This window comes from Kitasatospora sp. NPDC059160 (genome assembly GCF_042755465.1).
In the GTDB taxonomy this organism is placed as follows: domain Bacteria; phylum Actinomycetota; class Actinomycetes; order Streptomycetales; family Streptomycetaceae; genus Kitasatospora.
Map to the genome: position 1 here is coordinate 1 of NZ_JBHZCN010000083.1, position 42,737 is coordinate 42,737.

Annotated in this window: 37 protein-coding genes, 2 tRNA genes and 1 pseudogene; 12 read left to right on the forward strand and 28 right to left on the reverse strand. The window is 73.6% G+C overall.

The window, feature by feature from the left end:
• Positions 1 to 118 precede the first annotated feature (118 nt).
• The 9 genes from ACFXOZ_RS30025 to ACFXOZ_RS30065 form a co-directional block, all read right to left on the reverse strand.
• On the reverse strand, positions 119 to 1,084 hold the full coding sequence (locus ACFXOZ_RS30025; RefSeq protein ID WP_375890567.1) for a hypothetical protein: 966 nt from the start codon (positions 1,082 to 1,084) through the stop codon (positions 119 to 121).
• A gap of 158 nt (positions 1,085 to 1,242) precedes the next feature.
• A complete protein-coding gene (locus ACFXOZ_RS30030; RefSeq protein ID WP_380593345.1) occupies positions 1,243 to 1,839 on the reverse strand; it encodes an RNA polymerase sigma factor in 597 nt (198 codons plus the stop codon).
• 332 nt (positions 1,840 to 2,171) lie between these two features.
• Positions 2,172 to 2,771: an ATP/GTP-binding protein gene (locus ACFXOZ_RS30035; RefSeq protein ID WP_380520994.1), complete on the reverse strand. Its 600-nt coding sequence runs from the start codon at positions 2,769 to 2,771 to the stop codon at positions 2,172 to 2,174.
• A 76-nt stretch (positions 2,772 to 2,847) separates the two neighbouring features.
• Positions 2,848 to 3,258 (reverse strand): DUF742 domain-containing protein, encoded by a 411-nt coding sequence (locus tag ACFXOZ_RS30040; RefSeq protein ID WP_380521135.1) that lies wholly within the window; start codon positions 3,256 to 3,258, stop codon positions 2,848 to 2,850.
• A gap of 101 nt (positions 3,259 to 3,359) precedes the next feature.
• Positions 3,360 to 3,770 (reverse strand): roadblock/LC7 domain-containing protein, encoded by a 411-nt coding sequence (locus ACFXOZ_RS30045; protein ID WP_375890573.1) that lies wholly within the window; start codon positions 3,768 to 3,770, stop codon positions 3,360 to 3,362.
• Positions 3,767 to 6,475, reverse strand: a complete 2,709-nt coding sequence (locus ACFXOZ_RS30050) for a nitrate- and nitrite sensing domain-containing protein (protein WP_380593346.1) — start codon at positions 6,473 to 6,475, stop codon at positions 3,767 to 3,769. Before ACFXOZ_RS30050 ends, ACFXOZ_RS30045 begins: the two co-directional genes overlap by 4 nt.
• A gap of 198 nt (positions 6,476 to 6,673) precedes the next feature.
• Positions 6,674 to 7,609: an MHYT domain-containing protein gene (locus tag ACFXOZ_RS30055; protein ID WP_380593347.1), complete on the reverse strand. Its 936-nt coding sequence runs from the start codon at positions 7,607 to 7,609 to the stop codon at positions 6,674 to 6,676.
• 397 nt (positions 7,610 to 8,006) lie between these two features.
• Complete coding sequence (locus ACFXOZ_RS30060; RefSeq protein ID WP_380593348.1) at positions 8,007 to 9,371, reverse strand: cytochrome P450; 1,365 nt, start codon at positions 9,369 to 9,371, stop codon at positions 8,007 to 8,009.
• Between the two features lie 121 nt (positions 9,372 to 9,492).
• A complete protein-coding gene (locus tag ACFXOZ_RS30065) occupies positions 9,493 to 10,560 on the reverse strand; it encodes an RNA ligase (ATP) (protein ID WP_380593349.1) in 1,068 nt (355 codons plus the stop codon).
• A gap of 424 nt (positions 10,561 to 10,984) precedes the next feature.
• Here ACFXOZ_RS30065 and modA point away from each other — a divergent pair, with 424 nt between their 5' ends.
• From modA to ACFXOZ_RS30080, 3 genes and pseudogenes are all read left to right on the forward strand, one after another.
• Entirely contained in the window at positions 10,985 to 11,851 is an 867-nt protein-coding gene (modA, locus tag ACFXOZ_RS30070; RefSeq protein WP_380593350.1) for a molybdate ABC transporter substrate-binding protein, read from the forward strand.
• A gap of 28 nt (positions 11,852 to 11,879) precedes the next feature.
• Positions 11,880 to 12,722 (forward strand): annotated as a pseudogene (locus ACFXOZ_RS30075) (ABC transporter permease); the annotation flags it as partial.
• Between the two features lie 118 nt (positions 12,723 to 12,840).
• On the forward strand, positions 12,841 to 13,962 hold the full coding sequence (locus ACFXOZ_RS30080) for an ABC transporter ATP-binding protein (protein ID WP_380593351.1): 1,122 nt from the start codon (positions 12,841 to 12,843) through the stop codon (positions 13,960 to 13,962).
• 65 nt (positions 13,963 to 14,027) lie between these two features.
• Here ACFXOZ_RS30080 and ACFXOZ_RS30085 read toward each other — a convergent pair whose 3' ends face one another.
• Together ACFXOZ_RS30085 and ACFXOZ_RS30090 are read right to left on the reverse strand one after the other, a co-directional pair.
• On the reverse strand, positions 14,028 to 14,687 hold the full coding sequence (locus ACFXOZ_RS30085; RefSeq protein WP_375890584.1) for a response regulator: 660 nt from the start codon (positions 14,685 to 14,687) through the stop codon (positions 14,028 to 14,030).
• 80 nt (positions 14,688 to 14,767) lie between these two features.
• Positions 14,768 to 16,039, reverse strand: a complete 1,272-nt coding sequence (locus ACFXOZ_RS30090; RefSeq protein ID WP_380593352.1) for a sensor histidine kinase — start codon at positions 16,037 to 16,039, stop codon at positions 14,768 to 14,770.
• A gap of 179 nt (positions 16,040 to 16,218) precedes the next feature.
• On the opposite strand from ACFXOZ_RS30090, the gene ACFXOZ_RS30095 reads away from it, so the two are divergent.
• The 3 genes from ACFXOZ_RS30095 to ACFXOZ_RS30105 all read left to right on the forward strand — a co-directional run bounded on the left by ACFXOZ_RS30095 (position 16,219) and on the right by ACFXOZ_RS30105 (position 18,695).
• Positions 16,219 to 17,136: an ABC transporter ATP-binding protein gene (locus tag ACFXOZ_RS30095; RefSeq protein WP_375890588.1), complete on the forward strand. Its 918-nt coding sequence runs from the start codon at positions 16,219 to 16,221 to the stop codon at positions 17,134 to 17,136.
• Positions 17,133 to 17,867, forward strand: coding sequence for an ABC transporter permease (locus ACFXOZ_RS30100; protein ID WP_380593353.1), 735 nt, complete (start codon positions 17,133 to 17,135; stop codon positions 17,865 to 17,867). Before ACFXOZ_RS30095 ends, ACFXOZ_RS30100 begins: the two co-directional genes overlap by 4 nt.
• Positions 17,868 to 17,948: 81 nt before the next feature.
• On the forward strand, positions 17,949 to 18,695 hold the full coding sequence (locus ACFXOZ_RS30105) for a hypothetical protein (protein WP_375890591.1): 747 nt from the start codon (positions 17,949 to 17,951) through the stop codon (positions 18,693 to 18,695).
• 178 nt (positions 18,696 to 18,873) lie between these two features.
• Here ACFXOZ_RS30105 and ACFXOZ_RS30110 read toward each other — a convergent pair whose 3' ends face one another.
• The 6 genes from ACFXOZ_RS30110 to ACFXOZ_RS30135 all read right to left on the reverse strand — a co-directional run bounded on the left by ACFXOZ_RS30110 (position 18,874) and on the right by ACFXOZ_RS30135 (position 25,514).
• Positions 18,874 to 19,755: a branched-chain amino acid aminotransferase gene (locus ACFXOZ_RS30110; RefSeq protein WP_375890593.1), complete on the reverse strand. Its 882-nt coding sequence runs from the start codon at positions 19,753 to 19,755 to the stop codon at positions 18,874 to 18,876.
• Entirely contained in the window at positions 19,752 to 21,053 is a 1,302-nt protein-coding gene (locus ACFXOZ_RS30115; protein ID WP_380593354.1) for an ATP-grasp domain-containing protein, read from the reverse strand. The genes ACFXOZ_RS30110 and ACFXOZ_RS30115 overlap by 4 nt, the downstream gene beginning before the upstream one ends.
• Positions 21,054 to 21,160: 107 nt before the next feature.
• Positions 21,161 to 22,180 (reverse strand): DMT family transporter, encoded by a 1,020-nt coding sequence (locus ACFXOZ_RS30120; protein WP_380593355.1) that lies wholly within the window; start codon positions 22,178 to 22,180, stop codon positions 21,161 to 21,163.
• A gap of 41 nt (positions 22,181 to 22,221) precedes the next feature.
• A complete protein-coding gene (locus ACFXOZ_RS30125) occupies positions 22,222 to 23,562 on the reverse strand; it encodes a DUF6421 family protein (protein WP_380593356.1) in 1,341 nt (446 codons plus the stop codon).
• Positions 23,559 to 24,143 carry a bacilysin biosynthesis protein BacA gene (locus ACFXOZ_RS30130; protein ID WP_380593357.1) on the reverse strand — a complete coding sequence of 195 codons (585 nt, stop codon included), beginning with the start codon at positions 24,141 to 24,143 and terminating at the stop codon, positions 23,559 to 23,561. The genes ACFXOZ_RS30125 and ACFXOZ_RS30130 overlap by 4 nt, the downstream gene beginning before the upstream one ends.
• Positions 24,144 to 24,374: 231 nt before the next feature.
• The gene (locus tag ACFXOZ_RS30135) at positions 24,375 to 25,514 is read right to left on the reverse strand and encodes a PucR family transcriptional regulator (protein WP_375890603.1); all 1,140 of its coding nucleotides are present in this window, start codon (positions 25,512 to 25,514) and stop codon (positions 24,375 to 24,377) included.
• An 86-nt stretch (positions 25,515 to 25,600) separates the two neighbouring features.
• On the opposite strand from ACFXOZ_RS30135, the gene ACFXOZ_RS30140 reads away from it, so the two are divergent.
• Positions 25,601 to 26,686 (forward strand): ferredoxin reductase, encoded by a 1,086-nt coding sequence (locus tag ACFXOZ_RS30140; RefSeq protein ID WP_380593358.1) that lies wholly within the window; start codon positions 25,601 to 25,603, stop codon positions 26,684 to 26,686.
• Positions 26,687 to 26,693: 7 nt separating this feature from the next.
• Positions 26,694 to 27,812 (forward strand): fatty acid desaturase family protein, encoded by a 1,119-nt coding sequence (locus ACFXOZ_RS30145; RefSeq protein WP_375890607.1) that lies wholly within the window; start codon positions 26,694 to 26,696, stop codon positions 27,810 to 27,812.
• A 125-nt stretch (positions 27,813 to 27,937) separates the two neighbouring features.
• On the opposite strand, the gene ACFXOZ_RS30150 is transcribed toward ACFXOZ_RS30145, so the two are convergent.
• The 5 genes from ACFXOZ_RS30150 to ACFXOZ_RS30170 all read right to left on the reverse strand — a co-directional run bounded on the left by ACFXOZ_RS30150 (position 27,938) and on the right by ACFXOZ_RS30170 (position 32,219).
• Entirely contained in the window at positions 27,938 to 28,690 is a 753-nt protein-coding gene (locus ACFXOZ_RS30150) for a peptidyl-tRNA hydrolase (RefSeq protein ID WP_380593359.1), read from the reverse strand.
• Positions 28,691 to 28,849: 159 nt separating this feature from the next.
• A complete protein-coding gene (locus ACFXOZ_RS30155; RefSeq protein ID WP_375893090.1) occupies positions 28,850 to 29,512 on the reverse strand; it encodes an ATP-dependent Clp protease proteolytic subunit in 663 nt (220 codons plus the stop codon).
• A 56-nt stretch (positions 29,513 to 29,568) separates the two neighbouring features.
• On the reverse strand, positions 29,569 to 30,183 hold the full coding sequence (locus ACFXOZ_RS30160) for an ATP-dependent Clp protease proteolytic subunit (protein WP_329931219.1): 615 nt from the start codon (positions 30,181 to 30,183) through the stop codon (positions 29,569 to 29,571).
• A 278-nt stretch (positions 30,184 to 30,461) separates the two neighbouring features.
• On the reverse strand, positions 30,462 to 31,850 hold the full coding sequence (tig, locus tag ACFXOZ_RS30165; protein WP_380403547.1) for a trigger factor: 1,389 nt from the start codon (positions 31,848 to 31,850) through the stop codon (positions 30,462 to 30,464).
• Between the two features lie 295 nt (positions 31,851 to 32,145).
• Positions 32,146 to 32,219: transfer RNA gene (locus tag ACFXOZ_RS30170), tRNA-Pro, on the reverse strand.
• 170 nt (positions 32,220 to 32,389) lie between these two features.
• Between ACFXOZ_RS30170 and ACFXOZ_RS30175 the strand changes: the two genes are divergently transcribed.
• Positions 32,390 to 32,460: transfer RNA gene (locus ACFXOZ_RS30175), tRNA-Gly, on the forward strand.
• 67 nt (positions 32,461 to 32,527) lie between these two features.
• On the opposite strand, the gene ACFXOZ_RS30180 is transcribed toward ACFXOZ_RS30175, so the two are convergent.
• Positions 32,528 to 33,088 (reverse strand): hypothetical protein, encoded by a 561-nt coding sequence (locus ACFXOZ_RS30180; protein WP_380524789.1) that lies wholly within the window; start codon positions 33,086 to 33,088, stop codon positions 32,528 to 32,530.
• Between the two features lie 240 nt (positions 33,089 to 33,328).
• Between ACFXOZ_RS30180 and ACFXOZ_RS30185 the strand changes: the two genes are divergently transcribed.
• Positions 33,329 to 34,072, forward strand: coding sequence for a DUF6348 family protein (locus ACFXOZ_RS30185; protein WP_375893084.1), 744 nt, complete (start codon positions 33,329 to 33,331; stop codon positions 34,070 to 34,072).
• A gap of 55 nt (positions 34,073 to 34,127) precedes the next feature.
• On the opposite strand, the gene ACFXOZ_RS30190 is transcribed toward ACFXOZ_RS30185, so the two are convergent.
• The 4 genes from ACFXOZ_RS30190 to ACFXOZ_RS30205 all read right to left on the reverse strand — a co-directional run bounded on the left by ACFXOZ_RS30190 (position 34,128) and on the right by ACFXOZ_RS30205 (position 37,461).
• Entirely contained in the window at positions 34,128 to 34,325 is a 198-nt protein-coding gene (locus ACFXOZ_RS30190) for a hypothetical protein (protein WP_188304780.1), read from the reverse strand.
• Positions 34,326 to 34,803: 478 nt separating this feature from the next.
• Positions 34,804 to 36,030, reverse strand: coding sequence for a PP2C family protein-serine/threonine phosphatase (locus ACFXOZ_RS30195; protein ID WP_380593360.1), 1,227 nt, complete (start codon positions 36,028 to 36,030; stop codon positions 34,804 to 34,806).
• Between the two features lie 291 nt (positions 36,031 to 36,321).
• On the reverse strand, positions 36,322 to 36,807 hold the full coding sequence (locus ACFXOZ_RS30200; protein WP_375893080.1) for a ribose-5-phosphate isomerase: 486 nt from the start codon (positions 36,805 to 36,807) through the stop codon (positions 36,322 to 36,324).
• 54 nt (positions 36,808 to 36,861) lie between these two features.
• A complete protein-coding gene (locus ACFXOZ_RS30205) occupies positions 36,862 to 37,461 on the reverse strand; it encodes a biotin transporter BioY (RefSeq protein ID WP_380524786.1) in 600 nt (199 codons plus the stop codon).
• A 265-nt stretch (positions 37,462 to 37,726) separates the two neighbouring features.
• Here ACFXOZ_RS30205 and ACFXOZ_RS30210 point away from each other — a divergent pair, with 265 nt between their 5' ends.
• Positions 37,727 to 39,139: an amino acid permease gene (locus ACFXOZ_RS30210; RefSeq protein ID WP_380593361.1), complete on the forward strand. Its 1,413-nt coding sequence runs from the start codon at positions 37,727 to 37,729 to the stop codon at positions 39,137 to 39,139.
• Between the two features lie 88 nt (positions 39,140 to 39,227).
• Here ACFXOZ_RS30210 and ACFXOZ_RS30215 read toward each other — a convergent pair whose 3' ends face one another.
• A complete protein-coding gene (locus tag ACFXOZ_RS30215; RefSeq protein WP_380524784.1) occupies positions 39,228 to 39,860 on the reverse strand; it encodes a DsbA family protein in 633 nt (210 codons plus the stop codon).
• Between the two features lie 228 nt (positions 39,861 to 40,088).
• Here ACFXOZ_RS30215 and pepN point away from each other — a divergent pair, with 228 nt between their 5' ends.
• Positions 40,089 to 42,653 carry an aminopeptidase N gene (gene pepN, locus ACFXOZ_RS30220; RefSeq protein WP_380593362.1) on the forward strand — a complete coding sequence of 855 codons (2,565 nt, stop codon included), beginning with the start codon at positions 40,089 to 40,091 and terminating at the stop codon, positions 42,651 to 42,653.
• Positions 42,654 to 42,737: the final 84 nt, after the last annotated feature.

Below are 42,737 nucleotides of genomic sequence, written 5' to 3' on the forward strand. Positions count from 1 at the left end.
GCCCCGCCCCCCCCCCCCCCCCCGAAACCGCCCCCGGCCCGGGGCGATACCCCTCCCCGGCGCCCCCCCCCACCGGGCCGCCGCGGGTCGGCGCTCGCGGATCCCCCCGGAACCCGGGTCAGAACTCCTGCGAGCCGCTGACCGCCCAGGCCACCCCGCTGGCCGGATCCTCCAGCGCCACGTGCAGGTGGCGCAGCCCGGCGGCCGGCTCCTGCCAGGTGAAGCAGCGCATCCGGGCCACCAGGGCGTCCACCTCGCGGCGGTTCGGCCCGTCCACTCCGGCCATCGCGCCCAGCGCCCGCCAGAGCCTCAGCCGCCCGTGCGCGCAACCGTGCGTCCGGCCCACCGCGGCGGCCTGCACGAGCGCCGGGTAGGCCAGCGCGAACGGCAGGAACCCGCCGACCACCCGCCGGGCCCGGGCCAGCACGGCGGCCGCCGACGGGGCCGGACCGCGGACGCAGACCACCTCCGCCCAGGGCGCCAACGCGGCCAGCTCCGTCAGGCCCCGGGTGACCCGCTGACCGCCCGGCCGGGCCGTCGACTGCGGCAGGTCGACCTGGCCCAGGCCCTCCCGGCTGGCCGGCAGGGTCAGCACCGCGCTGCGCGCTCCCCCGCCGGGCAGGTACTCGCGCACCCGGGCGGCCTCCTCCCAGCCCGCCTTCTCCCAGGCTTCCAGGCGCAGCGGCACGCCCTCGGGGTCGGGCTCGGCACCGTAGGAGAGGTCCTCGCCGAGCAGCACCCGGGTGTGCGCCACCAGGCGGCGCACCGGCGCCGGACCGAGCAGCGGGGCCAGCCGCAGCCAGGAGTGGCGGGTCGCCAGCACCTCCCACAGCGGACCGGCGTCGTGGTCCGCCACCCCGGCGAAGGTCCCCGCGCCGCCGTCCGCGTCGAACAGCCGGACGGCCAGCTCGGGCGGCGCCGCGTAGGCGATCAGATGGCCGAGCGGCGCGGTCAGGGCCACCGCGGCCCGCTCACCGGCTTGCACGACGGCGGCCGCCCGGCCCTGCCGGTAGGCGGCGAGCAGCTCGGGCCAGCGACCGTCCTCGGCCAGGGCGCGGACGCTGTGGTCCTCGTACGTGATCACGATTTTCAGCGTACGGGCCGGGGTGGCGCATCAGCCGACTTGCCGTCGGCTCGGTGCGTCGGGGCGGTGACGGCATCCCAGGGGGCCGCCTCGGCGCTCGGCCGGGACGGGCGACCCGGCGGGCGGCTCGGCGGACGGCTCGGCGGGCGGCCGGGCTGTCAGAGCTCGTGCCGGCGCTCGTGCTCCAGGACGGCGCGCAACCGGCCGTGGGCGCGGCGGCGGGTGACGGCCAGGGTGCTGCGGTGCAGGCCGAGCAACTCGGCGGCCTCGTCGACGGAGTAGCCGTCGATATCCACCAGCACCACGGCACGGGCCTGCTTGACGGTCAGGAAGCCGAGCAGGCGGACCACCTCCCAGCGCGCCTGCAGCTCGGCCATCCCGCCGGGCGCCGGGCCGAACGCCACCGCCCGGCCGTGGCCCGCGGCCCCGGCCGACTCCGAGTGCTCGCGCAGCGCCGCCCGACGGCGCTCCCGGCGCCACTGGTCGCGCAGGATGTTCGTCATCGTGGTGAACACGTAGGCGTACGGCTGCGGGTGACTGAGGAAGCGCTCCGGGCGGCGGGCGATCCGCAGGTACGCGTCGTGGACGACGTCACCGGCGGCGAGCGGGCTCCCGGCGAGCATCGCGGCCGCCTGCTGGAGCCTGGGCAGCAACTCGGTGAACAACCGGTTGAAGTCCGCCGACTGGCGTTCCGTCGGCCCCGGGCCGAAGTCCTTGCGCGGCACGCCCGCACACCGCTCGTTGCATTCCGCCATGCCGCTCTCCCCGGAAATCGGCACCCCGAACGCCCAGTTGGGGCGGTTTCCCACCCCTACCGGACATGTTGTGACACAGGTCACATCATAAGCCGTCCTCTCACTCTGCGCAGTCATTCGTGTGCAACTCGTCATCGACCGGTCCCAGGGCGGGAGTTCACCACCACCGGCCACCACTGACCACAACTGCGCCCATCGCGGGGACCGGGCGACGCTAACGGATAACAGATTTCAACATCTGTTATCCGTTATCTGTTCGCTGTCATCTGTTTTCTGTCATCTGTCATCTGTTCGCCGTCTTCCGTCCTCTGCTGCCCGTCCTCCGCTGTCCGTCAGCTGCCGGCCGCCGCCGGCGAGACCTCCGCGAGCAACCGGGCGGCGTGCACCCGGCCGGCGTGCTCGACCAGGTTGATCAGCACCTCCTTGCCGGAGGCGCGCTGCCGGGCGTCGCAGAGCAGCACCGGAGTACCGGGGTCCAGGTCCAGCGCGCGGGCGACCTCGTCCGGGCCGTACTCGCGTGTCCCGGCGAACCGGTTCACCGCGACGACGAAGGGGATGCCGCGCTGCTCGAAGAAGTCCACGGCCGGGAAGCAGTCGGTCAGCCGACGGGTGTCGGCGAGCACCACCGCGCCGAGCGCCCCTTGGGCCAACTCGTCCCAGAGGAACCAGAACCGGTCCTGCCCCGGGGTTCCGAACAGGTAGACGGCCAGGCCCTCGCGGATGGTGATCCGGCCGAAGTCCATCGCCACCGTTGTACTGGACTTTCGCTCCACCCCGTCCAGATCGTCCACCCCGCGCCCGGCCTCGGTCAGCCGCTCCTCGGTGCGCAGCGGACGGATCTCGCTGACCGCACCGACCAGCGTCGTCTTGCCGACCCCGAACCCGCCCGCGACCAGGATCTTGAGCGCGAGCACGGAGTCGGACTGGTCCACCGGGCCCACCGGGGCGGACGGCCACCGGCTGATCGGGCGGTCCGGGCCGGCGGGGTGGTGACGGCCGGACGGACGGTCAGAGTGCGCGGAGCCCATGGATGACCTCCTGGAGGATGCGTTCGTCGGGGAGCAGGGCGGGCGGGACCGGGCGGTTGACCCGGATGAGCCCCGCCGCCAGCAGATCGCCGAGCAGCACCCGCACGACGCCCACCGGCAGGTCGAGGTCGGCGGCGAGCTCGGCCACGGACAGCGGTGTGCCCAGGCACCGACGCAGGATCTGCGCCTGCTCCGGACCGACCGGCAGCTCGGGCGCGTCCGGCGCGAGCGCCGGGTCGGGCAGCTCGGACACCACCACGGCGATCAGGTCGAACTGCTGCTCACCGCCCCCGGTCCGGCCCCCGGTCATGGCGTACGGGCGGACCAGCGGCCCGGCCTCGTCGTCGTACCAGTGGGCCCGGTGGGCGGCGGCGAGCGGGTTCCGGGGCAGCCGGTCGGGGTCGGCCCGCGGGTGCTCCGGATGTCGCTGGCGGTACGGATGGAAGGCGTCCTCCGCCCGGTGGTACGGGCCGTCCGGCCGGGGCACCGAGCTCACCCGCCGTGCACCGTACGGGGCGTGGCGCTCAGGTGCTCGCCGACCCGGCGGACCAGTCTGGCCATCTCGTAGGCGACCAGCCCGAGATCGGCCCGCGCGGTCGCGAACACGGCCAGACAGGTGCCCTCCCCGGCCGCCGCGACCAGCAGGTAGCCGCCCTCCAACTCGACCATGGTCTGCCGGACTTCGCCCGCGCCGAAGTGCCGTCCGGCGCCCTTGGCGAGGCTGTGGAATCCGGCCGCGACGGCCGCCAGGTGCTCGCCGTCCTCCCGGGCCAGACCGGCCGAACTGGCCATGGCCAGGCCGTCGGCGGAGAGCATCACGGTGAAGTTCACCTCGGGCGCGCGCTGGACCAACTCGTCGAGGAGCCAGTTCAGTTCCCCCGTGCGGTGGGTGGTGCCGATCACGGCCGGTCTCCTTCGGTTCGGGTGTCGGGTCTCGCTCCGGGCCGGGCTTCCGGCCGGACGTCGGACGGGGTTCCGGGCCCGACGTCGGACGGGGTTCCGGGCCGGACGTCGGGCCGCAGGCCGCGGGCCCAGCCGTGCTGGAAGGCCGCCATCGCCGCCCGCGCCTCCTCCGGACTGCGGGCCGCCGGCCCCGTACCGGTTCCGGTGGCAACTCCGGCGCCGACTCCGCGACGGCCGTACGGGGCGGCGGCAGACGCCTCCCGCAGCTGCGGGGCGAGACTCGCCCGGCGCACCCGGCGCGGCAACTCCTCCGGACCGTCCACCGATCCACACTCACCCGGCATCGCGCCCGCCGGCGGTGCGGTGGCGCCGTGGTGGGGTTGCGGCGGACCGGGCTGCGGCGGACCGGGCTGCGAACGGGAGGCCGCACCCGGGCCCCCGTCCGCAGCCGGTCCGGCCGTCCGGGCACCGGAGGCCCGGAAGGGGGTGCGGCGCATCGGCTCGGGGTGGACGCCCCGGGCTCCGAACGGCAACAGCGCCCCGCCCTCCGGCGGCGGCCCACCCGCCGCCGGAAGCTCTGTCCCCGCCACCCCGCTGCCCGGGAGGGCGGGTTCCGTTCCGGCCCCGGCCGGATCCGGCCCGGCCGGCGGCCACCACGCAGGCCCGACGCCGGGGGCCGGCCCCCGCTCGGGTGCCGGTTCCCACTTCGACGCCGGTTCCCACTCGGGCACCGGCTCCGGCGTGATGTCCAACTCCGGTACCGGCTCGTAGCCTTGTCCCGGGCCCTCGCGCTCGTCGGCCAGCAGCCCGGTGGGCAGCAGCACCACCGCGGTGGTGCCGCCGTACGCGGAGGTCACCAGGGAGACCCGGACGTCGTGCCGTCGGGCGAGCCGGCTGACCACGAACAGGCCGAGCCGGTCGCTGTCGAACAGGTCGGTCTGTTCGGCCGCGGCGATCCGCCGGTTGGCGGCGGCCAGTGCGGCCGGACCCATCCCGAGGCCCCGGTCCTCGATCTCCACCGCGTAGCCGTTGCCGACCTGTTCACCGCGGATGTGCACCCTGGTGTGCGGCGGGGAGAACCCGGTGGCGTTCTCGACCAGTTCGGCCACCAGGTGGGTGAGGTCGGCGACGGCGTGGCCGACGACGGCGGCGCGCGGCAGCGGGTGCACCTCGACCCGGGCGTACTCCTCGACCTCCGAGACGGCCGCCCGCACCACGTCCACCAGGGGGACGGGCCGCCGCCAGGCCCGGCCGGGGGCCGCGCCGGAGAGGATGATCAGGCCCTCGGCGTGGCGGCGCATCCGGGTGGTCAGGTGGTCCAGCCGGAACAGGTCGGCGAGCTCGGACGGGTCCTCGGTGCGGCGCTCCATGGCGTCCAGCAAGGCGAGTTGGCGGTGCACCAGGACTTGGCTGCGGCGCGCGAGGTTGACGAACACCCCGGACACCCCCGACAGCACCTCGGCCCGTTCCACCGCCGCCGTGACGGCGGCCCGCTGCACGGTGCCGAGCGCCCGGTGCACCTGGCCGATCTCGTCGTCGCGGCCGACCGGCCGGGGCGCCTCGGCTTCGATGTCCACCTCCTCACCCGAACGCAACTTCCGCATGGTGGAGGGGAGTTTGCGCCCCGCCAGGTCAAGTGCCGTATTGCGCAGGCCGGTCAGCTCGGTGACCAGACCGCGGCCGATCCGCACCGAGATCACCAGCGAGGCGATCACCCCGAGCAGCCCGAGCAGGACGGCGATCCCGGCCGGGGTGAACAGGCCCAGCGCGTAAGGGTTCTGCTGTTCGGCGACGAGCCGACCGGCCCGGTCGGCGACGTCGCGCAGCCCGGCGGCGACGCTCCCGGCCACCGTCGCCCAGCGGTCCGCCGGCACCGCGGCGACGGCCGACCGGCCGTCAGCGGCGGTCCGGACCTCCTCCTCGTAGCCCACCAGTTCCCGGTGGTCCGGGCCGCCGGTGACGGAAAGCAGTGCCTCCCGGCCGGCGGAGCCGAGACCGGCGGCCGCGCCCTGCTCGAACGCGCGGCGGGCGAAGGCCGTACCGGCGAACTCCCGCAGCTGGTCGTCACCGAGCCCGCCGGAGAGCTCGGCGGACCGCAGCAACGCGTCCTCGCGGGAGAGGAGTTCGCGGGAGCGGTCCAGCTCCGGCAGCGCCCGCGCGTCGGCCCCGGAACGGCCGTCGGCCGTCGCGGCGACGGCACCGGACACGGCCAGTGCCCGGTCCACGGCCGCCCCGTAGGCGGCGTACGCCTCGGACCAGCCCACGCTCCGGGTGAGCACCCTGCCGCGCAGTTCGGGCAGGGCGGCGAGCGCGGTGCCGAGGCCGTCCAGGCGGGCGGCGGCGTCGGCGCCGAGGCCCTGGGCGTCGGCCCGGTTGTAGCCCTGGCCGGGGTGGCGCGGATCGGGGAACAGTGGGGTGAGCGCCCGGTCGGTGGCGGCGGCGGCCTCGCGCAGGGCACTCTCCCGCCCCGCGGCGGGCACCGTCCCCGGAACGAGGCCCGGACCGGCCAACAACTGTCCGGCGGCGGCGCGTTCGGCCTGCAGGCCGGCGACCGTGTCGGCGACGGGGGTGAGCAGGCTGCGCTGGGCGTCGCGCAGGCGCAGCAGGTCCCAGACGCCCTGGGCGGTGGTGACGGTGGCGAAGCCCCAGAGGGCGATGACGGAGACGACCGGGACCATCAGCAGGGCGATGATCCGGGCACGCACGCTCCGGGGACGCAGCCCACGCAGCCCGAGCGGCCCAAGCGGCCCGAGCAGCCCGCGCAATCGGGGGCCGGGGCGCGACGAGCGGGCGGGCGGTCCGGCGTGGGCACCCCGGCGGGCGCCGGGGGTGGTGCCACGGTCTTCTCGCATGGACGGGGCCTTTCGGGCGGGGGCGACGGGGCTCGGGCGGCGCGGACGGGCTCAGGCCGCACGGTCCCGGCCGTACGGATCCCGGCCGGCCGGGTCGAAGCCGTCCGGGTCCCGGCCGTACGGGTCGAAGCCGTCCGCGGCGGGGCCGTACAGATCTGTGAGCGCGAGGCCCGAGGGCACAGCGCCCGGGTCGGCCACGGGCCCGGCGGCAGGCCCGGCGAACTCCTCGATCGCCAGCTCCCCCGCCTCCGGGTACCCGGCCCGCTCCTGGGTGGTCGGGGAGAGCGCGACGAAGGCGGAGGCCAGGAAGAGGAACGAGCCGAGGCCGACGGCGAGCGGGAAGACGAAATCCATCGGGCTGACCCCGCCCAGACCGGTCCGGGCGGGATCCAGCTGGACGTGGACGGCGGCCATGCCCGTGTAGTGCATGCAGCTGACGGCGAGGCCCATACCCAGTGAGGCGGCGGCCGCGGCGTACCCGTTGCGGACGGTGACGGCGGCCCAGAGCGCGGCGGTGGCGGCACCGACCGCGACCAGGACGGAGAGGGCGACCGTCCCGCCGTCGTAGCGCAGCCCGCCGTGCATCCGGACGGCGGCCATCCCGAGGTAGTGCATCGCGGCGACGCCGACGCCGGTGGTGCAGCCCCCGCCCAGCAGGGCGAGGCCGCGGTGCCGGCCGTAGCAGACCACGGTCAGGCCGAGCCCGGTGACCAGTACGGCGACCAGCAGGCTCAGCACCGTGAGCGGCACGCTGTAGCGCAGTTCGGTGCCGTCGACGGCGAAGCCGAACATGGCGACGAAGTGCATGGTCCAGATCCCGGAGCCGATCGCGGCGGCCGCTGTGAGCAGCCAGTTCCGGCGGGCGGCGCCCGTGGCGGCCAGGCCGCGCAGGGTGCAGCGCAGCCCGAGGGCGGCGCCGGCGCAGGCCATCGCGTAGGAGAGGACAGGGGTCAGCCAGCCGAAGCTGAACTGGTTGAGGGCGCCCATGGGACCTCCGGTCGACCGGTCGGGCCCGGGGCGGAATGCGGTGCCCCCGGGCACCCCCGGCCGGGCGGACTGCATCCGACGGGCACATGGGCATATGCCCATCGCATGTGCGCTTCCGGCCTGGGGTGCGTGGGACGCTATCGAGCGGCCGGAATCGGCCAGACGAAGATCTGAAAAGCTGCACGCGCGGCGCGGGCGCTGTGTTCGAATGACCCGGTCCTGTGTCCGGCGGCGTCCGGGCGGGCGGGCGGCTGACGACGAACAGAAGACAAAAGTCAGAAGAGAGATAACAGATGTTGAAATCTGTTATCTGTCTTCTGAAAGTTGAACTCTGAAACCCGTCAGCCGTTCCCGTCGGCCCAGCGCCGTCAGTCCTGCGCCGCCGGCCCAGCCTCCGTCAGTCCTGCGCCGCGACCCGCACCCGCATCGCGCTCGTCGCCCGGAGCGTGATCCCCTGCGCGAGCGCCACCCGCCGGTCCACCACCTCCAGGTCGAAGTCCCGCAGCAGCACCCCGAGGGTCAGCACCGACTCCAGCATCGAGAAGTGCTGCCCTATGCAGGCCCGCGGCCCGCCTCCGAACGGGAACCACGCGTAGCGGTGCCGCGCCTTCTCCCCCTCCGGCAGGAACCGGTCCGGGTCGAAGCGCTCGGGGTCGACCCAGTGGTCCGGGTGCCGCTGGGTGACCAGCGGCGCGACCACGACCTGCGCCCCCGCCGGGATGACGTACCCGTCGATGACCGTCTCCTCGACCGCCCGCCGCCCGATCAGCGCCGCCGCCGGGTAGAGGCGCATCGCCTCCTTGATCACCCGGGTGAGGTACGGCAGCCGCTCCAGGTCCGCCGCCGTCGGCGCCCGCCCGGCCAGAACGGTCAGCGCCTCCTCCCGGGCGAGCTTGCGCTGCTCCGGGTGCTTGGCCAGCAGGTGCAGCGCGAAGGCCAGCGAGGTGGCCGTGGTCTCGTGCCCGGCGAGCAGGAACACCAGGACCTGGTCCCGGAGTTCGGCCGGGTCCAGCCGCTCGCCGTCCTCGCCGCGCGCCCGGCCGAGCAGGGTCAGCAGGTCGTCCGCCTCCTCGTCACCACCCCCGCGCGCGGCCCGCTCCGCGATGATCCGGTCGCAGACCTCGTAGAGCGCCCGCTGCGCCTCCAGGCCGCGCCGGTTGCCCGGCGTCGGCCAGGTGCGCGGGAACCGGACCGGCGCGAAGCCGCGCTCCTTGACGTACTCGCCGAGCACCGGGAAGCTGCGGTTCACCACCTCCACCGCCTCCTCCACGTCGGCGCCGAAGAGGATCCGGGCGACGGCCCGCAGCGCGAACCGCGACATCTCCTCCGCCGCGTCCACCACCCCGCCCGGCACCGCCCGCCAGCGCTCGGCGAGCGCCTGCGCCTCCTCGGCGAGCGCCTGGGCGTAGCCGTCGACCCGGCGCCGGGTGAACAGCGGCTGGACCAGCCGGCGCTGGCGCTGGTAGACCTCGTCCTGGCTGGTCAGCAGCCCGTTGCCGACGCTGGTCCGCAGTTCGTCGTAGAAGCTGTTCTCCTTGCGGAAGTTCGCCGCCTCGCTGCCCAGCACCTGGTGGACGCCCTCCGGCGAGAACACCCCGTAGAACTCGACCCGCAGCCCGGGCGGCCCGGCCACCATGCGCACCACGTCGCCGTGGTCGCGCCGGGCCGCGAGGTAGGTGCGCAGCGGACGGCGGGTGAGGTCGAAGAGCGACCCGACCAGGGGGTTCCCGGCCGGTCCGGGTACGGCGGCTGCGGTGGCCATCGGCACTCCTTCTGGACTTCCTCGGCGCTGACGCGCACTCGGTGACCCTTCAACCTTACTGACGGGTATTCAGCCGAGGAAGCCGCTCAAAGGGGCCAAGTCCGCGCCCGGTCGCCTCGGCTCACTCGTACTCGGTGCCGCCCTTGCGGGTCAGGTAGGCGTCGCTGACGACCTTGGCGATCGCCCGTCCGCCGAGCACCGGGCTCCAGCGCTCGACCGCCGGCCGGACCACCACGCCCTCGCGCAGGTGGAGTTCGCGCCCGGAGTGGGCTTCCTTGCCCTGCGCGTGGGCCAGCACCGTCGCGGTGTCGAACGGCCCGCGCCACAGTTCGGTCACCAACGGCATTTCGCCGTCCAGGAGTTCGGCGGCCGACAGCCAGGCCAGCCGCCCGTCCACGACGGCCGACACGTCGAAGGCCGCGTACCCGGGGCGCTCGGTGCGCGCGGAGACGCCGTACGACAGGTCCTGCACGCCCTCGCCGAACACCTCGCCGAAGATGCCGATCCGCTCGGCACCCAGCCGTTCGGCCAACCGGGCCGCCACCGCCGGGATGTCGTACGCGCGCACCGCCCGCCAGTACAGGTTGCGCTCGTCCTCGACGAGCGCCAGCCCCTGCGCGCCGATCCCCTTGGACGAGACGTGCACCTCGCCGGTGGCGGCGGTGTACGTGACCAGGCAGCAGCTGCCGTGCAGCTTCTCGGTCAGCACCACGGGCTCGCCGGGCTCGAAGACGTCGGGGTGACGCTTGAGGTTCTCGATGTCCACCCAGGGCAGCAGGTCGGGCGCGCTGAGGACGTCACCGCTCATCGAGGTCGGCACCGGCGGCTGCCACTTGACGATCCCGAGCAGTTCGGCGAAGTCCTCGCCCCGCTCGGCCGCCCCGGCCAGGTCGGTGCCGGCCAGCGCGCCGGGCCGGCAGACGATGCCCTGGGACAGCTCCCCGCGCAGCCGTACCGCCCTCACCCGGTTCGCCGCGCCGCCCGCCAGCTTGCCGGTCAGCCCCAGCTCCTCGACCAACTCCTCCGGCAGGACGGCCTGTTCGGGGATGTAGACGGCATGGTCGCCGGTCCGGTAGGAGCCCTTGGCCACCACGGCGCGGTAGAGGCCGACCTGGGCCAACTCCAGTGCGTCGGCGTTCGGGTGCTCCAGGATGACCAGCTTCTCGGCGGTGACGCGCAGCGTGGACATGGGCGGACTCCTCCCCGTGGATCCGTTCGGATCGACCTTCGGGCCCGGGCGGCCGACGGTCGGCCGCGCCTACGGGCTGCCGCCCACTCTGACCGCTCCACCTGCCCGGATGCGAAGGGTTTTCCACCAGGCGCCGCACAACGGCCGTACGACAGCCGCACGCCCACCACGCACCGAACCGCACGCCCGCCGCGCACCGAACCGGCCCACCCTTCCGAGCCGGACCGGCCTCCCTTCCGAGCCGAACCGTCCGTGCACGTTTGAGCCTTCGCACAGCAGCCCCGAGACCGTCACCCCACTTCCGCTGTGCGATGTGACAGAGGATTTATCGCTCGCAACTGCGGCACTATGATCGCCGTAATGGCCGCACCTGCGGCCACACCTCCGCGCCCCTTCCGGCGCGAACCCTGGAGGGGAAGCACCGATGAGCACCCGCACCACCCCCACCCGCAGACTCGCCGTCGCCGCCGCCGCAGCCCTCGTCCTCAGCTTCGGGGCCACCGCCTGCGGCAGTGACGGCGGCAAGTCCTCCGGCTCCGCCTCCTCGGCCGCGACCACCGCCGCCACCGGCGCCGCCGGCGCGGCGGGCACCGACGGCGCCAGCGCCCCGAAGGCCAAGGGCGCCGTCACCGTGTTCGCCGCCGCCTCCCTCAAGGAGACCTTCACCGAGCTCGGCAAGAAGTTCGAGGCCGCCAACCCGGGTACCAAGGTCACCTTCAACTTCGGCGGCAGCTCCGCCCTCGCCACCAGCATCAACTCCGGTGCACCGGCGGACGTCTTCGCCGCGGCCAGCCCGGCCACCATGAAGACGGTCACCGACGCGGGCGGCGCGAGCGGCCAGCCGACGACCTTCGTCAAGAACACCCTCGCCATCGCCGTGCCCAAGGGCAATCCCAAGCACCTCACGGGCCTCAAGGACCTCACCGGCTCCGGCGTGAAGGTCGCGCTCTGCGCGAAGGAGGTGCCCTGTGGCGCCGCCGCCCTCACCGCGCTGAAGGCGGCCGGCGTCGACCTCACCCCGGTCACCCTGGAGCAGGACGTCAAGGGCGCGCTCACCAAGGTCGAGCTCGGCGAGGTCGACGCCTCGCTGGTGTACAAGACCGACGTGCAGGCCGATGCTGCGAAGATCGACGGCGTGGACTTCCCCGAGGCCGCCAAGGCCGTGAACGACTACCCGATCGCCGCGCTCGCCAAGGCGCCGAACAAGGACGGCGCGGCCGCCTTCGTCGCCTACGTCCAGTCGGCCGAGGCCAAGCAGGTGCTGACCGCGGCGGGCTTCCAGGCGCCGTGACGGACCGCACCACCGGCAGCGGCCGGGACCGGAACCGGGACTCCGGCGCCGGCCCCGGCACCACCCGGGACGACGCTGCCCCGGCACCGGCGCCCAGCGCGTCCCGGTCACCCTGCTGCTACCGGCGCTGCTCGGCCTGGCGTTCCTGATCCTCCCGCTGGTCGGGCTGCTCGTCCGGGCGCCGTGGAGCGGCCTGTCCGAGCAGTTGACCAGCGCCGCCGTCTGGGACGCCCTGCGGCTCTCGCTGATCTGCGCGACGGCCGCCACGGCGGTGTCGCTGGTCCTCGGCGTCCCGCTGGCCTGGCTGCTCGCGCGCACCGAGCTGCCCGGCCGGCGGGTGATCCGGGCGCTGGTCACCCTGCCGCTGGTGCTGCCGCCGGTGGTGGGCGGTGTGGCGCTGCTGCTGGTGCTCGGGCGGCGCGGGATCGTCGGCTCCTGGCTGGACTCGGCGTTCGGCATCACCCTGCCCTTCACCACCACCGGGGTGGTGATCGCCGAGGCCTTCGTGGCGATGCCCTTCCTGGTGATCAGCGTGGAGGGCGCGCTGCGGGCGGCCGATCCCCGGTTCGAGGAGGCCGCCGCGACCCTGGGCGCCTCCCGGCTGACCGCGTTCCGCCGGATCACCCTGCCGATGATCGCCCCGGGGATCGCCGCCGGAGCCGTCCTGGCCTGGGCCCGGGCGCTCGGCGAGTTCGGTGCGACGATCACCTTCGCGGGCAACTTCCCGGGCCGCACCCAGACCATGCCGCTGGCCGTCTACCTGGCCATGGAGTCAGACCCGGAGGCGGCGATCGCACTGTCACTGGTGCTGCTGGTGGTCTCCGTCGCCGTCCTGGTCGGCCTGCGCGACCGCTGGATGTCGACCCCGTGACCCCTGCCCCACCGTCCCGGACCCGGACGGACGCCCCCGCACCCGCAGCCACGCCCACACCCACGGCCGCACCCGCACCCGCACCCGCACCCAGGACGCCGACAGGACGGCCGCACCGATGACCCCCGCACCGCCCCCCGCACCCGCGCCCGCTCCCGCACCGGGTGCCGGAGCCGGAGCCCCGTCCGCCGCCCTCGACGCCCACCTGCGGGTCGACCGTGCCGCGTTCGCCCTCGACCTGGCGCTCACCGCCGCCCCCGGCGAGGTGATCGCCCTGCTCGGCCCGAACGGCGCCGGCAAGTCGACCGCGCTGCGCGCCCTCGCCGGCCTGCTCCCGCTCACCGGCGGCCACCTGCGCCTGGACGGCCACGTCCTGGAGGAACCGGCCCGGCGCCTGCACACCCCCGCCGAACAGCGGCCGGTCGGCGTGGTGTTCCAGGACTACCTGCTGTTCCCGCACCTGAGCGCGCTCGACAACGTCGCCTTCGGTCCGCGCTGCCAGGGCCGCCCCAAGCGCGAGGCCAGGGCCGAGGCGGCGGCCTGGCTGGAGCGGATGGGCCTGACGGACCACGCCTCGGTGCGCCCCGGCCGGCTCTCCGGCGGCCAGGCCCAGCGGGTGGCGCTGGCCCGGGCCCTGGCCGTCCGCCCCCGGCTGCTCCTGCTGGACGAGCCGCTGGCCGCCCTGGACGCCCGCACCCGGCTCGACGTGCGGTCCCAACTGCGCCGCCACCTGGCCGAGTTCGAGGCCGTGGCGGTGCTGGTGACGCACGACCCGCTGGACGCGATGGTGCTGGCCGACCGGCTGGTGGTGATCGAGGACGGCCGCGAGGTGCAGTCCGGCAGCCCGGCGGAGGTCGCCCGGCGTCCGCGCACCGACTACATCGCCCGCCTGGTCGGCCTCAACCTGTACCAGGGACGGGCCGAGGGCACCTCGGTCACCCTCCCGGACGGCACCGTCCTGACCAGCGCCGAGGAGCTGTCCGGACCGGCCTTCGTGGCCTTCCCGCCCTCCGCCGTCACCCTCTACCGGGAGCGGCCGCAGTCCAGCGCCCGCAACCTGTGGCAGGCCGAGGTCACCGGCCTGGACCTGCACGGCGACCAGGTGCGCGCCGAACTCTCCGGCGCCCTGCCGATGGCCGCCGACCTCACCCCGGCCGCCGTCGCCGAACTGGGGCTGGCCCCGGGGACACCGGTCTGGGCCTCGGTCAAGGCCGCCCAGACCCACGCCTACCCGGCCTGACCCGGCCTGCCCCGACCCTGCCCCGAGGCGCGCTCCACCGCGCCGGGCCGCCCCGCCGGGCGGCGCTACTCCGACGGCTCGACGAACCCCGACTCGTACGCGGCGATCACCGCCTGGGTACGGTCCCGCGCGCCGAGCTTCGCCAGCACGCTGCTAACGTGCGTCTTCACCGTCTGCACCCCGAGCACCAGCTGCTCGGCGATCTCGCCGTTGCTGAGTCCGCGCGCCATCATCCGCAGCACCTCGGCCTCGCGCCCGGTCAGCGCCGCGCGGTCCATGGCGGCGCGGGCGGCGGGGTTGCCGTGCCCGGCGGCCAGTCGCCGGATCGCGGCCGGGAAGAGCAGCGACTCGCCGGCCGCCGCCAGCCGTACCGCGTGGACGATCTCGGCCGGGCGGCTGCGCTTGAGCAGGAAGCCGTCCGCGCCCGCGCGCAGCGCCTGGTAGACGTAGTCGTCGTTCTCGAAGGTGGTGACGACCAGGATCCGCGGCGGCAACTCCCCCGGCGGGCCGGGGCGCAGCAGTTCGCGGGTGGCCGCCAGGCCGTCCATGACGGGCATCCGGACGTCCATCAGCACCACCCGCGGGCGCAGCGCGCGGGCCAGGACCACCGCCTCCGCGCCGTCGCCCGCCTCCCCGACGACCCGCAGGTCGCCCTGGGCCTCCAGGACCGCCCGCAGCCCGGCCCGGACCAGTCCCTCGTCGTCGGCGAGCAGGACGTCGGTCATCCCCGCCGCACCGGCAGCCGCACCAGTACCGGCACCGGTAGCCGCACCGGCACCGACGCCTCCGCCCGCAAGATCGTTCGTCACGAGCCCAAGCGTAGGGGCAGCCGGACGTCGAGCACCCACTCCGCTCCCCCCTCGCCGCCCGCCCCGACCGTGGCCTCCCCGCCGAGCAGGGTGGCCCGCTCCCGGATGCCGCGCAGCCCCTTGCCGCCCTTGCGCGAGCCGACCCGGCCGGGGCCGCCCCGGCCCGGCGCCGCCAGCCGGTTGGCACAGCGCAGCTCCAATCTCCCGTCCCGGACGGCGATCCGGACGCCGACGGGCTCACCGGGTGCGTACTTGAGCGCGTTGGTGACGCCCTCCTGGACGATCCGGTAGGACTCGCGCGAGAGCACCCCGGGCAGCACGCCGGGCGGCACGTCGATCCGCGCGTCGACCGGACTGCCCGCCGCACGGGCGGTGTCGAACAGCGCGGACAGCTGGTCGATGCCCGGCTGCTCGGTGGCCGTCCCGTGCCCGGCCGCCCCCTGCCCGGCCACGCCTCCCCCCGCCGTACCGCCGCCCGCCGGTGTCTCGCGCAGCAGCACCAGGGTGCGTTCGAGGTCCTCCATCGCCCGCCGGCCGGTCTCCTCGATGACTTCCAGCGCCTTGGCGACGAAGGCCGGGTCCCCGACCTCGCGCGCCGCACCCGCCTGGAGGACCGTCACCGTCAGGGCGTGGCCGATGGAGTCGTGCAGCTCGCGGGCCAGCCGGTTGCGCTCCAGCAGCCGCTCGGCCCGCAGTTCGGCCTCGGCCAGCCGCTCCGCCGGGGACGGCCCCAACAACCTTTCGGCCATGGCCAGTTGGAGGCGGCCGGCGCCGATGACCAGCCAACCGTAGCCGAGCACCACCAGCGGCGCGGACAGCAGGTACCGGGCGGCGCCCGGACCGGTCAGCAGGCCGTACGCACCGGTGAGCCCGAAGACCGTCACGAAGCCGATGGCCGAGCCGAGCGCCACCCGGCCGATCAGCCAGCCGGCCATCCGCCGCCGGTCGGCCCAGCTGCCGGAGGGCTCGACCCCGATGTCCTCCTCGCGGTCGGGCACCAGCAGCAGCCGGGCCTGCACGCCCTCGGCCCGCCGCGCCGCCGGGACGAGCGCGACCAACGCCAGCAGCACCACGTCCGTCGCGGTGGCCTGCAGCACGATCGCGCCGAGGCTCCTGTGGTAGGTCCCCGGGTAGACCAGCAGGACGACGCCCGCGAAGATCCACCCGACCAGCAGGTGCAACAGCCGGGCGTACGTGACGCCGGCCACCAGCGGGGCGAGGATCGCGGTCGCTCCGTCCCTGAACCGGGACGCGGTCGTTCGTGGCATCCGGCCATCCTGCCAGCCCGGCGGCCGTCCCGACTCCCCCGCGGGGCCGCCGCGCCCCTCCCTCCCGGGAGGGAGGCGGATCCCCGCCGCGGCGGGATCCGCCCGGACCACCCCTCCGGTCGAATGGAACCACCGTCCGGGGAGAGCGACGGTGAGCACCTGCGAGGAGGGAGACGGCCGTGATCGAGATCCAGGGCCTGACCAAGGAGTACGACGGACGACGGGTCGTCGACGAGTTGTCCTTCGAGGTCCGGCCCGGCGTGGTGACCGGCTTCCTCGGCCCGAACGGCGCCGGGAAGAGCACCACCATGCGGTTGATCCTCGGCCTGGACCGCCCCACCGCCGGGCGCGCCCTGGTCGGCGGCCGCCCGTACGCCGAACTCGCCCAGCCACTGCGGCAGGTGGGCGCGCTGCTGGACGCCCAGGCGCTGCACGGCGGCCGCACGGCGCAGGGCCACCTGCGCTGGCTCGCCGCGAGCAACGGCCTGTCGGAGCGACGGGTCGGCGAGGTGCTCGCCCAGGTCGGGCTGGCCGAGGCCGCGCGGCGGCGGGTCCGGGGCTTCTCGCTCGGCATGCGCCAGCGCCTCGGGGTGGCCGCCGCGCTGCTCGGCGATCCGCCGGTGCTGCTGCTGGACGAGCCGGTCAACGGCCTGGACCCGGAGGGCATCCGCTGGATCCGCACCCTGCTGCGCGACCTGGCCGCCGAGGGCCGGGCGGTGCTGGTCTCCTCCCACCTGATGACCGAAATGGCGCTCACCGCCGACCACTTGGTGGTGATCGGGCGCGGCCGGCTGCTCGCGGACGCCGCCACCGCCGAGTTCATCGACCGCCACGGCCGGCCCCGGATCCGGGTGCGGGCCGTCGACCCGACCAAGCTGGCCGCCCTGTTCGGCACCGGCGACCACGGCCTCGACGCGACCGAAGTCGCCGACGGGGCCTGGGAGGTGACCGGCGCCGAGCCCGAGCGGATCGCGGCGCTCGCCGCCGCCAACGGCGTGGTGCTGTACGAGATCGCGGTCCAACAGGACTCCCTGGAGGAGGCGTTCATGCGGATGACCGCCGACAGCGTCGAGTACCGCGCGGAGGCCTCCGCATGAACCTCACCGCCCTGCGCGCCGAGCGGATCAAGCTCACCACCCTCCGCTCGCTCTGGCTCCCGCCGCTGATCGCCGTCCTGCTCACCGCCGGTGTCACCACGGCCGTCGGCGCGGCGCTCGGCGACGCCGACCACAACATCACCGACGACCCGGGCGTCGGCATCTTCTACGGGCTCAACTTCGGCCAGGCCGCGCTGGTCTCCTTCGGAATCCTGCTGATGGGCCAGGAGTTCAACACCCGGATGCTCGACGTCTCGCTCGCCGCCGTCCCCCGACGCGGCCGACTGTACGGCGCCAAGCTGGCGTTGGGCGCCCTGGTCGGCCTCGGCGTGGGCGCGGTCGGCACCGCGGGCGCCTTCGCCGGGTACGCGGCCACCGTCCCCGCCGAGTGGCACGGACCGGGCTTCGCCCGCGCGGCCACAGCCGGAGTGCTCTACCCGGCGCTGCTGGCGGTGCTCTGCCTCGGGGTGACCGCTCAACTCGGCAACCTCACGGCCGCCTTGGGCCTGCTGACCCCGACCGTCTTCCTGCTCTCGCCCCTGCTCTCCGGGGTGCCGGGGGTACGGAACGTCGTCCAGTTCCTGCCCGACCGGGCCGGCCAGTACGCGCTGCGCTACGCCGACGACCCGCAGACCGGGTACGGGCACTGGACCGGGCTGATCGTCATGGCGCTCTGGACGGCCCTGGCGGCGTACGGCGGACTGCGGTCCCTGCAACGCACCGGCCGCTGAACCGGGCACCGGCCGCGAAACCGCGTACCGGCCGCGGACCCGGCACCGCCCCGAGTACCCCTGGACGAAAGAGAGACGGCGATGGCCTTCGGCAACGCCCTACGGGCCGAACGCATCAAGTTCACCACCCTGCCCTCGCAGTGGGCGGCACCGCTCACCGCCCTGGCACTGACCGTCGGCATCACCGCGGCCGTCGGCGCCAGCGAGGGCCCCCCGGCGCCGGGCTCCGGCAAGGACCCGGCCGACATGATCTACTTCGGGCTGCTGTTCGGCCACGTCGCCGTGGCCTGCCTCGGAATCCTGCTGATCGGGCAGGAGTTCAACACCCGGATGCTCGGCACCTCGCTCACGGCGGTGCCCCGACGCGGCCGGCTGTACGGCGCCAAGCTCGCGCTCGGCGCCGGGCTGGGCCTGCTGCTCGGCCTGGTCTCGACGACCAGTTGCTTCCTCGCCGTCCGCGCCACCGCGGACCTGGACCTGTCGACCCCGGGCCTGACCCGCAGCTTCGTGGCGGGGGTGCTCTACCACCCGCTGATGGTGCTGCTCTGCCTCGGACTGACCGCGATGCTGGGCAACTTCAGCGCCGCGCTCGGCCTGCTCACCCCGATGGTGTTCCTCGGCACCACCTGGCTGGGCGCGATCCCCGGCGTCCGCGAGGTCGGACAGTTCCTGCCCGACCGGGGCGGCCTGTACGCGATGCGCACCCGGACCGAACCCGGTATCCACTACGGACACTGGACCGGACTGCTGATCATGGCGCTCTGGACGGCCGCGGCCGTCTACGGCGGGCTACGGGCGATGCGGCGGCACCAGGCCTCGGGCGGGTGACCGCCGAGAGCCGACCCGTGACAGCTGACGAGTGACAGCTGACAAGTGACAGAAAACAGATAACAGCGAACAGATTTCGAAGTCTGTTCGCTGTCATCTGTTCTCTGTCATCTGTTCGCCGTCGCCTGTTCCCGGTCAGCCGCCCGCCGAACCGTCACCCCGCCACCCTGCCACTCCGTCACCCCGCGCCCGGGCGGGTCAGCCCGGCGTACGCCTTGGACAGGGTCGTGGTGATGCTGCCGACCTCGAAGGAGTGGCCGTCCACGCCGGACACCGGCTGCACCTCGTAGGCCGTGCCGGTGAGGAAGACCTCGTCGGCGCCCGGCAGTTCCTCGGGCTGGATGTGCCTCTCGTGGACGGGGATCCCCAGCTCCCGGGCGAGGGCCAGGACGGTCTGCCGGGTGATGCCGTCGAGGAAGGTGTCCGCGGTCGGCGTGTGCAGGGCCCCGTCGATCACCAGGAAGAGGTTGGCTCCGGTGGCCTCCGCCAGGTACCCGCGGTGGTCCAGGAGCAGGGCGTCGTCGCATCCGGCCGCCTCCGCCTCGTCGCGGGCGAGGGTGCAGATGTTGTACAGCGACGCCGCCTTCGCCCGTACCGGCGCGGTGTCGGGGGACGGCCGCCGCCACCGGGACGTGCGCAGCCGGATGCCGCGGCTCTGCGCGTCGCCGGAGAACACGTGCGGCCACTCCCAGGCGGCGATCGCGACGTGGACGGACGTCCCCGCCCCGGACACGCTGATCTGCTCGCTGCCCCGCCAGGCCACCGGCCTGACGTACCCGTCGACGATCCCCTGGTGCCGGATGGTCTCCTGCATCGCGGCGTCGAGTTCCGCAGGGGTGAAGGGGATACGGAAGTTCAGCTCCCCCGCCGAGGTGTGGAGGCGCTCGAAGTGCTCGGCGGACTTGAACGGCCGCCCGTCGTACACGCGGATGCCCTCGAAGATGCCGCCGCCGTAGTGCAGGCCGTGGGAGAGGACGTGCAGTTGGGCGTCGCGCCACGGCACGAACGCCCCGTCCAGCCAGATCACGCCGTCGCGGTCGTCGAACGGAACGGTGGTCACGCCTGCCCCTCGTGGTCGGTGTCGTCGGTGTCGACGGTGTCATCGGTGTAGTCGATGCGGATGGACTGTTCCAGGAACCGGTGGAACTCCTCGGCCTCGGCGGTGTCCGCGTGGCGGGACAGCACGAACGCCGGGTAGCCGGTGAAATCCGGGTAGGGCCGCACGACGTCCCCGGGGAAGAGCATCTGCACGACGTGGTCGACCCTGGGGTCGTCGCGCAGTTCGGCCAGGCCGTGGATCGCGGTGATCCGTCCGGAACCGCCGCAGGGGACGATGTAGTTGGCCGCGGCCGCCACGGGTGTCGGCGACGGGCCGGAGCCCAGGGGTTCGGTGGCGGTGCCGGCGGCGATCCGCAGTGCCTGGGCGGCGAAGTCGATGCCGGTCACCCCGGAGGCGATGTAGTGGGACACCCCGGAGCCCCCGATCCGGGCTCCCATCTCCAGCAGGTACGGCGTCTCGCCGCCGCGCAGGCGCAGTTCCGTGTGGGTGGGCCCGTCGGTGATGCCGAGGGCCCGGTGCGCGGCGACCACCTCGCGCCGGACGGACTCCTGCACGGCGTCGGGCAGGGCCGCCGGTGCCCGGTAGACGCCCTCCTCGAAGTGCGGCCCCTGGGGGTCGCCCTTGTAGCCGATGGCCAGGACCCGCACGTCTCCGCCGTGGGCGAGGGACTCGACGGCGAACTCGGGGCCGTCCAGGTACTCCTCGACCACCAGGCCGTCCGTGCGGCCGAGCTTGTTCGCGGAGGTCTGCCACACCTCGTCCACGACGCTCTTGAGGCTCTGCGGGGTCTCCGCCTTGGTGACGCCGAGGCTGGAGAAGCCGTGGGCGGGCTTCACCACGACGGGGAAGGCCAGGCGCGCCGCCTTCTCCCAGTCGGCCGGGTCGTCCAGCCGGACGAAGCCCGGCACGTTGAGGCCGGCAGCGGCCAGACGCTCCCTCATGACGCGCTTGTCCTGCGCGCCGAGCGCCGCGTCGCGGCCGATTCCGGGGAGTCCGAGCAGCTCGGCGGCTTCGGCGACGAACGGCACGGCGGGGTCGTAGAGGGTGACGACGCCCTGGAAGGCGTTCGCCTCGTGCCGTCGCCGCAGGGCGTCCAGTGCGCCGGCCGGGTCGCCCTCGACGTCCAGCCGCAGGAGGTCGACCACGGCCGGCGGCAACCGGTCCGCGGACACCGCTTCGTCGGGCCGGGGCACCAGCACGAGGTCGATCCCGGCCCGTTGGGCGCTCTCGAAGACCCAGGGGAGCGAGGTGCGCTGGTAGACCAGTACGAGGGTGGGCCTGGGGCTGTCCGCTGTCATCACGGGGTCCTTTGCGGTCACGAGGCGTTCTGCCGTCACGAGGCTTTCTTCCGCCACGAGGTGTTCTGCCGTCACGAGGTCCTTCGCCGTCACGAGGTCCTTCGCCGTCACGATGTCCCCTGCCGGGCGGGCACTTCGGTCCCCTGCCCGGTGTGCGTCCCGTCCGGGGCCGCGGCGGCTGCGGGGGCCGCCTCCGCCGCAGGGTCCACCTCGACCGCCTCGGCCGTGGCGCGCCCGGCCGGGCGGGCACCGCCGATGGTGAGCCACACGCCGCCCCCGCACAGCAGGAGCAGCAGGATCACGAGCGGTCCGGGCGCGGCCTCCCGGCCCAGGGCCCACTCCCCCAGGCGCACCAGGAACGGCACCACGAGCGCGAGCGCGGAGGTGAACAACGGCCCCTTGCGCAGGATGAGTTCGTGCGAGATGAGGAAGACCGGGGCGGTGAGGACCGCGCCGAGGACCGCGATGCCGCCCCAGTCGGCCGGGGAGACGCCGCCGAGCGGGACGAACAGGGCGACCGCCAGCCCCAGCATGACCGTGCCCGCCCCGGTGACGGCGGGTAGGGCCGCGACCGGGGTCAGGTCCGCCATCCGCCGCCGGTAGACGTAGCCGTACACCGCGTACGTGAAGGTGCCGCCGAGCGCCAGCAGGCTCCCGCCCGCGAGGGCGCCGCCGCCCGCCCCTGAGCCGGCGCCGGCGGCCGCGGAGCCGTCGGCGAGGGCGTACCCGCAGGCCGCGACGACGGCCAGCACCGTGCCCAGGACCTTGCGCGGCGAGGAGGGCTCGCGGAAGGCGGCGACCCCGATCACGAAGGTGATGCAGGGCAGCAGGGAGACGATCAGGCCGACCCGGGAGGCTCCGATGAAGCCGGTGCCGAGCAGCGTTCCGGAGTAGTACGCGAAGAAGCCGAGGAAGGCCAGGAGCACGACGGTTCCGCGGCGGGCGGTCGCGGCCCGGACGTCGGACCGCGACCGCGGGTACAGCAGGGCGATGACGGTGATGACCACGAAGCTGGCCGCCGTCCGCCCGGCCGCCACCGCCAGTGGGGGAACGCCGTCGACCAGCCGCCCGGCGAGCAGCCAGCCGGCGGCCAGCAGGGCGATCATCAGTGCCGAGAGGGCGGGCACCACGAGGTGTCCGCCCCGGCGGGGGCGCAGGGGCGCGCCCGTCACCATTCCGCCCGCTCGAACTCCAAGGCAGGCATCCGGTCCAGCCCCTGCTTGGCGCGCAGCAGGACCCGCTGGTCCTCGGTGAAGGCGTACCGCTGCCGTGCCCCACCAGCAGCGACACCGGCAGCGACACCGGCAGCGACACCAGCGGTGACACCAGCCGCGACCGACTCGGGCTCGGGAAGGTACCTGCGGACCAGCTCCTTGGCCGCCGAGCGGTACTCGTCGTCGGTCGTGACGGCGGCCTCCAACTCCTCGACCGTGGCGACGAATTCCCGCAGCGCGTCGAGGGCCTTGGCCCGGTCGAAGTGCAGCAGTCCGCCGTCGTCCGGGGAGCCGGTCAGCGCACCGTGCTCGCGCAGCCAGGAGTAGATGAACACCCCGGTGCCGGAGTCGAAGTTGCGGGTGGCGTCGTCCGCCTGCGGGTAGCGGAAGACCCGCTCCAGCAGGATCATGTCGACCTGTTCCGCCGCGAACGGGACGACACCGCTGTCCGCGCAGGCCAGCACGGTCTTGGCGTCGACCTTGATCTCCTCCAGCAGGCCGACGAACCAGTTCATCTTCAGCGAGATGTGCTGGTCGAACGGCCAGAGGCCCTGGTAGTGCATCGAGTCGTGCAGGTAGCCCCAGATGGCGCGGGCCTCGAAGCACACGTCGGCGTCCAGGCCCGTGGACGCGCGGGGCAGGGACTCCGGGGTCAGGACGGCCTCCGCGCCGCGGAGCGCGTAGGTCTCGTGGATCTTCCGCATCTTGTTGTAGAAGAACATGGCGTACGGCTGCTCGGTGATCTTGTCGTGAGCGGCCACGTTCTCCGGGAAGAACACCAGGCAGTTGCCCTGCCGGAAGCCCGCGCTGCCGGTGATCAGGATGAGCGACTGACAGTTGTTCTTGGGATGCGGGTACGACCCGGCCAGCTCCGGCAGCGCGGCGGGCTCCTTGCGCAGCGCGAAGAAGCAGTCCAGTCGCTTGCCCACGGGCGGCGCGCTGTTGGTGCTCTGCAGCGGTGCGAGGAAGAAGACGGCCGAACCGTCCTCGGGCACCCGCAGGGCGTCCCGCGAGCGGGCGAAGTGCGGCTTGGTGTCGAGGCCGGCCGCGAGCCAGCCGTCGACGTCGGCGGCCAGCGCGGCCGCCTGGTCGTCCTGTCCGCGCCGCGCGTACCAGGCGCAGGCCTCGTCGCGGATGCGGCCGAGCAGCGCGCGGTCCTCCGCGGTCGCGTCGGGGACGGTGCCGTCGTCCGCCTGACGCGCCCGGAAGCGGTCGACCTCCGGGATGAGGGAGCCGGCCAGTTCGTCGGCGTCGGCGAGCAGGTTCGCGGGGACGGGTGCGGTCGCGGTGGTCACAGGGCCGCTCCCACCGGGATCCGCCGCTCGTCCCCGGCACCGACCGCCAGCACCTGATGGACCGTGAACACCATGGGTACGGGGCCGAAGTCCCGCACCACGCGCAGCCCTTGTTCCTCTGCCGCGACGATGGTGGTGATGCAGCCCTCGACGCGGCCCTCGGCGCACTCGATGGCCGCCCGGGAGTTGCTCAGGACCTCCCGGATCTCCGTGCCGTCGGGCACGAGACCCGTCGGCGCCGGGTGCGAGGCGACGGTGGCGGGCGCGTCGACCCCGTTGGTGGCGAGCACCATGTTGTGCGTCGGCATGATGAAGCTGTCGACCATGTGCAGGCGGTGCAGGTTCCCGAACACCAGGGTGTGCAGCGCCGGGTAGACCGCGCAGGCGACCAGCGCGTGCCGTCCGTCGTCCGGTACGGCGTCGAGCGCGGACTCGATGGACGAGTGCAGCTCCACCGTCCCCCGGACTCCCCGGCGGCGCAGCCACTCGTGGGACGCTGCTTGCAGATTGGTGCCGCTCGGACCGAGCGTGTGCAGGTGCCGGACCTCGTCGACGTCCGCCCCGTTTTGGGCATGCCTCATCGGCTCCCCCTCCCCCAAAGAAAGAACACGGCGACCGTACCGGGTGGTTCCGGAAGGCCTCCGCTAGGAGAACATGCCCGCTGAAAGTGATCAAGTGACTGCAGATGTGATCTCGGATGGCGGGCTCGCGCTGCCCGCTCCCGGCCGCCGCCGACCGGACGGCCCGCGACCGGGACTCCCCGTGCCGCGCAACCGCCGTTCTCCCGCGTGCCGTTGTGGTCCAGGTGGGCGTCAGCCGACCCGCAGGCCCAACGCCAGGGTCAGTTCGAGGACCCGGTCCGGTGACGCGAGGTCGGGGAACAGCTCCCGCAGCTGCGACATCCGGTACCGGACCGTCTGAGGATGGACGAACAGCACCGCCGCCACCTCGTCCCGCCTGCCCTGGTGCAGCAGCCACGCCCGCAGCGTCTCCTCCAACCGCCGTGCGGTCGCGGCGGGCAGGGGCCGCAACGGCGCGAGGGCCCGGGCACGCAGGTCCGCGAACGCGTCCGCGTCGGCGCTCAGCACCAGTTCGGGCAGGTGGTCCTCGGTGTCGCGGATGTCGGCGGAGAGGGAGCGCGCTCGCACGGCTCGGGCGTACGAGGCGGACGCACGGATCCAGGGCCGGGCCGGGCCGACCACGGCGGTGCGGTCGGCCAACTGCCGCAGGAGGTGCGACCGGTCGGCGTCGGGGACGAGCAGCACACCGGTGGCATCGGGCAGATCGTCGAGGACGAGGGTGCCCGGGTCGAGCGTGCGGTAGGCGGGCCGGGCCTGAGCGGCGGGCAGCAGGACCGCGGTCAGCGAACCCGGAGGCTGCCACCCGGCCCGTTGAACGGCGGCCAGCAGCACGTCCGGGCTCGCGCCGGCGAGGAGGTCGCGGGCCAGGTGTTCCAGGTGGCGCTCCTGGGCCCGGCCGCGGGCGGCCAGTTCGTCGGCATGGCCCGCGGCGCTCGCGGCGGAGAGCTCGTCGATGTAGGCGAAGGTCAGTTCGGCGAACTTGGCGACCTCGGCGGCGGGCAGACCCGCGGGTACGGCACCCGCCGCCAGGCACCGCCAGGCCACCCGGGCGCCGACGCGGTAGGCGCTGAGCAGGGCGTCCATCGAACGGCCGTCGCGCACCTCGCCGCGGCCCAGCTCGTAGGCCGCGTCACCGGCGTCGCCGCCCGTGGCGTTCCCGCTCGCGAGGTCCAGGTAGTGCCCCAGGGCGGTGCGGACGGCCCGGCGGATGGTGCCGCCCATGCGGCCCGAGAGGGCGTTGGCGTACGGAGGGACCTCGTCGATGATCGCCTGGACGACCTCGTCGGCGGTGGCCGTCAGCGCGGCCCGGAGCGCGGCGACCGTCGTCCCGTCCAGGGCCAGCTCGCTGGCCCTCCGGATGGCATGGCTCATGTTCTTGTTCCCTACGAACAATTCTACCGACCAGATTTACGTCCTGCGGTCAGGACTTTACGCCTCGGGCGCAGCAAGCTGGAGTCATGACGAGTGCAGCCCTCCGCAGCAGGGCCTGGAAACTGCTGGAGATGGTCACGACGCCACTGCTGCCGTCGGACTACCTCGACCTGGTCAGCCCGCTGCGTGCGGGCGCCGACCTGCGGGGGCGCATCGAGGCCGTGCACCCCGAGACGGGTGACGCCGCGACCGTCGTGATCAGGCCGGGCCGGGGCTGGCGCGGCCACACGGCCGGTCAGTACGTGCGGATCGGGGTCGACGTCGACGGGAGGCGCCTGTGGCGCGCCTACTCCGTCACCTCACCGACGAACCGCCGGGACGGCCGCATCACGATCACCGTGAAGGCGATCCCGGACGGCAAGGTCAGCAACCACCTGGTCCGTGGGGTGGCACCGGGCACGCTGGTCCAGCTCGACCAGCCGACCGGTGACTTCGTCCTGCCGCCCACCAGGCCCGCCAAGGTGCTCTACCTGACGGCCGGCAGCGGCATCACGCCCGTGATGGGCATGCTGCGCGACATCGAGTTGGACGACGTCGTCATGGTCCACTGCGCGCCGCGGCCGCAGGACGTGATCTTCCGCGACGAACTGCACGGCCTGGTCGCGGACGGGAAGCTGCGCCTCACCGAGGTGCACACCGCCACGGACGGCACACTCGACATCGCCCGTCTCGGTGAGCTCGTGCCCGACTGGGCCGAGCGCGAGACCTGGGCCTGCGGCCCCGCGGGCCTGCTCGACGCCGCGGAGCGGCACTGGAGCGAGCAGGGCGTCCGGGAGCGCCTGCACACCGAACGCTTCCGCCCCCGCATCGCCGTCTCCGGCAACGGTGGCAGTGGCGGTGGCGGTGGCGGTGGCGGTGGCGAGGTCACGTTCAGCACCACCGGCAGGACCGTCGAGGCGGACGGCGCCACGCCGCTGCTGGACGTCGGCGAGGAGGCCGGTGTGCTCATGCCCTCCGGGTGCCGCATGGGCATCTGCTTCGGCTGCGTCACGCCGCTCAAGGCGGGCGCCGTCCGCGACCTGCGCACCGGCGAGATCACCGAGGCCGAGCCGGGCGTCCTCATCCAGACCTGCGTGTCCGCCGCGGCGGGCCCCTGCGACATCGAACGGTAGACGCACCTTGACCGCCATCGACCCCACCGCCCACCTGACCGCGGAGCAGATCGAGGAGCTCGGCCGCGAGCTGGACGCGATCCGCGACGAGGTGATCGCCGACCGCGGCGAGAAGGACGCCGCCTACATCCGCAAGGTCATCTCGACGCAGCGCAAGCTCGAACTGGCCAGCAGGGGCGTGCTGCTGTTCTCGATCTTCCCGCCAGCGTGGGTGCTGGGCACCGCCGGCCTGTCGGTGGCGAAGATCATGGACAACATGGAGATCGGCCACAACGTCCTGCACGGCCAGTGGGACTGGATGCGGGACCCGAAGATCCACTCCACCACCTGGGAGTGGGACCACGTCTCGCCGTCCGACCAGTGGAAGCACTCGCACAACGAGCTGCACCACACGTACACCAACGTGATCGGCAAGGACAACGACCTCGGCTACGGCATCATGCGCGTCGACGAGGACCAGAAGTGGCACCCGTTCCACCTCGGCCAGCCGCTGTGGAACCTCGTCAACGCCTGCTTCTTCGAGTACGGCATCGCGGCGTACGACCTGGAGCTCGGCAAGAACCTGCGCAAGGACCGCCGCAGGAACCCGGAGTTCCGCGCGCGGGCCAGGGCCGTGGGCCGCAAAATCCGCAAGCAGGTGCTCAAGGACTACGTGATCCACCCGCTGCTGTCGGGCCCGTCGTTCCTCACCACGCTCGCCGCCACGTTCACCGCGAACCTGGTCCGCAACATCTGGACCCACTCGGTGATCATGTGCGGGCACTTCCCCGAGGGCGTACAGGTCTTCGAGCGGCAGTCGATCAACGGCGAGACGCGCGGCCAGTGGTACCTGCGCCAGATGATGGGCTCGGCGAACATCAGCGGCAGCAGGGCCATGCACTTCATGAGCGGCAACCTGTCCCACCAGATCGAGCACCACCTGTTCCCCGACCTGCCGAGCAACCGGTACGCCGAGGTCGCGGTGAAGGTGCGCGCCCTGTTCGAGAAGTACGAGCTGGAGTACGTCACCGGGCCGCTGCCCAAGCAGGTGTTCTCCGCGTGGCACAAGGTCTTCCGGCTCTCGCTGCCGAACCGGAAGCCCAAGGCCAGGACGCCGGACCGCGGGAAGGAACTCGTCACGGCCTGACCCCGGTACCGGTTCCCCGGATTCGGTGCCCCGAGCTCGGTTCCCCGGATTCGTCTCCCGGGCTCGGTGCCCCGGCCTCGGTACCCCGGGTGACGACATCCCGTGGCGGGGTCAGCGTGCCGCGTTCACGGGCGCCGAAGGCGCAGGGTGGGGCAGTAGCGCTCGCCGCCTTCGAAAACGACGGTCGGCCCGGGGGCGATCTCCGTGAAGCCCGCGTCCCGGACCACCGGCAGTTCGCTGCGGACCAGTTCCTCCCACGCCCCCGGCTCCGCCGTGCGGACGGCGAGCGCGAAGCCCGACTCCGCCCACTCCTTGCGCTGCGCCTCGTCCAGCCGCCACCAGGCGAGCTGCGCCGCGTGGCCGGTCTGGGCCATGGTCTTGCCCGCGCTCATCTCCAGCTCCGGGTTGACCCACAGCACCGGCAGCCCCGGCGCGGGCGCGCCGACCTCGGCGGTCTCCTCCAGCTCCGTACCGGAGACCTGCAACTTCGCGAGGTCCTTCGGCCAGCCGTCCAGCGGGACCGGCGGGAACACCCGCACCTCGGCCTCCCGCCCCCGCACCGTGATGCCGGGCAGCTCCCCGGCCCGGCGCCACTCCCCGCCCCGGGCCCGCCGGACCACCTTGCGGATCCGGGCGTCCTCCCAGGCCGCGACCCGCTCCGCCCACTCCCCGTCCACCTCGGTCACCCGGGGGTCGGCGAGCAGGGTCAGCACCGCCCGCGCCGAGGTCTCCAGCGCGTCCGTACGCCCGGGCGGCGTGGCCTTCTCCAGTCGGACCAGCAGCGGCAGCACGTACTGCGGCCGCGCGTCGCGGTCCTCGGGGTCGGGAACGTCGCCGGGGGCGGGAGCGGGGGCCGGGTCATCGAACGGAGAAGTCACCCGTCCAGCATGCCAGCCCCGCCACCACCGCCCCGGCCCCCCCCCCGGGCCCCGGGTCCATCCCCCGCTGGCCCGCGACGGGGGCGCCCCCCAACACCCGCCGCGGGGGGGGGGGGGGGCCCCACCCCGGGGGCGCCCCCCCCCCCGACGGAACCGGCCTCAGGAGGTCAGCGAGGTCTTGCGGGTCGAGATGATCTGGTCCACCAGGCCGTACTCCAGGGCCTCCTCGGCGGTCAGGATCTTGTCGCGCTCGATGTCCTCGCGCACCTGCTCCACCGGCTTGTTGGAGTGCTTGGAGAGCATCTGCTCCAGCTGCTCGCGCATCCGGAAGATCTCCTTGGCCTGGATCTCCAGGTCGGACACCTGGCCGCGGCCGGTCTCGGTGTACGGCTGGTGGATCAGGATGCGGGCGTTCGGCAGCGCCATCCGCTTGCCGGGGGTGCCGGCGGCGAGCAGCACGGCCGCGGCGGAGGCCGCCTGGCCCATGCAGACCGTGGTGATGTCCGGCTTGACGTACTGCATGGTGTCGTAGATGGCCGTCAGGGCCGTGAACGAGCCGCCGGGCGAGTTGATGTACATCTGGATCTCGCGGTCCGGGTCCATCGACTCCAGGCACAGCAGCTGCGCCATGATGTCGTTCGCCGAGACGTCGTCGACCTGCGAGCCGAGGAAGATGATGCGCTCCTCGAACAGCTTGGCGTACGGGTCGTACTCGCGGATGCCCTGCGTGGTGCGCTCGACGAAGCGCGGGACGATGTAGCGACCCTCGGCGCGCATGTCCTCGACGCGGGCCTTGGCGGCCGACAGGCTGGGGATGTTCATGGGGGTTCTTGTCCTCCGGGGCGTTGTGGCTGTGGTCTCGTGGGCCGGGCCGAGGCTCAGGCGCCCGTGCCGCCGCCGCCGGGGACGTCCGCGGCGCTGTGCATGATCGCGTCGATGAGGCCGTACTCCAGGGCCTCCTCCGGGGTGAACCAGCGGTCGCGGTCGGAGTCCCGGGTGATCTGCTCGAAGGACTGGCCGCTGTGGAAGGCGATCAGCTCGGACATCCGCTTCTTGGTGCGGAGCAGCTGCTCGGCCTGGATGCGGATGTCCGTGGCGGAGCCGCCGAGGCCCGCGGAGGGCTGGTGCATCAGGATGTTGGCGTTCGGCAGCGAGAAGCGCTTGCCCTTGGCGCCGGCGGTCAGCAGGAACTGACCCATCGAGGCGGCCATGCCCATGGCGATGGTGACGACGTCGTTCTTGATGTACTGCATGGTGTCGTAGATCGCCATGCCCGCCGAGATCGAGCCGCCCGGGGAGTTGATGTAGAGGAAGATGTCCTTCTCGGGGTCCGCGGCCAGCAGCAGCAGCTGCGCGGTGATCTTGTTGGCGATGTCGTCGTCGACCTGCTGGCCGAGGAAGATGATCCGCTCGTTGAGCAGCCGGTTGTAGACCTGGTCACCCAGGCCGCCGAGCACGTCACCAGAGGCGGCGTGCGGCGCCATCGGGCCCATCTGCATCTGCGGGAACGTCACTTAGCCACCTGCTCAGTCGATGTGGACGGTCGCCGGGCGGCCGTCACGGTGTCGCACAGCTTCCGGGTATCACGTCGTGATTGTTGCTGTCCAAGGACCCTAACGCGCAGGCCCGGCCGCAGAATCCCTCACGCAGAACTGTTCGCTGTGAGCGCAGGGTCGCGGGGGCACCCGGGTGCGCGGTGGGACGACGACGGGCCCGGACGCCGTAGCGGCGTCCGGGCCCGTTGCAGCGCCTCAGGGGGCTACCGGGGCACTCAGGCCTCGGTGCTCTCCTCGGTCTTCTCCTCGGCGGCGGCCTCGACGGTCTCGGCCGTCTCGTCCTCGTCGTCGAAGTTGATCTCGTTGCCCTCGGTGTCGACGACCTTGGCGGCCTCGACCACGGTGGCCAGCGCCTTGCCGCGGGCGACCTCGCCGACCAGCAGCGGAACCTGACCGCCCTGGACGACCTGCTGGGCGAACTGGTCCGGGGTGAGGCCGGAGCCGGCCGCACGGCGGATGAGGTGCTCGGTGAGCTCCTCCTGGTTGACCCCCAGCTCCTCGTTGGCGACGATCTGGTCCAGGACGAACTGGGTCTTGATGCCCTTCTTCGCCTGCTCCTCGATCTCCGCCTCCCACTCCTCGCGGGACTTGCCCTGGGTCTCCAGGTAGGTGTCGATGTTCAGACCCATCGGCTCGAGCTGGTGGTGCTCGAGGTTGTGCTTGCGGGTCTCGATCTCGTCCTTCAGGAGCTTCTCGGGGTACTCGATCTCAACCAGCGTGAGCAGCGCGTCGAGGACCTTCTCCTGGGCCTGGGTGGCCTGGTCGTACTCCTTCATGCGCTCCAGGCGCTTGCGGGAGTCGGCACGCAGGTCCTCCAGGCTGTCGAACTCGCTGGCCAGCTGGGCGAACTCGTCGTCCAGCTCCGGCAGCTCCTTCTCCTGGACGGCCGTGACGGTGACGGTGACCTCGGAGGTCTTGCCGGCCTGGGTGCCGCCCTTGAGCTCGGTCTCGAAGGTCTTCTCCGCGCCGGCCGACAGGCCGAGCACGGCCTCGTCGATGCCGTCGATGAGGCGGCCCGAGCCGATCTCGTAGCTGACGCCCGTGGCGGTGCCGTCGTCCGGCACCTCGCCGTCGACCTTGGCGATCAGGTCGACGACCACGATGTCGCCCTCGGCGGCGGCGCGCTCGACGTCCTTGACCGAGGAGAAGCGCTCGCGCAGCTGCTCGAGGGACTTCTCGATGTCCTCGTCGGAGACGACGATCGGGTCGACGGTCACCTCGATGGAGGAGAACTCCGGCAGGGTGATCTCCGGGCGGATGTCCACCTCGGCGGTGAACTTGAGGTCACCACCGTCGGCGATCTTCTCGACACCCTCGATGTTGGTGATGTCGGGCTGGCCGAGGACCTCGATCTTGCCCTCGTCGACGGCCTGCGTGTAGAAGCGCGGCAGGGCGTCGTTGACGGCCTCCTCCAGCACGGCACCGCGGCCGAAGCGCTGGTCGATGACGCGAGCCGGGATCTTGCCCTTGCGGAAGCCCGGAACCGTGACCTGCTGGTTGATCTTCTTGTACGCCGCGTCGAGGCTGGGCTTGAGCTCCTCGAAGGGCACCTCGACGGTGAGTCGAACCCGGGTCGGGTTCAGAGTCTCGACGGCGCTCTTCACGGTTAGGTCTCCTAGGGGCTTGCGGTCAGGTTGTCTCCGCCCGGCCCGCACGCCCGGCCGGAGCCGGTACGGGTGGGTCGGACGAGACGGGCGATGGGCGGTTGGAGCTGCATCTCCCGTGTGGGTGGACGGTGAGCTTGACTCCTCGCCCTCGGGCGGTTGACCTGGGTTGACGCCACAGGGACTACCGCCAGCGCCCCATCCTACCGGTACCACGAAAGGCGGACGCCAGGCGCCACCGTACCGCCCGAACAGAACAGGGCCCCGCCCCGGTGGGCGAGACCCTGCCGCACTGTCGGGGTGACCGGATTCGAACCGACGGCCTTCCGCTCCCAAAGCGGACGCGCTACCAAACTGCGCCACACCCCGTGGTGCCGAGAGGAAGCGTACACGCCGGGCCTGTACGGCTCGTCGACTTATTCGGGGCACGGCGGGAGCATCGCGGAAGGGGGTGCGCGCGGAGTGCGGTGTGCACGGAAGGGACCGGAGCGGGTACGCTGTCCCCCGAACTTCCGACCGGGAACGGTCGGCGGCTTCGCGCGGGTGTAGCTCAATGGTAGAGCCCTAGTCTTCCAAACTAGTCACGCGAGTTCGATTCTCGTCACCCGCTCTTCCGGCCCGGCCCCGGTGCGCCCAGCGCACCGGGGCCGTCGGCGTTCCCGGGCCCGTGCGGCGCCTCAGAGCCCCAGCCGGGCGGCCCGGGCGGCGGCCCGGTCGAGCAGCAGGTGGACGTCGCCCTCCCGGGTGGCGGGGCGGTCGTTGTACTCGTCCGGGGAGCGCGCCGGGCGGCCGGTGGCGTGCAGCACCTCCATCAGCTGGACCCGGCCGGCCCGCACGGTCGCCGGGGTGCCGTAGCCGTACGCCAGGACGGCGGCCTGGGCGCCGAGCAGGCAGACCCGCCCGGTGGCGTCCCACATCGCGCCCTGCAGCCAGCCGTGGACGCCGATGTAGCGGGAGGCGAGCCGCAGGTGGTCGGCGGCGGTGACCGGGACGGGCCGGGCGGGGCGGCGCAGCGCCCGGTCGAGCAGGGTGGCCCGGGGCTCCGGGTGGCCGGCGTGCCAGGGGCGCAGGACGCTCCCGTAGCGGCAGACGTACGGTCCGGGGGTGCGCGCGGGGGCGGGCAGCGAGGCGAGGTAGGCCTCCACCTCGGCGACCAGGCCGGAGCCGTCCGGGCCCGCGAGCAGGTCCGCCAGGGCGGCCGGGTGGGGCACGGGGGGCGTCGGGGCGGTGCGGGCCATGCGGGCTCTCCAGGCGGGCGGCTGTCGGGTTCCGCTCCCCAAAGTGGGGCATTCCGGACAATTCCGCGACCGCAGGGAGAAGGCGTCCGCACGGTTTCCCGCACGGCGGTCGGGCCGATAGCCTCGGCGGCGTTCGAGCGCAGTTCGAGCGCGACCCGTGGCGCCGCGCTCCCGGAGTGGAGGAGTCCCGTGGGTCCGCAGGAGCGACTGGCGGTCATACAGCGCTGTGTGGTCCGGGAGATGGCACGACTGGGCCAGGACTTCCACCCGGACGGCGAGGTGGTGCGCGGCCCCGGGACCACCGCGGTGGCGGTGCGCGAGCACCCCGGGGAGGACGGCGGCGCCGGGCACGTGGACCTCGGCTTCGTGCTCCACCTGGGCCGGGCGGACGCCCCGGTGGTGTGGGACTGCGCACCCGGCCTCGGCAAGACCGAGGAGGAGAAGCTCGCCAACGCGGTGAAGATGTGGGCGACCACCACCGCCTCGGTGCTGGTCGAGCTGGCCGACGGGCGCGGGATCCACGCCGACCGCCCGAACCTGCCCGAACTCCCGGGCTGGCGGGCGGTGCAGGGGCCGGCGGCGGTGTTCGGCTTCGGCAACGAGCACCTGGCGGCCTGGCTCGCCGAGCACCGGGTGCTGCCCGCGCTGGCGCCGGCCCTGGAGCGGGAGCTGACCGGGCCGGGACCGGTCGGGGTGAAGCTCTTCCTGGGCGGGAAGGCGGGCGACGACGTCGCCGAGGTCCGGGTGGGCGGCGAGGTGTCGGAGGCGGCCTCCGCGGCGCTGCGCGCGCTGGACTGGCCGCGCGGCGAACGGCTGTGCTGGGCGCGGCTGTTCGTGCTGCTGACGGCGGAGCGGGCGGCACCGGCCCCGGCCGCGCCGACGGGCGCCCCGGCACCCGTGCCGGCGCGTGCCCCGGCCCCGGCGGCGACGCGCCCCCGGGGACTGTTCGCCCGCTGGCGGGAGGCCCGGAGGGCCGGCCGGTAGCTGCTGCTCGCCCGCTCGCCTCCGGGGCGCGAGGGATCCGTCCGGCCCGGCCGGGTCAGCCCCCCGTGATGCTGGAGATGCTGTGCGCCAGGTTGGCCAGCAGGGAGTTGATGGAGGTCGCCATCGTGGTCTCGTGCAGCATGAAGCCGAACAGGGCGGCGACGATCGCGTGCGGGATCTTCAGCTGCTTGTTCCGGATGAAGATGATGCACAGGATCGCGAACAGGACCAGCGCGGAGACGGAGAGTGCCACCCGGACTCACTTCCTCGTTTCATAGCGTGGCGCCGCCGCCCGGCGGCACCTGCGAAGCCGGACCCCGGCCTGTCCGACGGTCCCGAGGCGGAATCGCGGACCGTCCGGCACAGCGCCGGCCGAGGAACGCGCACCGGCCCGCTGTCTGGTGTGCCGCACGTGTCGCCCCCCATCCCCCGAATCCTGAACAGTCCCGCCCGGACTCAGTGTGGTCGACCGTGCCGATTGCGTAAAGGTCTGACAGTCGGCCCGACGTCGACATCCTGCGCTGCGGGACGAGTTTCCGCCGACCGGGACGATAGCGGAGCCGTTCTGACGAATCGTCGGCGGGGCGCTGCTGAGCGGCCGGGAAACGCCCGGGGACGTGGAGCGGAGGTCGCGGATCCGCTCAGCCGACGGGCCGTCCGATATGGCCGAAGATCAGCTGCCAGGCTTGACACGACGGCCCTGCCGGTGGCACATGACGCGGACAGCCGCCTCAGTCGCGCCAGAGCAGCAGTACGGCCCGGTCGTCGTTGATGTCCCGGGCGACCGTCTCGATCAGCGCGCCCGCCGCGCCCGCACCGCTGCCCGGGGCGCCGCCGGGGACCAGCCGGTCGGCCTCCCCCATCAGCCGGTCCATGCCCTCGGCGAGGTCCCGGCCGGGCTCCTCGACCATGCCGTCGGTGCACAGCATCAGCACGTCGCCCCGGTCCAGCCGGCCGCGCACGCCGTCGAACTTGGCGCCGTCGTAGATCCCGAGCAGCGGGCCCTCGGCCTCCTTGATCTCCCAGCGCCCCTCGCCGGCCAGCCGCTGCATGCCCGGCAGGTGCCCGGCCGAGAGCAGTTCGTACTCGCCGCTGTCCAGGTCCAGCACCAGGTGGACGGCGGTGGCGAAGCCCTCCTCCCAGGACTGGCGCAGCAGGTAGCCGTTGGCGGCGGGCAGGAAGTCGTGCGCGGGCAGCGAGCCGACCAGGCCGCCGAAGGCGCCGGACAGCAGCAGGGCCCGCGAGCCCGCGTCCATGCCCTTGCCGGAGACGTCCGCGAGGACCACCTCCAGCAGCCGCTGGCCGGGGCCGGTGCGGGCGGCCACCACGAAGTCGCCGGAGAAGGACTGGCCGCCGGCCGGGCGCAGCGCCATGTCGGCGTGCCACCCGGCCGGCAGCTCGGGCACCCGGCTCTGCACCCGCAGCCGCTCGCGCAGGTCGAACAGCATGGTGGAGCCGCCCCACCAGGGGACGCCGACCCGGGCCCGGAACTGGGCCAGCAGCAGGCCGCCGACCCCCGCGGCGCCGACCACCAGGGCCGCGCCGGGGGTGACGCCGTAGACGTAGGCCTCCGGGTTGTCGCTGGCGACCCGCTGGCCGGTGTGGATCACGGACTCGGCGGACAGCCCGAGGGCGGCCAGCGCGTACAGCACCACCAGGGAGCCGGGGCGCAGCAGCAGCGCGCCGGCCAGGATCGGCAGGACCAGGGTGGTGGGCGGGGCCCAGTCCGGGATCCAGATGTTGAGCAGGATCATCAGCGGGACGAGCAGGGCCAGCGCGCAGAGCACCGGCCAGTCGGCGGCGCCGCCGCGGAAGTAGTCGACACCGGCCGTGCGCAGCCTTCGGCGGGCCCGGCGGAGCCTCTTGCGCAGCCGGGCCGTCACGGGCTCGGACGCCGGGGCGGCGCCGGGCCTCGTCGCAGTCGTCTGGGGCGGTGCGCCCGGCGGTCTGCCAGCCATGGGGTCCGACCCTATCCACGGGTGCGGCCCGGCGTCGACGGTCCGGGGGCGGGCGGCGGCCCCGGCGCGCGGGCCGCTCAGCGGGTTTCGGCCGATCGGGCCGGTGGCGGGCACGCCGTCAGGAGGCGTGCGCCGGTTGGGCGTACGGCGCCGGCGGGCGGCGCGTGCGCCCCGCGTGCGCAGCTGCGGGCGCGCGGGCGCCTGTGGCCGACGACACAGCCGCCGGGGGCCGCGCGGACGGCGACGGCCGGCCGCACGGGAGGGTGCGGCCGGCCGTCGGTGGCGGGTGGATCAGCCCTGGGGGTGGTGGGCCGGGATCGGCGGGAGCTCGCCGGTGGTCTCGTACTCGCTCAGCATCTCGATCCGGCGGGTGTGCCGGGCCTCGCCGCTGTAGGGGGTCTTGAGGAAGACCTCGACGAACTCGGTGGCCTCGTCCTCGGTGTGCATCCGGCCGCCGATGGAGATGACGTTGGCGTTGTTGTGCTGACGGCCGAGCTCGGCGGTCTGCACGCTCCAGGCCAGCGCCGCACGGACGCCCTTGACCTTGTTGGCGGCGATCGCCTCACCGTTGCCCGAGCCGCCGATCACGATGCCGAGGGCGTCCGCGTCGGCGGCGGTGCGCTCGGCGGCGCGCAGGCAGAACGGCGGGTAGTCGTCCTCGGCGTCGTAGATGTGCGGCCCGCAGTCGACCGGCTCGTGGCCGGCCCCCTTGAGCCACTCCACGAGGTGGTTCTTCAGTTCGTATCCGGCATGGTCGGAGCCCAGGTACACGCGCATGCCATGAGTGTGGCATGCGGGTGCGCGCGGGCCCGACAACGGGGGGTCCGGGTCTCAGCGGCGGCCGAGCAGCTTCCAGGCGAGCGGCAGCGCGCCGGCGGCGAAGGCGGCCTTGAGCGCGTCGCCGACCAGGTACGGGTAGAGGCCCAGTTCGGCGGCGCGGGCCAGCGGGACGTGCAGGCTGAACGCCAGGTACGGGACGCCGACGGCGTAGATCGCCAGGCTGCCCAGCGCCATCGTCACCGCGGTGTTCAGCGGGGAGCGGTCGGCGCCGCGGCGGGCCAGCGCGCCGGTCAGGGCGGCGGCGAGGACGAAGCCGAGCACGTAGCCGAAGGACGGCATGGCCCAGCCGGAGGTGCCCTCGGCGAACCAGGGCAGGCCGGCCGCGCCGGCCAGCAGGTAGAGCGCGAGCGAGGCGACGCCGCGGCGGGCGCCCAGCGCGGTGCCGACCAGCAGGGCGGCGAAGGTCTGGCCGGTAACCGGCACCGGCGAGCCGGGCACGTTGACCGACAGCTGGGCGGCCACACCGGTCAGCGCGGCGCCGCCGACCACCAGGGCGAGGTCGCGGACCTGGGTGCCGAGGCGGGTCGAGGCGGCGGGCAGCAGGTCGGCGAGGACGGCGCGACGCGCTGTCGGGGTGGTGGCAGTGGCCATCGGGGTTCCTCCGTGAGGTCCAGGTGAGTGAACACCTGTGAACCTACGCGGTGATCCACCGCGCCGATGCCACGGTTTCGGACAAAGCACCGCCCACGAAGCTTGTCGGAACCGGCTCCGGGCGACTCTCGGCGAAACGGCCGCCACGCACGGTGACCACCCGGTCCGCATGGTGGGCCCGCGGCGGACATCGTTGGCAGGAACAGCGGGGTCCCCGGATATTGGACAGCTCATGCCGCATTCCGCACAGTCTGGATCCACCCCTATGGCCCCCACCTCCGCGCCCCAGGCGCCCGGGACCACCGAGGCTCCCCCGCCGTCCGGTGGCCAGCAGCTCAGCCACGGACTCAAGCAGCGCCACCTGTCGATGATCGCCCTCGGCGGCGTCATCGGCGCCGGCCTGTTCGTGGGCTCCGGCGCCGGCATCGCGGCCGCCGGGCCGGCGATCATCCTCGCCTTCACCCTCTCCGGCCTGCTGGTCATGCTGATCATGCGGATGCTCGGCGAGATGTCCGCCGCCCGCCCGGCCTCCGGCTCCTTCTCGGTGCACGCCGAGAAGGAGATCGGCCCCTGGGCCGGGATCACGGCCGGCTGGATGTACTGGGTGATGCTCTGCTGCGGCGTCGCCGCCGAGGCCACCGCCGCCGGGAAGATCGTCAACGGCTGGGTCCCCGGGGTCTCCGCCTGGGTCTGGGTCGCCCTGTTCATGGTCTTCTTCTGCGCCAGCAACCTCACCGCGGTGAAGAACTTCGGCGAGTTCGAGTTCTGGTTCGCCACCGTCAAGGTCGCCGCGATCATCGCCTTCCTGGTCATCGGCGGGCTCGGCGTCGCCGGCGTGATCGGCCCCGGCGCCCCCGGCAGCACCAACCTCACCGGCCAGGGCGGCTTCCTGCCCACCGGCGTCAGCGGGCTGATCGTCGGCCTGCTCGCCTCGGTCTTCGCGTACGGCGGCCTGGAGACGGTCACCATCGCCGCGGCCGAGTCGGACGACCCCAAGAAGAACGTCGCCAACGCGGTGCGCACCGCGGTGTGGCGGATCGCGATCTTCTACATCGGCTCGATGGCCCTGGTGGTCACCCTGGTCTCCTGGAAGGACCCGTCGGTCGTCGCCGACGGCCCGTACGTCACGGTGCTGCGCCACCTCGGGGTGCCCGGGGCCGGGACGATCATGGAGGTGGTGGTGCTGATCGCGCTGCTGTCCGCGATGAACGCCAACATCTACGGCGCCTCCCGGATGGCGTACTCGCTGGTCGGCCGCGGCCAGGGCCCCGAGGCGCTGGCCAAGGTGTCCGGCGGGGTGCCGCGCCGGGCCGTGCTGGCCTCCTGCCTGTTCGGCTTCGGCGCCGTGCTGGCCGCCAAGTTCTGGCCGGACACCGTGTTCACCTGGCTGATGAACACCACCGGCGTCGCCATCCTGGTGGTCTGGCTGTTCATCTGCGTCGTCCAGCTGCGGATGCGCCGCCGGCTGGAGCGCGAGGCGCCCGAGCTGCTCACCGTGAAGATGTGGGGCTACCCGTACCTGACCTGGGTCGCGACGGCCGCCGTGGCCGGCATCCTCGCCCTGATGACCACCACCGAGGGCAACCGCCAGCAGCTGTACGCGGCCGGGGTGCTGGTCGTCCTGCTGAGCGGGGCCGGGCTGCTCAAGCAGCGCCGGGACGCGGCCGCGGCACGCTGACGGACGGCTGACGGACGACGGCGAAGGCCCCGCACGGCGAAGGCCCGGTACCCACGGGGTACCGGGCCTTCGCCGTGCCCGCCCGGGCCTACTCGAAGGACGGGCCGGCCGTGCGGGTGCGCTTGATCTCGTAGAAACCCGGGGTGGAGGCCACCAGCAGGGTGCCGTCCCACAGCCGGGCCGCGGCCTCGCCCTTGGGGGCCGGGGTGACCACCGGGCCGAAGAAGGCGACCCGGTCGCCGTCCGCGCCCTCCACCGCGATCACCGGGGTGCCGACGTCCTCGCCGACCAGGGTGATGCCCTCCTTGTGGGAGGCGCGCAGGGCCTCGTCGTACGCGTCGGTGCCGGCCGCGTCCGCCAGCTCGACGGGCAGGCCCGCGGCCACCAGGGCGGCCTCGACGGTCTCCCGGTTCTGCGGCAGGCCCTGGTTGTGGAAGCGCAGGCCCAGCTCGGTGTACAGCCGGCCCAGCACCTCGTCGCCGTGCTCCTGGGCGGCCGCGACGCAGACCCGCACCGCGCCCCAGGCGTTGTCCAGCAGCTCGCGGTAGCTCTGCGGCAGGTCGCGGTGCTCGTTGAGCACCGACAGGCTCATCACGTGCCAGCGCACGTCGACCGGACGCAGCTGCTGGACCTCGATCAGCCAGCGGGACGTCATCCACGCCCACGGGCAGGCCGGGTCGAACCAGAAGTCGGCGGTCTTGCGCTCAGCGGCAGTCGTCACTGGGTCTCGTCCTTCGTGAGGTGTTCCGAGGCAGGGGATGTCGCCCCCCACCCGGACCCCAACACCCGCGCGCCGCCGCTGATTCCGGCCCCGGACGCGACGGGCTGTGCAATGGTACCGGCCGGGGCGGGCGTGAAAGGATGCCCCTGCGTGCGCGATGCACACCGCGCACCGATCCGCACCATCCACGCACGCACCACCGTGCGGGCCGGACAAAGGAGTACCGCCGTGCCGGGCAAGAACCTGAGCCGCGAGGAAGCACAGCAGCGAGCCGGCGTCCTGGCCGTCGACGGCTACAGCGTCCGGCTGGACGTGAGCTCGGCCCCCGACCCGGCGGCCGCCACCTTCCGCTCCACCACCACCGTCGCCTTCCGCTGCGACCGGCCCGGCGCCGCCACCTTCCTCGACCTGCTGGCCCCCGCCGTCCGCTCGGTCACCCTCAACGGCCGCGCCCTGGACCCGGCCACCGCCTACGACGGCGCCCGGGTGCACATCGACGGGCTGGCCGCCGAGAACGTCCTCACCGTCGAGGCCGACTGCGCCTACAGCCGCACCGGCGAGGGCCTGCACCGCTTCGTCGACCCCGCCGACGGCGAGACCTACCTCTACACCCACTACGAGCCGGCCGACGCCCGCCGGGTGTTCGCGACCTTCGAACAGCCCGACCTCAAGGCCCCGTTCACCTTCACGGTGACCGCCCCCGCCGCCTGGGACGTGCGCTCCAACGCCGTGCACGAGAACGTCACCGCCCAGGGCGACACCCGCACCTGGGAGTTCGCGCCGACCAAGCCGATCTCCACCTACCTCACCGCCGTGGTGGCCGGCCCGTACCACGTGGTCACCGACCACTACAGCCGCGAACTCGCCGACGGCACCACCCTGGAGATCCCGCTCTCCGCGCTCTGCCGCCGCTCGCTCGCCCCGCACTTCGACGCGGAGGAGATCCTCGGCGTCACCAAGCTCGGACTCGACTTCTTCCACGAGGAGTTCGACTACCCGTACCCCTTCGGCAAGTACGACCAGGCCTTCGTCCCCGAGTACAACATCGGCGCGATGGAGAACCCGGGCTGCGTGACCTTCAAGGAGGAGTTCGTCTTCCGCTCGAAGGTCACCGACGCCGCCTACGAGTCCCGCGCCAACGTCGTCCTGCACGAGATGGCGCACATGTGGTTCGGCGACCTGGTCACCCCGCGCTGGTGGGACGACCTGTGGCTCAAGGAGTCCTTCGCCGACTTCATGGGCTCCTACGGCCTGATCGGCGCCCGCACCCGCTACTCCTCCGCCTGGGTCACCTTCGCCAACCAGCGCAAGGCCTGGGCCTACCGGCAGGACCAGTTCCCCACCACCCACCCGATCACCGCCGACATCCGCGACCTCGAGGACGCCAAGCTCAACTTCGACGGCATCACCTACGCCAAGGGCGCCTCCGTCCTCAAGCAGCTGGTCGCCTACGTCGGCTCGGAGGCCTTCTTCGAGGGCGCCCGCCGCTACTTCAAGCGGCACGCCTTCGGCAACACCGAACTCGGCGACCTGCTGGGCGTGCTGGAGGAGACCAGCGGCCGCGACCTCAAGAGCTGGGCCGCCGCCTGGCTGCAGACCGCCGGCGTCAACGCGCTCACCCCGCAGGTCACCACCGACGCCGAGGGCCGGATCACCGAACTCGCCGTCCTCCAGGACGGCGATGTCCTGCGCCCGCACCGGATCGCCGTCGGCCTGTACGACCGGGACGCCGACGGCGCCCTGCTGCGCACCGAGCGGATCGAGCTGGACGTCACCGGCGCCCGCACCGTCGTCACCGAGGCCGTCGGCCGTCAGCGCCCCGACCTGGTCCTGCTCAACGACGAGGACCTCACCTACTGCAAGATCCGCTTCGACGCCGACTCGCTGGAGGCCCTGCGCACCGGCCTCGGCGACATCCGCGACGAGCTGGCCCGGGCGCTCGCCTGGTCCGCGGTCTGGAACCTCACCCGGGACGGCCTGATGCCGGCCCGCGACTACGTCGCCCTGGTGCTGCGCTTCGCCGGCCAGGAGGGCAACATCGGCGTGCTGCAGTCGCTGCACGCCCAGGCCAAGACCGCCGTCGACCTGTACGCCGCCCCCGAGTGGCGCGCCGAGGGCGCCCGCCGGCTCGCCGACGGCGCCCTGCGCGAGCTGCGCGGGGCCGTCCCCGGCAGCGACCACCAGCTCGCCTGGGCCCGCTTCCTGGCCCAGACCGCGGGCGGCGCCGAGCACCTCGGCCTGGTCCGCGGGCTGCTGGCCGGCAGCGCCCGGATCGACGGCCTGGAGGTCGACCAGGAGCTGCGCTGGGCGCTGTGGCTGGCCCTGGCCGCCGCCGGACAGGCCGGCGACGAGGAACTCGCCGGGGAGCTGGCCGCCGACAACACCGCCGGCGGCAAGCGCCAGTACACCCAGTGCCTGGCCGCCCGGCCCACCCCGGAGGCCAAGGCCGCCGCCTGGTCGGCCGTGATCGACTCGGACGAGCTGCCGAGCGCCCTGGTCGAGGCCAACAGCGCGGGCTTCGCGATCCCCGCCCAGCGCGACCTGACCGCCCTCTACGCGGCGCCGTACTTCAAGCTGCTGGAGAAGGTCTGGGCGGAGCGGACCATCGAGATCGCGATGCGGATCGTCGGCGGCTTCTTCCCGATCGCCCAGACCGACGAGCACACCCTGGCCGAGGCGGACACCTGGCTGGACGGCCACCCGCAGGCCGCGCCGGCGCTGCGCCGGCTGGTGCTGGAGCGCCGGGACGACCTGGCCCGCGCCCTGCGCGCCCAGGCCTGCGACCGGGCCTGACACCACTGCGGAGGGGCCCGCCGACCGCGTGTCGGCGGGCCCCGCCAACGTACCGGGCGGCCCCGGGTCCACCCCCCCAAGGCG

Bases quoted from the DNA above. Each gene is read 5' to 3' on its own strand.
- ACFXOZ_RS30030 (WP_380593345.1), bottom strand. From the start codon at position 1,839: ATGGCGGAATGCAACGAGCGGTGTGCGGGCGTGCCGCGCAAGGACTTC.
- ACFXOZ_RS30055 (WP_380593347.1), bottom strand. From the start codon at position 7,609: ATGGGCGCCCTCAACCAGTTCAGCTTCGGCTGGCTGACCCCTGTCCTC.
- ACFXOZ_RS30060 (WP_380593348.1), bottom strand. From the start codon at position 9,371: ATGGCCACCGCAGCCGCCGTACCCGGACCGGCCGGGAACCCCCTGGTC.
- ACFXOZ_RS30065 (WP_380593349.1), bottom strand. From the start codon at position 10,560: ATGTCCACGCTGCGCGTCACCGCCGAGAAGCTGGTCATCCTGGAGCAC.
- modA (WP_380593350.1), top strand. From the start codon at position 10,985: ATGAGCACCCGCACCACCCCCACCCGCAGACTCGCCGTCGCCGCCGCC.
- ACFXOZ_RS30080 (WP_380593351.1), top strand. From the start codon at position 12,841: ATGACCCCCGCACCGCCCCCCGCACCCGCGCCCGCTCCCGCACCGGGT.
- ACFXOZ_RS30085 (WP_375890584.1), bottom strand. From the start codon at position 14,687: ATGACCGACGTCCTGCTCGCCGACGACGAGGGACTGGTCCGGGCCGGG.
- ACFXOZ_RS30090 (WP_380593352.1), bottom strand. From the start codon at position 16,039: ATGCCACGAACGACCGCGTCCCGGTTCAGGGACGGAGCGACCGCGATC.
- ACFXOZ_RS30100 (WP_380593353.1), top strand. From the start codon at position 17,133: ATGAACCTCACCGCCCTGCGCGCCGAGCGGATCAAGCTCACCACCCTC.
- ACFXOZ_RS30105 (WP_375890591.1), top strand. From the start codon at position 17,949: ATGGCCTTCGGCAACGCCCTACGGGCCGAACGCATCAAGTTCACCACC.
- ACFXOZ_RS30115 (WP_380593354.1), bottom strand. From the start codon at position 21,053: ATGACAGCGGACAGCCCCAGGCCCACCCTCGTACTGGTCTACCAGCGC.
- ACFXOZ_RS30130 (WP_380593357.1), bottom strand. From the start codon at position 24,143: ATGAGGCATGCCCAAAACGGGGCGGACGTCGACGAGGTCCGGCACCTG.
- ACFXOZ_RS30135 (WP_375890603.1), bottom strand. From the start codon at position 25,514: ATGAGCCATGCCATCCGGAGGGCCAGCGAGCTGGCCCTGGACGGGACG.
- ACFXOZ_RS30140 (WP_380593358.1), top strand. From the start codon at position 25,601: ATGACGAGTGCAGCCCTCCGCAGCAGGGCCTGGAAACTGCTGGAGATG.
- ACFXOZ_RS30155 (WP_375893090.1), bottom strand. From the start codon at position 29,512: ATGAACATCCCCAGCCTGTCGGCCGCCAAGGCCCGCGTCGAGGACATG.
- ACFXOZ_RS30160 (WP_329931219.1), bottom strand. From the start codon at position 30,183: ATGGGCCCGATGGCGCCGCACGCCGCCTCTGGTGACGTGCTCGGCGGC.
- ACFXOZ_RS30180 (WP_380524789.1), bottom strand. From the start codon at position 33,088: ATGGCCCGCACCGCCCCGACGCCCCCCGTGCCCCACCCGGCCGCCCTG.
- ACFXOZ_RS30185 (WP_375893084.1), top strand. From the start codon at position 33,329: ATGGCACGACTGGGCCAGGACTTCCACCCGGACGGCGAGGTGGTGCGC.
- ACFXOZ_RS30195 (WP_380593360.1), bottom strand. From the start codon at position 36,030: ATGGCTGGCAGACCGCCGGGCGCACCGCCCCAGACGACTGCGACGAGG.
- ACFXOZ_RS30200 (WP_375893080.1), bottom strand. From the start codon at position 36,807: ATGCGCGTGTACCTGGGCTCCGACCATGCCGGATACGAACTGAAGAAC.
- ACFXOZ_RS30205 (WP_380524786.1), bottom strand. From the start codon at position 37,461: ATGGCCACTGCCACCACCCCGACAGCGCGTCGCGCCGTCCTCGCCGAC.
- ACFXOZ_RS30210 (WP_380593361.1), top strand. From the start codon at position 37,727: ATGGCCCCCACCTCCGCGCCCCAGGCGCCCGGGACCACCGAGGCTCCC.